This is a genomic window from Allobosea sp. BK604 (assembly GCF_004341515.1).
GTDB lineage: Bacteria > Pseudomonadota > Alphaproteobacteria > Rhizobiales > Beijerinckiaceae > Allobosea.
Window position 1 is genome coordinate 388,052 of sequence record NZ_SLZF01000007.1, and the last position, 52,208, is coordinate 440,259.

Sequence of the window (52,208 nt, forward strand, 5' to 3'; positions counted from 1 at the left end):
GTGCTCTGGACGCCGGTCGCGGAACCGGGCAACAGGCAGCGATGAACGCCATCACTCCCCTGCGCAGCATCGCGTCGCTGGTCGAGCGCGGCCTCGTCGCGCCCGAGAAGCGCGAGGCGCTGGAGCAGGTCGCGGCGCGCTATGCCGTCTCGGTAACGCCGGCATTGGCCGACCTGATCGACCCCGCTGACCCGGCCGATCCGATCGCACGCCAGTTCATCCCCGATCCCTCCGAGCTGGAGACGCAGGCCGAGGAATTGGCCGACCCGATCGGCGATGACGCCCATTCGCCGGTCGAGGGCGTCGTGCATCGCTATCCCGACCGGGCGCTGCTGAAACTCGTCCATGCCTGCCCGGTCTATTGCCGCTTCTGCTTCCGGCGCGAGATGGTCGGCCCTGGCGGCGCCTCGCTCTCGGGCGAGAAGCTCGACGCCGCGCTCGCCTATCTCGCCTCCCGGCCGGAGATTTGGGAGGTGATCATGACCGGCGGCGATCCGTTCATCCTCTCCGCCCGACGCGTACGCGAGGTGGCGAAGCGCCTCGCCGCGATCCCGCATGTCAAGGTCACGCGCTGGCACACGCGTGTGCCGATGGTCGATCCGCAGCGGGTCTCGACCGAATACGCCCGTGCCCTGCGTATTCCCGGCAAGGCGAGCTATATCGCGATCCACGCCAACCATCCGCGCGAGTTCACGCCGGAAGCCTGTGCGGCCATCGCCAATCTTGCCGATGCCGGCCATGTCCTGCTCAGCCAGAGCGTGCTTCTGCGCGGCGTCAATGCCGATATTGCGACGCTCTCTGCCCTGATGCGCGCCTTCGTCGAGAACCGGGTGAAGCCCTATTACCTGCACCACCCGGATCTCGCGCCGGGCACTGCACAGTTCCGGCTGTCGCTGGAGGAGGGGCAGGCCCTCGTCAAAAGTCTGCGCGGCAACCTTTCCGGCCTGTGCCAGCCGACCTATATCCTCGATATCCCCGGGGGCGCCGGCAAGGTTCCGGTTGGCCCCGCCTTCCTCTCCAGTTGCGAGACGCCGGGAGAGCAAACCGTCGAAGACCGTTTCGGCACGCGGCACCGCTACCCGCCGGCCTGAACGCGCAAGCATCGCGAAGGAGCGATCATGCAAGAGAAGATGCCCATCGCGATCGTTTCGGACGTCGTTTGCCCCTGGTGCTTCATCGGCAAGGCCCGGCTGGAGACGGCGCTGGCCAATCACGGCCTGACCGACCGCGTCGCCATCACCTGGCTGCCCTATGAGCTGAATCCGGATATGCCGCCGGAAGGCATGGACCGCACGGCCTATCTCAACGCCAAGTTCGGCCCGGGCAAGCGCAAGGAGATCGAGACCAGGCTGTCCGAGGCTGCGCTCGAGAGCGGCGTCACCTTCAACTGGGCCAAGGTCACCCGGAGCGTGAATACGCGCATGGCCCATATGCTGATCGCCGCCGCATCGACGGTGCAGCGCGGCTCCGAGATGAAGGCCGCCCTGTTCAAGGCTTATTTCCAGGACGGGCGCGATATCGGCGATCTCGACACCCTGGTCGCGATCGCCGGCGAGCTCGGCTTCGACCAGAATGCCGCACGCGACGAGCTCAACAGCGACGAGCTGCGTGAGAGCATCATCGGGCTCGAGGCCCATGCCCAGCGCGTCGGCGTCACCGGCGTGCCCTTCTTCATCGTCAACGGCAAGCTCGCGGTTTCCGGTGCGCAGCCGCCGGAGGTCTGGACCCAGGTGTTCCAGCAGGTGATGCAGGGAGCGGCGTGATCCTCCCGTGAGGGGCGCAGGGTTGCGCCTGCTTCCGAATCGTGCGTTTCCCTCCCCGACATAAAGGGAGGGAGCCGATGACCAACGCTAAGATCAACGATATCCGCGACCGCCTCATCGTTGCCCTCGACGTCCCGACGATCTGGGACGCCTACCGCATCGTCTCGGCGCTGGGCGACCAGGGGACCTTCTACAAGATCGGCTACCGCCTCGCCTTCGCCGGCGGGCTCGATCTTGCCCGGCAGCTCGTCTCCGAGGGCAAGAAGGTCTTCCTCGATCTCAAGCTCCACGACATCGGCAACACCGTCACCGAGGGCGTCGAATCGCTGACCAAGCTCGGCGTCACCTTCCTCACCGTCCATGCCTATCCGCAAACGATGCGCGGCGCCGTCGAGGGCCGCGGCGATGCCGCCCTGAAGCTGCTCGCCGTCACGGCGCTCACCTCCTACGACGATACCGACCTGCGCGATGCCGGCTACAAGCTCGCGGTGCGCGATCTCGTGCGCCTGCGCGCCGAGCAGGCCCGCACCACCGGCATCGACGGCATCGTCTGCTCGGCGGCCGAGACCGAGATCGTCCGCGACGTCATCGGCAAGGACATGGTCATCGTCACGCCCGGCATCCGCCCGGCCGGCAGCGCCGCCGGCGACCAGAAGCGCACCCTGACGCCCGGCGAGGCGATCCGCGCCGGCGCCGACCATCTCGTCGTCGGGCGTCCGGTCATCCGCGCCAGCGATCCCCGCGCGGCAGCCTCCGCGATCATGGACGAGATCGCATCGGTCTCATGAAAATCGGGCTGATGATATCGGCCGAAAACCGGGTGCCCCTTTTCCGCGTCATGCTCTAAGTTCGCGCCCTCTGTCACCAACACGGATGCCAAATATGCCCAAGGGTTATGTCGTTGCGCGTTGCAAGGTCACCAACGCAACGCTGTGGGCGGCCTATGCCGCCAAGGCCTCGGAAGCGATCAAGCAGTACGGTGGCAAGCCGCTGGTGCGCGGCGGCCAGATGACGGTGGCGGAAGGCGAAGGCCGCGCCCGCAACGTCGTCATCGAGTTCGAGAGCTTCGAGGCCGCCAAGGCCTATGCGTTCTCGCAGGAATATGCCGTCGCCCGCAAGGAGCGCGAGGGCGCCGGCGAGATCGACATCGTCGTCGTCGAGGGAGTCTGAGCCATGGCGAAGGGCTACTGGATCGCGCGCGTCGATGTCGAGAACGACGCCGAATATGCCAAGTACCGTTCGCTGAACGCCATCGCCTTCGCCAAATACGGCGCCAGGTTCCTGGTTCGCGGCGGCGAGTACAAGCTCGCGCGCGGCGAGGGCCGCAAGCACAATGTCGTCATCGAGTTCAAGGACGAGGCGACCGCCCGCGCCTGCTACGACTCGCCTGAATATCAGGAGGCGGTGAAGCACCTGGCCGGCGCCGGCAAGTCCGACCTCGTCATCATCGGCGGCTATGACGGCGCCCAGCCGGGCGATTGAGCAGCAGGTCCAGACTGAGCGGTAGGTCTAGGCGAGCCCCACTCTTTCCCTTCTCCCACCCATCTTGGGCTTGCCCGAAATGGGGGGAGAAGGGTGAGTGGGCTACTCCGCCGCCAGCGGCAGCTCGTGCTGGTGGCCGCCACCCTTCTGGTCGTCATTCGCCGCCGGCCGCTTGCGCTTGAACATTCCGCCGAGTCTCAGGAGCCCCTGCGACAGCCGCTCCATGTAGAGATAGAGCACCGGCGTGATGAACAGGGTCAGGATCTGCGAGATGGCAAGGCCGCCGACCACCGCGATGCCGAGCGGCTGACGCAGCTCGGCGCTGGCGCCGGCTCCGATCGCGATCGGCAAGGTGCCCATCATCGCCGCCAGCGTCGTCATCAGGATCGGCCGGAACCGCATCAGGCAGGCCTGGTGGATCGCCTCCTGCGGCGGCTTGCCCTCGCGCTGCAGCACGAGCGCGACGTCGATCATCATGATCGCGTTCTTCTTGACGATGCCGATCAGCATCAGCAGGCCGATAATCGCGATCACCGAGAGATCGAGCCCGAACAGCCTGATCGCCCCGAGTGCGCCCATCGCCGCCGCCGGCAGGCCGGTCAGGATCGTCAGCGGGTGGATGAAGCTCTCATAGAGGATGCCGAGCACGATATAGATCGTCACGATCGCGCCCAGGATCAGCAGGCCCTGGTTGGCGAGCGAATCCTGGAAGGTCTTGGCCGTGCCCGCGAGCGTGGTCGAGAGTGTCGCCGGCAGCTTGATCTCCTGCTTGAGCTCGTTGATGCGGGTGACACTGTCGCCGAGCGCTGCGCCCGCCGGCAGGTTGTAGGAGATCGTCACGGCCGGGAGCTGGCCGAGCTGGTTGACGGTGAGCTGGCCGGCGGTGCGCTCGACGCGGGCGACCGAGCTGAGCGGGATCAAGGTGCCGTTGCCGGCGCGGACGCGCAGGCTGTCGAGCTTGTCGGCCGACCAGTTATGCGACGGGTCGAACTCGACGATGACGGCATAATTGTCGCCGGTCTTGTAGATGGTCGAGATCTGCCTGGCGCCGAAGCCGGAATAGAGCGTCGAGCGCAGAACGTCGGCCTGGATGCCGAGCTGGTTGGCCTTGTCGCGATCGATCACGATCGTCGCCTGCAGAGCGTTGTTCTGCAGGTCGGTGGTGACGTCGACGAAATGCGTCCGGTCTTGCGACATCGCGTCTGCAAGCCGGATCGCCCAGTCGTTCATCAGCTTCTGATCGAGGCCCTGCACCACGAGCTGGTACTGGCTCTTCGAGGAGCGGGCGCCGATGTTCAGGTTCTGCACCGGCGTCATGTAGGTGTTGATGCCGGGGATCTGCGCGAGCTGGCGCCTGAGGTCGGTAAGCACCTTCTGGAGCTTCGGCCGCTCATCCTGCGGCTTCAACTCGACGAAGAGCCGGCCGGCGTTGAGGCCGCCGGCGCTGACATTGGAGTTGCCGGTCGAGGACGCGACATGCGCGACATAGGGCGACTTGCTGAAGGTCTCCGCCACCTGCTTCTGCAGGAGCTGCATCGCCGGGAAGGAGATGTCCTGGCGCGCCTCGGTCGAGACCTGGAGCTGGCCGATATCCTCTTGCGGGAAGAAGCCCTTCGGCGTGGTGTTCAGCATCCAGACCGTGCCGTACACGGTGGCGAAGAAGACGAGCAGGATGACCGGCTGGAAGCGCAGGCAGAGCTTCAGGCCGGCATCGTACCAGTCGACCAGCTTGTCGAAGCCACGCTCGAGCCAGCCGTTGAGCCCGGTCTCCTGCTTGCCGTGATGCGCGTCGGCGGACGAGAGGAGGCGCGAGCACAGCATCGGCGTCAGCGTCAGCGAGACGAAGGCCGAGGCCAGGATCGCGACCACGACGACGACGGCGAATTCGTTGAAGATGCGGCCGATCACGCCGCCCATCAGCAGCACCGGGATGAACACAGCGACGAGCGAGATCGAGATCGAGAGGATGGTGAAGCCGATCTCGCCGGAGCCCTTGACCGCCGCGTCATAGGCCGAGAGCCCGTCCTCCTCCATGTGTCGGACGATGTTCTCGAGCATGACGATGGCATCGTCGACGACGAGGCCGACGGAGAGCGTCAGGCCGAGCAGCGAAATATTGTCGATCGAGAAGCCGAACAGATACATCGCCGCCAGCGTCGCCATCAGCGAGATCGGGACCGCGACCGCGGGGATCAGCGTCGCGGCCAGCCGGCGCAGGAAGACGAAGATCACCATGACGACGAGCACGATGGTCAGCGCCAGCGTGAACTGCACGTCCTCGACCGCGGCGCGGATCGAGCGCGAGCGGTCGTTGAGCTGGTAGATCGTCGCCGCGGCCGGCAACTGCGCCTGGAAGGTCGGCAGCATCGCCTTGACCTTGTCGACCACGTCGACAGTGTTCGCGTCGGGCTGGCGCTGCACGGCGAGCACGATGGCGGGCGTGCCGTCATAGGTGCTGGCGGTCTGGTTGTTCTCGACGGAGTCGATCACCTTGGTGACGTCGCCGAGCCGGACCGGCTTGCCGTTGCGGGTAGCGATGATGACCTTGGCGAACTGCGCCGCGTCGAAGAGCTGGGTATGCGCCTCGATCGTCAGCTGTTGCGCCGTGTTCTGCACGGTGCCGACGGGGGCGTTGTCGTTGGCCGAGGTGATCGCCGCCTGCAGCTCGTCGACGCCGATGCCGCGCGCGGCGAGTGCCGTCGGGTCGATCTGGATGCGCACCGCGTATTTCTGGCTGCCGAAGATCTGCACCTGCGCGACGCCGTCGACGGTCGAGAGCGCCGGCGAGATCACCTGCTGGGCGAAGGCGTCGAGCTGGGGCAGCGGGATGACGCTGCTGGCGATCGAGAGCAGGATGATCGGGGCGTCGGCCGGGTTGACCTTGCGGTAGCTCGGCGGGTTGGTCATCTCGTCCGGCAATTGCCGCTGCGCGCGCGTGATCGCCGCCTGCACGTCGGCAGCGGCGGCGTCGATATTCCGCGTCAGCACGAACTGGATTGCGATCGAGGTCGAGCCCTGCGAGTTCGTGGTCGAGATCGAGTCGATGCCGGCGATGGTGGCGAACTGCTTGATCAGCGGTGTCGCGACCGAGGTCGCCATCGTGTCGGGCGAGGCGCCGGGCAGCTGGGCGGAGACGTTGACCACCGGGAACTCGGCGCGCGGCAACGCCGCCACCGGCAGGAACTTATAGGCGAACAGGCCACCCAGGATCAGCGTCACCGACATCAGGATGGTGGCGACAGGGTGGCGGATGCAGTAGCCGGGGAGGTTCACGAGCGCTCTCCCGTCACCTTGGTGTCGTTGGCCGCCGCGGGCGAGGCGGTCGGTCCGGGCTTCATGCCGCTGGCATTGCTGTCATTGACGCGCACGCCATCCTTGAGGCGGATCTGCCCGTCGGTGACGACCTTCTCGCCCGGCTTGAGGCCGTCGCTGATCGCGCTGCGCTCGCCATAGCTCAGCGCCACCGTGACCTGCCTCAGCGAGACGCGGTTGTCGTCGCCGACGACATAGACATAGGGACCCTTCTGCCCGGCTTGAACCGCGACGGTCGGCACGATCGTGACGTCCTTCAGTGTGCCGGCCTCGAGGTCGACATCGACATATTGGCCGGGCCAGAGCGAGAGGTCGTCATTGCTGAAGGCGGCCTTGGCCGCGATCGTGCCCGAGGCCTGGTCGACGCTTGAATCGACGAAGTTGAGCGTGCCGACCGGCGGCTGGCCCTTGGCGCCCGGCACTAGCGCCTGGACCTTCGGCGCCTCGCCGGACGCCAGCGACGCCTTCAGGTTGTCGAGCTCGCTCTCCGGCATGGTGAAGGTGACGCGGATCGGCTTGATCTGGGTGATGGTGACGAGCCCGGTGCCGCTCGTGCTGTTGGCGCTGACGAGATTGCCCGGTGTCACCTGGATCGCGCCGATGCGTCCGGCGATCGGCGCGGTGATCTTGGTGTAGCCCAGCTTGATCTTGTCGGCGTCGAGCGTCGCCTGGTCGGCGAGCACGGTCGCGGCCGCCGATTTCTCGTCGGCGACGGCCTGGTCGACCTGCTGCTGCGTGCCGGCTTCCTTCGCCAGCAACTGCTTGTAGCGGGTCAGGTCGGCCTGGGTGCGCAGATGGGTCGCCTGGTCGCGGGCGATCATCGCCTCGTCCTTGGCGATCTGGGCCTTGGTGTCGCGATCGTCGAGGGTGAAGAGCAAATCGCCCGCCTTGACGAACTGGCCGTCGGTGACGTGTTGCTCCATGATCTGGCTGTCGATGCGCGAGCGCACCGTGACGCTGGCCGGCGTCTCGACGAAGCCGATCGCGCGCTTGCGCACCGGGAAGTCGCCCTTCTCGGCCACGGCCGTCACCACTGCGATCGGCGGGCCGTCGCCTCCGCCGCGTCCGCGCCGGCCTGAACCCTCGCTGGCGGCGCTCGCTGCCGTCGCGCCCGGCGCCTTGGCCTGATGCTGCGACAGATACCACCAGCCGGATGCGGCGCCGGCGGCGATGACAAGCGAGACCAAAAGAACTTTCGAGCGCGACATAGATGGGGTCTCAGGCAGTTGGAAGGGCGTCGTGAAGGGTGGAACGCCGAGTTACCTCGGTAGTAGTGTCGGCCGAATCTGCGGCCGCTTGATGGACGCGCTCGCGGATGCCGGCGAGCACCGAGAGCGCCGCCGCGATCGCGGCCTCGTGCTCCTCCGCGACCACCTCGTCGGCGATGTCCTGTCGGAGGGCATCGAGCCCATCGACGAAATTGCGGCCGGCAGGAGTGAGGTGCAGGCGGTAGGCCCGGCGGTCCTTCGGATCGGGACGGCGCTCGACAAAGGCCTGCATTTCCAGCTTGTCGATCAGCCTTCCCAGCGAAATCGGCTGCATTTCCATCGAGTCGGCCAGCGCGACCTGCGTCTGCCCGTCGCCGCGGCGCAGCCGCGCCAGCACGCTCCATTGCGCCCGGGTCGTGCCGTGGCGCCTGGCATGCTGGTCGATATGGGTGCGCAGCAGCCGGGCCGTGTCGACCAGTTGGAAGACCAATTCCCGCTTCAGGGGGCGATTCACGCGATCTCCTATCTAATAAGCATGCTTATTATATACATACATGTTCCGGCGAAATTGCGGCAGTGCAGCAAAACAGCGCACCTTGCCGAATGCGGCTAACTAGCGCACAGCAGTGCAGGGTAGGGAAAGCAGCATGTCGGATTTGACCAAGCCGGTTTTGACGGCGATTGGCGTGATCAGCGGCACGTCGATGGACGGAATCGACGTTTCCATCGTCGAGAGCGACGGTCGCGACGAACTGCGTTTCGGCCCTGGCGCCTCCTATCCCTACCCGGAGGAAACACGCGCCGCTCTCCAAGATTTGATCGGCCAGCCTGAGCGGGCGCTCGACGATCCGCTGACCGAGCTCGAGGCCGCGGTGACGAGCGCACATCTTGGCGCGGTCAAGCGCTTCATCGCCGAGCACAAGCTCGACCCGAAGGGCATCGATCTCGTCGGGCTGCACGGCCAGACGGTCTATCACCGGCCCGATCTGCGCTTCACCCGCCAGCTCATCGACGGCCCCGCCGTGGCGCGGGCGCTCGGCATCCCGACCATCGACCGTTTCCGCCATGCCGATATCGCCGCTGGCGGCGAGGGCGCGCCGCTTGCGCCGCTCTATCACCGCGCGCTGGCGCAGGGGCTGGAGCAGCCGCTGGCGGTGCTCAATCTCGGCGGGGTCGGCAACATCACCTATATAGACGGCGACACCGTCATCGCCTTCGATACCGGCCCGGCCAGCGCCATTCTCGACGATTTCGTCTGGCACCGGCTCGGCATCCCCTATGACGCCGATGGCGCGCTGGCAGCGAGCGGGCGCGTCCATGAGGATTTCGTCGCCGGCTTCATGGCGAACCCCTATTTCGACCGGCCCGCGCCGAAATCCCTCGACCGCAACGATTTCCACCGCCGTGCCGAGGTCGTCGAGGCGCTCTCCGATGCCGATGGCGCGGCGACGCTCGCCGCCTTCACCATCGAGAGCGTGGTCGCGGCCTTGCGCCATGTGCCCAGGCAGCCGAAGCGCTGGCTCGTCACTGGCGGCGGCCGGCTCAACCAGCATTTCATGTCACGTTTCCGCGAGCGCCTCGGCGTGCCCGTCGAGTCGGTCGAGGCCGCGGGCTGGGCCGGCGACGTCATCGAGGCGCAGACCTTCGGCTATCTCGCCATCCGCTCGCTCAAGGGCCTGCCGCTCAGCCTGCCCGGCACGACCGGCGTGCCCTCGCCCTTGCCGGGCGGACGGCTCAACCTGCCGCAGAGCTGAACCCGCGTCGCGGCTCACTGCGCCCGCAAGATCTCACTGCTCGCGCAAGACGCGGAAGCCGTTGGTGTAGAAGCGGACATCGGCCTCGTATTTGAAGCGGGCGGCCGAGCGCAGGTAGCGCGGATCATTGTTGAACGAACCGCCGCGCAGCACGCGCTCCCGACAGGCGGGCGCGGTATAGGCGCTGCCGTCTCGTGGTGTCGTGCGATAGCTTTCGCCCCAGCAATCGGCGACCCATTCGGCGGCGTTGCCCGCCATGTCGTAGAGGCCGAAGGCGTTGGGCGGATACTGGCCGCTTTCGATCGTTTGCCGGCGCTGCTGCGCATTGCAGCCGAGGCAATTGGCCATCTCCTTGTCGAGGTTCCGGCCCCAGGGATAGGTCGTGTTCGAGCCGGCGCGCGCCGCATATTCCCATTCGGCCTCGGTCGGCAGCCGATAGCGCTTGCCCGTCTTGGCCGAGAGCCAGGCGGTATAGGCGTTGGCATCCTCCCAGGAGACGTCGGTCACCGGGCGCCGGCCGCGGCCGAGATTGCGGTCGCTCGGGCGCTGGCTGCAGCCGCCCTGGTCGACACAGGAATCCCATTCCGCGAAGCTGACCTCGCGCGTGCCGAGATAGAAGGGCGCGCGGATCGTGACCTGATGCACGGGCTTCTCGAACTCGAACATCTCGTTCGAGCCCATCTCGAAACTGCCGGCCGGGATCAGTGTGAGCTCGGGGCAGAAGCTGCAGTCGCGCAGGGTCTTCGCCTGCGCCTGGGCGGCGGCCGGCGTCGCGGCGGGCGCCTGGATCGGCGCCGGCGCAGCCGCTGCTCCCGGCTTCTGCCGGTAGAGCTGCTCGCGCGCGCGGGCGAGCGCGGCGAAGCGCCCGTTCGGATAGGCGTCGAGATAGGCGCGGTACTCGGCGGAATTCTCGCTGTTGCGGATCGTGTCCCAGAAGGAGAGCTCGAACGCGTCGGCCTGATCGCCGCTGCCGCTCTGAGGCGGGGCCGGCGAGATCACCGTGCGCGAGGCGACGGCGGCTGGACGGTTGACGGGCGTCACGATCAGTCCTGCCGCCGGCGCGGCCGAGACCCAGACCTGCTGGCCGCGGCGCGTCAGCCGCGTGACGGCGTCGCGGGTGCGGATCAGCGCCGCCGCCATGTCGAGGCCGGGCGTACGGATCGCCTTCAGCCATTCATCGGCGAAGGCGTTGCTTCTGCCGGGCCCGGCGGCGACGGTCCGCCCGGGCGGGGCGGCGAAGACTGCGGCAATATTCTCGATCGCCTCGATTGCCGCGAGCCCTTTCACGCCCTTGGCGATGCCGTCCTGCCAGGGATTGTCGAGGCTCGCATCGAGCACGATGACCGCGCTTGCGGGGCGCGCCACGATCAGCGGATCGAGGATCCGGTCGAGGTCGAGCGCCTCGCGCGGTACGTCCTGCGCGGAGCGCAATTGCGCCTCGGGCGCGACCAGGAAGTTGCGGTTGCGGAACTGGACCGCATGGCCGGAATAGAAGACCACGACCTGCGCGCCGCGCCGCAGCTTGCCGGCGAATTCCGCGGCGGCCCGTTGCATCGCGGCCGTGTCGGCATTCTCCGCCGCGACGACATCGAAGCCGCCCTGACGCAGGGTTTCCGCGACGGAGCGCGCATCGCTGGCGGCCTCCGGCAGAGCGGCCTGGCCGTAGCTGGAATTGCCGATGACGAGGGCGATCCGGGCCGGCTGTTCAGCCGCGCCTGTTTGAGCCAGGGCCGGCGGCGAGAGCCAGGCCAGCGCACAGGCGAGCGTGGCGCCAACAAGCGAAAGGCAGCGATGCAAGGCCATGCAGTCGATCACCCTCACCAAGCCGGACGCATCGGCGCGGCCGGAGTCCGCCACTCATCGGAGACCGTTTGAGAATTCGCGAACGGTCTCCTAGCGAACATACACCGTAATCTTCTTCGATATCACCGGTGGATTATGCGGTGTGTGGGTGGAGTCGCCGAGCAGGAGCTGCAGCGTGTGCGGGCCCTTCGGCAGGGTGACCACGACTTCGGTCTGGCCGTTGCCGAGATGGATATGGTTGTAGTCGGAGGGGATCGGCTGGTCGCTCGGCGGCGCGTCGACATCGATCAGCAAATGGTGATGGCCGGTCAGCGGCCGGTCGATGCCGGCGGGCGCGACACCCATCTCCTTCAAGCCCATGCGCACGGTGAAGCGCTCCGGCACGCGCAGCCCGTCGAGCGGATAGTGGAAATAGACCACGGCATTGCGCGGCGCCGGCTTGCGTTGCGCGGTCTGCGCGACGACGGGAACAGCGAGCAGCAGCGCGGCGAGGCAGGGGGCACTCAGGCCAAGAAGCGGCGCAATTCGCATGGTCCTGCTCCGGCGGAGGGCGAGAGGGCTCATCGGCGCCGGCCCGGCTTTTTGATGCGGGTGGCGACGATGACCTCGATGCGCTCGGACACCACCGGCGGATCGTGCGGGATATGCTGGTCGTCGCCGAGGATGAGCTGCAGCGTGTGCTTGCCCGGCGGCAAGGTGATGCGCCGCTCGGTCTGGCCGCCGCCGAGATGGATATGGTTGAGATCGGCCGGGATCGCGGCGTCGAGCGGCGGCGTCGGCACGTCGATGAGCAGATGATGGTGCCCGGTATTCGGCTTCACCACGCCGGCCGGCGCGACGCCCATGTTGCGCAGGCCGAAGCGGATGGTCGAGTTCGGATAGATCGTCTCGCCATTGCGCGGATAGACAAAATAGACCGCGGCGTCGTTCGGAGCGGGCGTGCGCCCCGCCGGCTTCTCGACGGGAGGAGGGGCGATGACGGCGCGCGTTCCGTCGACGGGGCCCGCCACGACCCGGACCTTGATGCGCGGCGACATAATCGGCGGATCATGCGGCACGTGCTCATGGTCGCCGAACAGCAATTGCAGCGTATGCTCGCCCGGGGGCAGGCTGAGCTCGGTCTCGGTCTGGCCACGGCCGAAATGGATATGGTTGAAATCGCTCGGGATCTCGCGGTCGAGCGCCGGCAGCTCGGTATCAACCAGCAAATGGTGGTGGCCGCCATTCTCGCTCTTCGTGCCGGCCGGAACGAGCGCGATGCCCTCGACGCCGAAGCGGATGATCGCGCGTGTCGGGATCGTCGCGCCGTCCTGCAGGTCGCGGAAGAAGACCCTCGCACCCGGCGCCGCGGCGCTGCGGGCCTTCTCCTCGGGAGCGTCGGCAACCTCGACGAAGATCTTCTCCGACATCACCGGCGGGTCGTGCGGGACATGGTCCTGGTCGGCGAAGAGCAGCTGCAGGCTGTGCCGGCCTGGTGGCAGCGAGATTTCGGTCTCGGTCTGGCCGCTGCCGAAATGCAGATGGTTGAAATCGCTCGGGATCGGCTGGTTGAGCGCCGGCAGGTCGCTGTCGATAAGCAGATGATGATGGCCGGAATTGCGCCTGACCGTCCCGGCGGGAACGACCTCCATGCCGCTGACGGCGAAGCGCACGGTCAGCTTGCTCGGCACCTTGGCGTTGTTCTCGAGGCCGACGAAGGAGAGCTTGGCATCGGGCGGCGCGGGGCTGCGCTGGCGCGGCCGCTCCTGCGCGAAGCCGGATAAGGTCGAGGCGGCGAGACAGGCGATCGCACCCAGAACCAGGCTCAGCCGAACCCCTAGCATCGGCACCGTCTCCGCTTGCGCCGGACTGTGACGAAGTTAACAGCCGCTAGTCTTGGGAGCAAGCAATACGCCTATGGCGGGCGCAGTAGAGTTCCCGAAAGCCGGCTCCGGAATGCGGCTTTGTTCTGGATTGTTGCTGGGATTGTCTGTTACGCTGAGGCAGGAATGGTGTCATGGCCGCAATCATAAGATTTTGCGCTCTGATCGCGCTCCTGGCGCTGGTCGCTTCGGTCCCGGCGCTGGCCGAAGAGCGCCGCGTCGCGCTGGTCATCGGCAATTCCGCCTACAAGAACGCGCCGGCCCTGCCCAACACCGTCAACGATGCCCGCGACATGGCCGCATCGCTGCGCCGGGTCGGCTTCGAAGTGGTCGACGGCATCGATCTCGACAAGCGCGGCATGGACAGCGCGCTGACCCGCTTCGCCCGGCTGGCGCAGGACGCCGAGGCGGTGATGTTCTACTATGCCGGCCACGGCTTCCAGTTCAATGGCGAGAACTATCTGGTGCCGATCGAGGCGCGCGTCGATGACGAGGTCAGCGTCCAGTACGAGACCACCCGGCTCGCCGATGTCGTCACCGCGCTCAACTTCGCCAAGGGCGTCAAGATCATGGTGCTCGACGCCTGCCGCAACAATCCCTTCGTCAGCCAGCTCGCCAAGAAACAGGCGACGCGCGGCTTCTCGGTCGGAAACGGCCTTGCCCCGGTGGCGCGGGCACAGGGAATGGTCATTGCCTACGCGACGCAGGCCAACGACGTCGCTGCCGACGGCGCCGGCCGCAACAGCCCCTTCACCGCCGCCCTCGTCCAGGAGATCCAGCAGCCCGGACTGGAGGTCGCGACCCTGTTCCGCCGCGTCCAGAAGATCGTCTACGACACGACCGGTGGCCGCCAGACGCCGGAGCTCTCGCTCTCCCTGCTCGGCGATTTCTACATCAATCGCGAGGAGACGGACGCCGATGTCTGGCGCCGCATCCGCGCCAGCGACGATGCCACCGCGCTGAAGGCCTTCATCCAGCGCTATCCGCAGAGCTTCTTCGTGCTCGATGCCCGCACCCGGCTCGATCTGATCGAGCGCCGCTCGCTCGAATCCGGCGAGCGCGAGCGCCTCGCCCGCGAATTCGCCGAGCGCGAGCGCGTGCTGCTCGAACGGCTCGAGCGCGCCGAGAAAGAGCGCAGGCAGGCGGCGATCGATCTCGCCAAACGCGACAGCGGCGAGGCGGCCGCCCCGGTCGAGCGTCCGCAAGTGCCGGGCGTGCCGCCGGCAGCTCCTCCGGTCGCAGCCAGGGTGGATGACAAGGCCGAGCGCGAGCGCCTCGCCACGGAATTGTCGAAACGCGAGAGCGAGCTCGCCGCGCTCGAGACGGAGCGGGCCCGACTCGCCGACGAGCGCCGCGCGCAGGAACAGGCCATGGCCGCAAGGCTCGGCACCTTGATCATCGCGCCGCCGGCGCAGGAGGTGGTGCCGCCGCCGGTGCCGCTGGTCGCGCCGCAGCGCCCCGACCGTCTCGCGACCGAGCGCAAGCCGAGCGAGCTGCTGGTCAATCAGGAGAGCAAGCCGAAGGCGAGCCTGTGCGCGGAGATCCTGCTCAAGGCCCAGCTCGGCGAGATCTCGGCCGCCAGTCGCGAGCAGCTCAAGCAGTGCCGCTGACCGGCTCCGGACGCTCGTCTTTCGCCGAGCGACCCGGTGCCTCCTCCGAATGAAGGACGAGATTTCGGGCGGATCGTGATGGAGTGAAGGCGATGACCGATCGGACACCTATGCTGTCAGCCTTGCTCGCGCGCTGCGGAGCGCTGTCCCTCGGTCTTCTGCTGGCCGGCAATGCGCTGGCCCAGCCCGCCCCGCCGCCGACGCCTATCCCCTATCCGGAGGCCTTGCAGCGGGCGGCGACCGACCTCTTCGCCAAGGCCAATATCGCCGGGGACCGCGTCGAGCTCGTCATCGACCCGCTGATCGACGGCATTTCCGGCGCCCAATCGGCCGCGACCCGCTCGATGCAGCAGACGCTGACCGAGATCGTGCAGAAATCGCATCCGCGCTTCGTCGTGCAGCCCTTCTCCTCGGAGGTGCTGGCGCGCGAGCCGATCGTGCTGATCGGCACCTTCACTGCGGTCAACAACGCGGGTGACAATGCCGGGCCGCGCGACGCGTTCCGCATCTGCCTGACGCTCGCCGATCTGAAATCGAAGAGCATCGTCTCCAAGGGTGTCGCGCGGGCGAAGCCCGATGGCGTCGATGTCACCCCGACACAATACTATCAGGACGCTCCCGTCTGGGCGAAGGACCAGGCGACCGACGCCTATATCAAGACCTGCCAGGGCACGAAGCTTGGCGATCCGGTCGACCCGGTCTATGCGGAGCGGCTGCGCGCCGCGGCGCTGATCAGCGACGGCATCGTCGAATACGACGCGAAGCATTATCGCGAGGCGCTCGCCTTCTATCATACGGCGCGCGGCCTGCCGGGCGGCGACCAGCACCGCGTCCGGATCGGCACCTATCTCTCCGCCTCCAAGCTCGGCCGCCGCGACGATGCCGTCGATGCTTTCGGCGAACTGATCGATTACGGGCTCGCCAATAACCAGATCATGGTCAAGCTGCTGTTCAAGCCGGGCACGACCCAGTTCATCGACAGCCCGCAGGTCACCGAGCCCTATCCGATGTGGCTCAGCCAGATCGCGACCCGCGCGCGCGTCAAGGGCTCCTGCCTGGAGATCGTCGGACATACCTCGCGCACGGGCATGCCGCAGGTGAACGAGCGCCTCTCGGTTCTGCGCGCCCAGTTCGTGATGGAGCTGCTCCAGATCGGCGCGCCCGACAGCCGCAACCGCATGATCGCGACCGGCATGGGCTTCAAGGAGAACCTGATCGGCACCGGCCGGGACGATGCCAGCGATGCGCTCGACCGCCGGGTCGAGTTCAAGGTCATCGGCTGCTGAGCGGGGAGGCGGGATGAACGACGTCGCATCCAATCCCTACGACGCCGTCGCCTATCCGGGGCATGCCTTCTCGCAGACCTTCCCCGACAAGCTCGGGACGATCGCGCATTTCCACGGCATGGACCCGGCGCCGCTGGCGAGGATGCGCGTGCTGGAACTCGGCTGCGGCAGTGGCGGCAACCTGATTCCGATGGCGTTCCAGTATCCCGGCGCGCAGTTCGTCGGCATCGACCTGAGCCTGAGTGCCATCGCGCTGGCGCGCCGCAATGCCGGCGAGCTCAGCCTCGCCAATATCGTCTTCGAGCATCGCGACATCATGAATGTCGCGGCGGAGCTCGGCCGCTTCGACTATATCATCGTCCACGGCGTCTATTCCTGGGTGCCGTCGCAGGTGCGTGACAAGATCCTGGCGATCTTCGGCGAGCTGCTCGCTCCGCAGGGCGTCGCCTATGTCAGCTATAACGCCCAGCCCGGCGGCCATCTGCGCGATATCGCGCGGGACGTCATGCTGTTCCAGACGCGCGATGTCTCCGATCCGCAGGAGCGTGTCCGCGTGGCGCGCGCCTCCCTGAAGCGTTTCGCGGAAGCGAGTGACCCGGATTCGTTCTATGGCGCCGCGCTGCGCCTGCGCCTCCAGCAGATCGACGAGCTGCCCGATGCGGTGCTCTACCATGACGATCTCAACCCCGACGCCCGCGCCTTCACCCTGCGCGAGATCCTGGCCGATGCGGCCCGTCACGGCTTGAAATTCCTGGCCGAGGCCTCCTTTCCCAACCAGCTCGGCGCCGCGCGTGGCCCGGCCCAGCAGCTCCTGGCGACGATCACCGCCGAGGATCCGCTGGAGCGGGAACAGTCGCTCGACCTGCTGATCGGCCGCCCCTTCCGCGAGACCCTGCTATGCCGCGACAACATCGTCGTGCGGCGTGGGATCACCGCGGCATCCCTCGCGCCCTACCATCTCGCTGCCGATGTACGACCGGTCGAGGTCGCCGAGGAGGAAAGGCGGCCGGGCGTCGATCGCTTCCAGTTCGGGGCGGGTGCGCGGCTCTCGATCGATCTGGCTTCCTGCAAGGCGGCGTTGCGCGCGCTGGGCGCCGCCTGGCCCGGCAGCATTCCCCATGCCGAGCTGGTCGCGGATGCCCTGCGCGAGAGTGGCGCTGCCGGTGAGCGCGAGGCGGCCCGGCTGAACGACGCGCTCGTTGCGATCTTCAGGGCCGGCTTGCTCGACATCCATCGCGAGGCGCCGCGCGTCGCGAATGTGATCAGCGAACGGCCGGTCGCCAGCGCGGTGGCGCGTTGGCAGGCCGAAACCTCGGCCTATGTCACCGATCTGCGCCATCGCTCGGTCGAGCTCGACAGCCTGATCGTCCGCAAGTTCGTCTGCCTGATGGATGGCACGCGCGACACCGCGACCCTGCTCGAGGATCTGAACCGCTTCCTGGCCGAAGCGAAGGCCTCCGGCCGCGCCCCCCCGGGCCTGCCGGAGCGCGTGACCGAACAGGAGGTGCTCATGCATTCGCAGGATGTGGCGCGGCTTGCGCTGCTGTCAGGCTGACATTGTCGGGTTCCGGGTTCGCGCGTATCCTTCCTGACCCGCGCGAGGGACCATCTCCATGCGGTCGCCAGGGATGAGCCAGCGCTTCGAGCAGTTCCGGGTCGCATTTCAGGAGGATGCCTGCCTCGACGCGCTGATGCGTGCGCGGGAAGGCGGCGTCAGCATCACCTGCAAGGCCTGCGGCAAGCCCTCCACTTTTGCGCCCCGGCCGAAGCTGCGGGCCTATGCCTGCGAACACTGCCATTTTCTGATCTATCCAGCTGCCGGCACGCCGCTGGACAGCCGTCGCACCTCCCTGCAGCTCTGGTTCTTCGCGATCAAGGCCGTGACCGAGCAGGGCGCCAAGGCGGCAAGCGGCCAGCTGGAGCGCGAGGCAAAACTCTCGGCGCTCGCGGCCCGGCGGATGGTCGATGACCTGACGGCGCTCAAGGACAAGGCTGGTGGCGACGGCCCGGCCTGGCTGATGGCCATCGCCAGGCGCGTCGCGGAGCGACAGGAACCGATTGCGGCAGCGGCTACGGTTGGCGCGAAGGGAAGCAGCCCGACCAAGCCGATCGGCAAGCCGGCTTCGGCGCCGAACGTTCAAGCCGCGCCGCAGGCGCCGACCTCATCCAGGCGCACCGTGCTGGTGGCGCTCGGCGCCGGCGGCGGTGCGGTGGCCCTCGTGGTCGCTGCCGGCTTCGCCATCGCGACCTTGCGGCCTGAACCCGCGCGGGAGGATGTGCTGCCGGCCGAGGATGCGCCGGCGCTGCAGGCTGTGGCGCGCCCGACGCTCATCCTCTCCTCGGTCGAGAGCGATCTCGAAGCCGCGCGCCAGGCGACGCAATTCGCGCTGCGCAACGATCCTTCGCTGGCCAATATCCAGGAGCAGCAGGGCAACGCGCCCGAGGTGCCCGCGATCGCGCCGCCGCCGGTGCTGCCACCTTCCAACATCATCCTGGTGCCGCCCAAGCTGCCGGCCGGCCCGGGCCCGCTGAAGAGCCAGATCCCGCAGGCCCCTGTCGTTGCCGGCGGCGATCCCGATCAACTGCTCACCTTCGGGCCGATCCGCATCCGCCGCCATCTCGTCGATATGATCGTGCGTGCCGGCCGGGTCGTCGGTGCCGATCCGACCTTGCTGATGGCCGTCGCCGACAAGGAATCGGCCTTCTCGACCGCGGTGCAGGCGAAAACCTCATCCGCCACCGGCCTCTATCAGTTCATCGAGCAGACCTGGCTCGGCGTGATCTACGAGTTCGGCCCCCGCCATGGCCTCGCCAACGAGGCGCGGCTGATCGGCCGGTCCGGCCGGCAGTTCACCATCGCCGACGCCAATGAGCGCCAGCGCATCCTCGATCTCAGGCGCGAGCCTTATATTTCGGCGCTGCTGGCGGGGGAGATGCTGAAGCGCGACACGCTGCGCCTGGAGAAGGCGATGGGCCGGCACCTGACCGGCGGCGAGATCTACCTGATCCACTTCCTCGGCCCGGATGCGGCCCAGACCTTCATCGAAACCATGGAAGAGACGCCCGGCGCCAAGGCCGCCGAATTGCTGCCGCGCCCGGCCCAGGCCAACCGGCCGATCTTCTATGCCGATGCCGGCGGTGAGACCAAGACGCTCTCCCTGTCCGAGGTGCACAAGAAATTCAACGACATGATCAAGGTCCGGCTCGATCGCTATGGCGATGTCCGCAAGCTCTGGGGCGCGCAGGCGGCGCAGCGGCCGGGCGGAACGAAATAGGCTTTCACCCGCCCCGACCGGGGCGTCTTAAAGGAGGTTCAGGCATGGCTAACCGGTTCGAGCAGGTCGATGAGCCGCAACCCGATGCGATCACGCTGAGTCTGGCCCGGCACGAGGGCAAGACCATCGGCAAGATCGCTTGCCCCGCCGACCTGGCCCACGGCCATCTCGACGAAGATTTCGTCAGCGACGAGATGGACGCGGTCGATGCCTTCCGGGTCGCGATCAAGCTCGCCAACGAGATCAAGGCACCGATCGTGGTCGAGGATGCCGAGGGCCTCTGGCAGGATCAGTGGGGTGTGCTCTACCGGGAGAATTGAGGCGTCTCGTCTTTGCGAGCAGCCGGGTCTTGGCGAGCACCCGGGTCTTGCCTTTGGCAAGCCCGGGTACAGGCTCCGCGAAGCAATCCCGGGGCGGCCGGGCACCCGCCCCCCTGGATTGCGTCGTCGGCTGCGCCTCCTCGCAATGACGGTCAAGCCGTCACTCGATCCGGAAATACTTCACGCCGAGCCCGAGCTTGCCGTCGAGCCGGGCGATGTCGCGCGAGAGATTGGCGAAGAACTCCGTCGCCGGCGCAGGATTGGGGCCCGATAGCGTCGGCAGCGGCGCCGGGCTGACCAGCGCGAGCACGGTCTGCGGCTTGGCCCCGGTGCCCGTCGCCTCAAGCTTCAGCCCGAAATTCGCCTTGCCGCCCTCGCGCTTCAGGAAGCTCGCGAGATTGTAGACCATCCCGTCGTCGCCGATCAGGACGACGTCGAGATTCTGCTTGCCGTCGGTCTCGACCGAGCCGCTCAGCACGTCGCCGCTCTTCATCGTGAAGGCGCCGATCTGGAGCCTGGGATTGCGGTCGATCCGGCTGCCGAGCTGGCGCAGGAAATCGACCATCGGGCATTGCGCCGCCGTGACCGGGCGCAGGCTGATCTGCGCTTCGAAGCCCTGCGCCTGCTTGAAGGCGGTGTCGAAGGTGACGAAGGGCTCGGCCCCGCTGCCAAAGCCTTCGAGATCGGCCTTTTGCGCGGCGACGTCAGTCGGCCACAGGAAGAAGCAGGGCCCGCCATCATAGCTGCTGATATAGCGCTCGATGCGCTCGGCCGGCGTGCGCGGCTCGGGATCGATCCTCGGCGGCGGCGGAGCTTCGGTGTTCGAGGCCTGCTTGGTGCCGGGCTTGTCGCCGGTGACGGGGGGCGGTGTGACCGGGGGCTTTTCGCCCGCAGTGTTGCCGGCCGTCGAGCTGGGGCCTGTCACGACCGGTGGCGGCGTGACAGGGGGCGGCATGACCGGCGGCTTCTCGCCCGCGCCAGCGGTCGAGCCCGGGCCGGTCAGCACCGGGGGCGGCGTGACCGGAGGCTTTGCGGAGCTTGCTCCCGCGCTAGGCCCCGGACCGGTCGCGACGGGCGGCGGGGTTACAGGCGGCGTGACAGGAGGCTTTGCGGAGCTTGCTCCTGCGCCGGGCCCCGGGCCGGTCGCGATCGGCGGCGGGGTTACGGGCGGCGCGACTGGCGGTGCGCTCTGAAATCCGCCCTTCGGCTGTTCCGTCTCGGTCCTCACCGCGACTTGTGTGTTGGATGACCCGGGGGAGCTGGGCTCCTGCTGGCTCTGCTGCTGGGTCGAGGCCGGCTTCTGCCCGCTCTCGGTCAGTGGCGGCGGGCCGGAGGAGGCCTGGCCGCTCGCTGCGGCGGATTGCGAGGCGGGCGTGCCGCCGCCCACGCTGGTGCCGCCCCCGCCGCTATCTGCGCCGGTCAGCATGGGCGGCTCCTTGCCGCCACCGCCCGCCACCGTCTCGGGCTGCATCAGCGTCCAGGCATAGAAGCCGCCGCCTGCGAGCAGCAGGAGCGCGCCGAGGCCGGCGACCATCGGCCAAGGCGAACGCCGGGAGGCGGCATTGCCTGTTCCGGCGGCCGGTCTCGACCCTTTCGGCATCCAGGCCGCGACCTCGGCCATGTCGGCCGGGCGGTCGTCCGGGTTCGGCGCCAGCATGCGCGCCAGCAGCGGCCGCATGCGGGAATCGACGCCGCTCAGGTCCGGCACGCGCCGGCGCTTCTCCAGCACCAGCATCTGCGTGCCGCCCATGTCGAGCGCCCGGCCGGTGAGCGCGCCGGCCAGCACCAGGCCGAGGCTGTACATATCGGATTTCGGCGTGACCTCGCCGCCTTCCAGCCCGAGCTGTTCCGGGGAGACATAGTTGTACTTGCCGGCGAAGCCGCTGCCGATCACCGTGCCTTCACCCATCAGGCTCGATTTGGCGATGCCGAAATCGATGATCTTGGCGCGGGCGACATTGCCACCGGGCAGGATGATGTTGTCGGGCGAGACGTCGCGATGGGTGATGCCGATCAGATGTGCCGCATGCAGGCCATTGGCGATGCGCCGGCGCAGGATATCGACCTCCTCGAAATCCATCGGCCCCTGTCCGATCCGGTCGGATAGCGCCTGGCCGTCGACGAATTCCATGGCGAGATAGGGGGATTGCGTCGCCGGATCGATGGTGAAGACGTAATAGCGGACGATCGCCTCGTTATAGAGGTTGTGCAGCGCCGCCGCCTCCTTGCGGAACAGCGTCAGCGCATTCTCGTTCTGCGCCATCTCCGGCCGGATCATCTTGATCGCCACGGCGTCGCCGGTCTGGATCGCGCGGCCCTTGTAGACCTCGCCCATGCCGCCGGTCGCGATCAGCCGCTCGATCTCGTAGATGCCGTTCAGCCTCGTGCCGATCACGATGCCGGAGCGGGGCGCGATCACGGTGCGGTCGGAGTCGCTCATAGCTTCTCGCTCCTCTTGTTCGGCACCCAGCGCGTCTTCGTGCCGTCATCGCGCCGGTAACGCACGACGATGACGGTGACGTTGTCGCGCGCGCCGCGCTCCAGCGTCAGCGCGAGCAGAACGTCGCAGGCGGCCTGTGGAGCGGCATCGCTCACCGCCCGCAGGATTTCCTCGTCCGAGACATGTTCGGTCAGCCCGTCCGAGCACAGCACGAAGATGTCGCCGCTCTCGAGCTCGCCATTGTTGAGATCGAGCTCGGGCAGGTCATGGACGCCGATCGCATGGGTGATGATGTGCCGGCGCGGCGAGTGCTTCGCCTCGTCCGGCGTCAGCACGCCCTTGTCGACCAGGTCCTGCACTTCGGTATGGTCGTGCGAGACCTGCAGGATGCGGCCGCCACGCACGAGATAGATCCGGCTGTCGCCCGACCAGATGCAGGCGAAGTGGCGCTCGTGCACGATCAGCGCCGCCAGCGTCGAGCCCATTGGCGCGCCGCCCTTCTGCGCGATGATCCCGCGCAGCTCCGCATTCGCCTTGAGCACGCCGCCTTCCAGCCGCGCCAGCAGGTCGGGCGCGGAGCTGGCAGTGCCGATGCCCTCCAGCGCCGCCGCCACGGTCGCGCTGGCGAGCGCGCCGTTCTCGTGCCCGCCCATGCCGTCGGCGACGGCCCAGAGGCCGAATTCCGGCCGCGTCACCAGATGGTCCTCATTGGCCTTGCGGACCCGGCCGGGATGGCTGATCGCCCCGGTCTCGAACGCTGGCGTGGTGGTGCTGACATCGTTCATGAGCACGGACCCTACTTGAGGAACGCGTCGAAGCGGCCGGTCAAAAGCCCGCTGAACAGATAGGGATTAGGCAGCGCCTGGCCGACAAGGGCAAGCGGTTCGAAATGCTCGCCACCGATCGTCCAGAAGTAGCTCGCATGCGCATAGGAGCGCGCATGGTCCTCCAGGCGCAAGGCGGTGAGACGTTCGGGAAAGCCGGAGGAGGTGAGCGCGCTGACGATGGTGCCGTCCGAGAGCCGCACCATGTCCTTGGGCGGCGTGGCCTTGACCTGATCGTTGGGCGCGGGCAGCGCCGCGAGCCTTTGCGTCACCGCCGCATAGGTCGCGTCGGGTTCGAGCGCCTGCAGCAGGAAATCCTCCGCCTGCGCGTACCAGGCATCCTGCGGATCGAGCTCGGGCGCGGGGATGGCGCCGCCGGTCCCGGCGAGCGCGAAGACCGTGAGCGGGAAATAGCGGCCGACTCCGTCGACCGAGGGCATGAAGGCGCCTGCGACCGTGCTGCCGCAATAGGCGGAGCCCAGCCAGAAACGCCAGATCGGCGCATTCAGGAACGCGTCCTGCCAGCCGGCGCCGAGTTCGAGCCGGCTGGCGCTCAGGCCGCCCTGCAGCCAGGGCTCATAGGCCTTGAGGAAGGCGCCGGGAGCGTTGACGGCGATGAAATCGCGCTTGTCCGGAAGCTTGCCGAACAGCCCGCAGCTCATCTCAGATCCCCGAAGGGCAGCGGATCTCCCGCAAGGCCGGCAGCACGAGCGGGTTCTTCAGCGAGCCGACGCCGAACTGATAGGCGACCTGCCGCCCGCCGCCCGTCAGCGTCAGCACGACATTGTCGCCCTGCTTGAGCGCCGAGCCGGCATCGAGCAGGCGGAAGAAGGACCAGACGCCGTCGCGCTCGAACAGCTTCGCTTCGCCCTGCGGCTGCGACGACGAGCCGCCGGAGAAGAAGCCGCCGCCGAACAGCCCGCCGGCATTGTTGCTGGCGCCGCCGAGGGTCAGCGTCACCGCGGTGCGCCCGACTCCGGCGCCCGGCCACATCACCGGGGTCGGGGTGTTGACGCCCTGCTGGCTCATCACGCTGAAGCCGTTGATCTCAAGCTTGGCGCTGGCTGCGTCGGAGGAGAGCGCGGTCGGCATCACGATCATCTGGAACGAGGGCAGGTTGCCGCCGGTCGGGAAGAAGGCGTCCCTGATCTCGCCGGCGCGCTGGAACTCGCGCAACGTCGTCGGCGAGAGCGCCCGGGCGACGCGGCTGTCGACCCGCCAGCTCCACTGCTCCTTGGAGCTGTCGACATAGGGTTCGAGCCGCTCCTTGTAGAACTTGTCCATGATGCCGCCGGGCGCGAACAGCCGGGCGAAATCGGCCAGCGGCACGTCACGCGCGCTCGCCTTCACGAAGGGGTAGCGGTTGGTGACGATGTCGGCGCAGACGCGCGAGACCTGGTCGCCAAGCGCCTGGCGCAGCAACGCGACCGTCGCGCCCGTCGCGTCGCCCTCGAAATCATTGACCGCCTGGACGATCATGCCGTCGAACGGCGCCGGATAGCGCGAGGAGTTCGCGCGCAGGGACGCGATCAGCGGCACCAGCGCGGCGTTCGCGGCGGCCGATTGCGCCGGGGTCGTCGCGGCGATGGCGAGGTTCTGGTTGATCTCGGCGAAGATCTGCAGGAGCTGGTCGACCGGCCGGCGGCCGAGATCGCCATCGACCAGCACATGGTACTGCTTGAATTGGCTCTCGATATTGGCGCCGAGCGCCTCGTTGCCGCCGCTGGCGAGGATCCGGTCGACGCCGGGCGCTGCCAGCGGCAGGTTGGCCCCGAGCCGCCCGAGCGCATCGCTCGCCCGCTTGTCCAGCGCTTCCGCCGCGGCCTGGCCGGCCTTCGCGGCGGCGGCCTTCGCGCTTGGCCGTTCCTTGGTGAGTTGCGTCTCGTCGCGCACCGATTCCAGCAATTGCTTAAACGGCGAGGTCGGCGCCGCGATGGCACTGAGCGCGACATATTTCGGCTTGTCGGCATTGAGCGGGCGCAGCTTCAGCCGGCGGAGCGTCTTCTGCCAGGTGGCGGTGAAGTCGCGGGCGTAGAGTTTCAGCAGGTCCTGGAACAGGGTCGCATATTGCGCGGTGATCGCCGCCTGGTCGACATTGTCGCCGAGAACCCAGCGCTCCTTCTCGATCCGCTCGCCGATATCGCCGAGCCGGTCGACGAAGGCGTTCTGGAAGCCGCCATAGGTGTAGAAATAGGGCACGCGGATCGCATCGAGATCCTCGCCGCCGACACCTTCGAAGGCGAGCCGGACATCCGAGCCACCGCGCTGCGACGCTACCCAGTCGCGTTGCTCGCCGCGCGCCTGGGTGCGCAGCATCTCATAGGCGCGCTCGGCGATGCTCATCCGGCGCAAGGTGCGCTGGCAATTCTCGATCAGCGACTGGTTGAGCTTGACGATCGGCTCGCGGTCGCCCTCGTCGAGATCGAGCATGGCGACGAGATGCTCCTCCAGGGCCTCGCGCCCCTTGGCATTGGCCGCGCCCGGGAACAGGTTCTCGGCCCAGTCGAGCCGCATCCAGGAGATCACCAGGTCGCGGTCGAGCTTCGCCTGGCCGCCGACCATCAGGTAGACCTTGAGCGCCTCGTAGACGAAGCCGGGATTGTTGATATTGGCCTCGAGCTGCTCTTCCAGCCGGAAGATGATGCGCGCGCGCAGCATGCGCTCCAGCGCTTCCTGGTAGCTGACCAAGGTCGCGGCTTCGAGCCGTTCGCGCTGGCTGAGTCCGAAGGTCGCCGTCACCGGCGTCGGCTCGTCCTTGACCGCATAGCCGGCCGGCATGTGCCTGAGCTTGTGCAGCAGCGGCAGGATGCGGCTGAAATTGCGGTCGGAAATCGTCGTCTCCTGCAGCACCGGCGCGGCGCTCGTCCGATAATCGGCGAGCCCGTAATTGGTCGCGGTGATCAGGTCGCTATTGCGCGAATAGCTCATCCACCACAGTCCGGCGGCCGTCAGGGCCGCGAGCGCGATTGCGGTGAAGCCGGCGACGCGCAGCAGCGTGCTGCGCCTGGCGGCGCCGAGATCGGTCGAGACCCAGCCGGATTCGCCGATGATGACCTTCTGGATCAGATCGGTGAGGAAATAGCTCTTGCCGCGCCCGGAATAGGCGCCGGCCGCCGCATGGTCGCTGCCGAAATTGCGCGAGAGCGCGCCGATCAGCTGATCGATCGGCGTGCCTTCCTGCGTACCGGAGGTGAAGTAGAAGCCGCGTAGCGTCGCGTTGGCGTGATAGCGCGTCGGCTCGAAGACACGGCCGAGGAAATCGACGATCTTCGGCCGCAGCGCTGCCATCTGGCTGGGCAGGCCGAAGAGCAGGGCCCGGGCATTCGGATTGTGCTCGTCCTGCAGCCGATCGGGCAGGCGCTCGTTGAGCCGCTCGATCAGCGCATCATATTCCGGCGGCACGTCGCCGATCATGTTGCGCGTCTTGTCGAGCGTCTGGAAGGTATGGCCCCAGACCATGCGCCGTTGCGGCTCGGTCAGGTTGCCGAAGAACTCGTTGAAGCCGGCGATCAGGTCGGCCTTGGTGAAGATCGCGTAGACCGGGAAATCGACCTTGAGCCGCTCGTTCAGCTCGAGCAGGCGGCTGCGGATCGCGTCTGCATGGTCCGCGACCTGCTCCGGCGTCGCGGTCAGGATATCCTCGACGCTGATCGCGACCATGACGCCGTTGATCGGCTGGCGCGGCCGGTTCGTCTTGAGCAGGTCGAGGAAGGCGAGCCAGCTCGCGCGCTCGGCCTTCGTGTCGGTGTCCTGCGTCGTGTAGCGGCCGGCCGTGTCGATCAGCACGGCCTGCTCGGCGAACCACCAGTCGCAATAGCGCGTGCCGCCGACGCCGGCGACGGCGGCCGGGGTCGCGCCGCGCGCCAGCGGGAATTTCAAGCCGGAATTGACCAGTGCCGTGGTCTTGCCGGCGCCGGGCGGCCCGATGATGACGTACCAGGGCAGGTCATAGAGGTAATCGCCGCCATCCTTGGCGCGGGCGCGCTTGAGGGTCGCGAGCGCGTCGCGCATCGCCCCGGCGAGCGCCGCGCCGTCGCCGCTGGATTCCTCTTCCTTGGCGAGCGCCTCGCTCAGGGCCGCCATCGCCCGCCGGCGCTTGATCACGATCCAGGCGATCCAGGCGAGCGCGCCGAGCGCCATCAGCAGCACCAGCGGCAGCCTGACCCAGAGCGACTCGAACGGGCGCACCTCGCCGACGGCGATGAACGGGCCGCCGAACCAGACCAGCGCGGCCAGCGCCAGGGTGCCGATCACGATCGCGGCTATGCGCAGCCAAATCGCGAGGGTCATCGTCCGTCATGCTCCAGCATCAGCGCATCTCCTCAGGTGTTGCGCTGGATCAGAATCTCGACGCGCCGGTTCTTGGCGCGCCCGTCGGCAGTCGTGTTGGGGGCAATCGGCACATCCGGCCCCTTGCCCTCGAAGCTGATGCGATCCTGCTTGGCGAGCTTGCTCTTGAGCAGGTCTCCGACCGCCTTCGCCCGCTCCTGCGAGAGCTGCAGGTTGGACGGGAAGCGTGCGGTCCGGATCGGCTGGTTGTCGGTATGGCCGACGACCTTGATCGCGCCGCCTTCCTCGTTGAGCACGGCGGCGATGCGCTCGATCAACGGCCGGAACTCGGCGCGAACCTGCGCCTGTCCGGGCTCGAACAGGGTGATGTCGACGAGCCTGACCAGGATGACGTTCGGCGTGACCTGGCAGACGATCGGCGGCTGCACGGTGGCGCAGACCTTGGCCTGGGTCGGGGCCGGGGGAGGCGGGGGCGGCGGTGCGGAGAAGACCTTGCGCACGATGCCGAGCTCGCCCTTCGGATGCACCGAGAGCAGCTGCGCCGCCGAGACCTCGGCATTGCCGCCGAGCAGCATGCGGAAGACGAGGTAGAGCCCGAGCACCGCGAGGGAGGCGATCGCCGCCACGGACCAGACCGGCACCTTGAACTTCTGCACCTGCGAGGCGATGGCCTGGCCCTGCCAGCGCGGCGAGAGCTCCGGCTCGGGCTGCTTCACCCGGCGCAACGTCTCGAACAGGTTGCGCTGGATCATCTGCAGGTTTGCCGCGCCGCCCGAGGATGTCCGGTGGATGCCCTCGAAGCCCAGCGCCAGGCAGGCATGCATCAGCTCGAGCAGGTTGTAATTCACAGAAGGATCGGCCTTGGCCTTGTCGAGCTCCTCGAAGAAGCGCACGCCGCCGACGCGCTCGCCGAAAAAGCGCGAGAGCATGCTGTACTGTGTCCAGACATGCCGGTCCTCGCCGGGAATATTCTGGACGATGTCGTCGGCTGCCGCGCACAGCACGTATTTGGCGACACGCGCCTGCTCGGCCGAGGCGCCGGTGGCCCTGACCTCATGCTCGAAGGCTTCGATGGAGTCCCCGACCTGGCCGATCAGCTGCGTCGCCGAGGCGCTGCTGAGCGAGGCCCTGAGGCGCCCGAGCAGCAGCAGCAGCGGCCCCGCCGCCTTGAGCAGCGGGTTGGCGTTCGGCGTGATCATCTGCTCGCGCTTCGGCAGCCCGACCGGCGGGCCGCTCGGAGGCGGTGGGGCCTGCGGGCGTGGCGGCGCCGGTTGCGGCGTCGACATCCACTCGTCGCCACCGCCGGGCACGCCCGGCGAAGGCACGGATGCGGACGGGCTGGGGGGAGGCGCGCTCGGCTGGACTGGGCGCGAGGGCGCGATGCGGCGCCCGGGGTTCGGCCGGATGATGGTTCGGTCGGAGCGGCCGAACGGATCGGAGGGCGAACCCTGGTCGCTCATCGCCTGCCCTCCAGCACGGCCCAGAGTTCCATCTCGAGATCGGGCCAGTCACCCGAGAAATGCATGCCGATCGAGCTCGCCGTACTGAATTCCGGCCAGAGCGGCGAGGTGCGGTCGAGATAGAAATAGACGTGGTCGGTCAGCGCCCGGATCTGCGGCGGCGGCGTCGGCAGGTGCACGAGGTTGATGCCCGGCAGATGGGCATGCACGATCTCGTTCATCTTGGTGTTGGGGCCGACCTTGAAGAGCTGCGGGAACTGCGCCTGGATCTCGGTCAACGGCCGGCGAGCCGCCACCTCCAGCACCAGCGTCGCGTTGCGCACCAGCGACCGGTCGCGGATCGTCGACATGAAGGCGTTCGGCGCCCGCTCGATGATCTCGAGCCGGATCGCGCGGCGGCCGAGCTGCGCCGACAGGAAGTCCTGGATGTCGCGCACGACCGGCATGAAGCAGCCTTCGAGGTCGTCATGGTCATAGGCCGGGTAGTCGCGGGCCCGGCGCTCGGCCGTGGTGAAGGTCGCGAGCTCGCCGGCAATGGCGAGGAAGATCTCGAATAGCCGCTCGGGATGGACGAAGCGCGAGCGCCGCATGTGCCTGAGCACCGGGATGTGCCGGTTGAGCATCTGCAGGATGAAATAGTCGGCGCTTTGCAGGCCGCCGCCGGCGGTCGGGTCGGCGGCGTAGCGCGCCAGTTCCTCGAGCTTGTTGTCGATCCAGCCGATCACCCGGTCGAGCCAGCCCTCGACCACCGGATGCGCTGCGCAGACCAGCACAGGCGGCGCGAATTTCTCGTCGAACAGCACGGCTCGGTCGCGCACCTCGAGGATGCGCCCGAGCGCGAGGCCGACATAGCCTGCCTTCGCGGTCTTGCGCAGCTCCAGCGCAAGCCGGGGATGGGCGACGTCGATCTCCTCCTCGATCCGCAGCGAGGCGGTGGAATCGATCAGCATCTCGCTCGCCGGCAAATAGCGGCTAGCGCTGCCGTTCAGGCTGTCCTCGACCTCACGCGTGTTCGAAGCGGCGAGCGGCAGCGACAGCCAGGCGATCTGCCCGGCCGCATTCTCCGGCACTTCGATCGCTGCCGGCAACGGGCTGTTGTCCGGCAGCGAGAATGGCGTGCCATCCGGCATGATTCCGGCGGCGCGGCGCAGGCCGATGCGGCTTTGCTGGGCCAGGTCGCGATCGAGCTCGAGGACCGAGAAGCCCCAGGGATAGGGCGTGACGTGGCGGACCCGGCTTTCAAGCAGATTTTCGAGATAGCGATCCGCCTGCTGCAGATGATGCGGCCGCAGGAATAGACCTTCCGACCAGATGACCTTGCTGTACCACGACATCCGGTTCTCTCGATCTTCAAACTGCTTTCAAAGCATATACGAAAACGGATTCGCGCGACACCAAGCGAATGCCCCCGCCACGCTTGGGACACCGCCTGATTCACGCTTCACGGCAGGCTGGCATGGTCGTCGCCAAGCTGGCATCCTCAACATGAATGATGCCGAGGCGAAACTGCTTCGGCCATGATGGTGCGGGACGCCTGACAGGCCGTAGCGGAGCGCCAGCAGCAGGAACATGGCTATGACGCAGGCCCAGCAACCGGACTATGATCGCAGCGGCCGCTTCGCCGTTGACGACGATGGCTGGCAGGTCGTCGATCTCGCCCGGATGCTCTATCCCGGCGGCCCGCACGCGCTGCGGGTCTACTCGCCCGACTATCCGCCCTTCCATGCCGGCTGGCGCTTCGCCTCGCTCAATCCGACCGCCGAGGACAACCGCGTCGTCATCTCGCATATCGGCGCCAAGCTCGGTGGCTCGAGCCTGCCCGCGGTGCGCTTCTCGCCGGCCATGCTGGCGCGCGTCCAGGAGCGGCTGCGCGCCTATGTGATGATCCATCCCGAAGCCCTGTTCGGCGAGAGGATCACCGGCGTCGACTTCAAGGCCGACGATCCCCTGGCCGAGATCTTCTGAGATGGCTGGTCTCTCGCCCTCCGACGCCCTGTCGCGGATACCGCCCGGCGCGACGATGGACCAGCTCAAGGCGCTTGCCGGCCAGGTCGCGGCCGACCCGGCCAATGCCGACATCATTCTCTACTCGGCCGTGTCGGACGAGGTCCGCCGGCGCTGCCAGGAGGCGACGGGCTATTCGCTGATCGACGACACGGACCGCGCCGCCTTCCTGTCCGACGAGCGCTTCCTGGTCGCGGTGGCACGTGCCGCGGGCATCACCGTCGCCAATCCCAAGCGCGCCGTGGAAAAGCTGATGCAGGGCGCGCGGCTGCCGGACACTGATCCCGACAAGGCGGCGGCGACTGTGGCCAATGCGGCCATGTTCGGCGTGGAGGGCGACGCGGCTGCGCTGCAGAATTCCTTCTGGGGCGAGGCTTCGCGTGCCTTTGCCGACGCGGCGTCGGGCCAGGTGATCGTGCTGCTCGGGCGCGTCGCGAAGAAGGTGTTCTGGGCGGTCGAACTGCCGGCGCTGCTGGAGGCCGAGGCGGCGGGCAAGCTTCCGGCGACGACGATCAACGGCACCCCGATCGCATCGCTGCCGAAGAACGCCAATGCTGCGTTGGCCGCGATCGCGCCATCGGCCGAGGCCCGCGCCAAGGCCCTGTCCACGCCGCCTCCGAGTGCGGGTGGCGGCGGCGGCGCTGGCCGGGCGGCGGCGCGCATCACCGACCCGGTGCTGCACCCCTTGCCGGGTATCCTTCAACCGGGGCCGGGCAGCCCCAACACGCTGATCGGCAACCTGCTGGCCTGGCGCGGCGTGCCGGCTGCCGCCGCTGCCGCGATCCAGAGCGCCAAGGCGACCTCGGACGCCACGATCAAGACCGCGGAAGCCGCGACGCTCGCCGCTGCCGGCACGCCGGGCGCTCCCGCGGCCAAGGCGGCCGAGGAGACTGCGAAGGCGGCTGCCGCGGCGGCGATGGGCTCGATGATCTCGGGGGCGGCCGGCGGCGCCGATATCCATATCTGCGCAACGCCGCTGCCTCTGCCGCCGCATGGGCCGGGCGTCGTGATCGACGGCTCGCAGACCGTGCTGATCAACGGCCTGCCGGCCTGCCGTATGGGCGACACGATCATCGAGGCTGTCGGCCCGCCCAACAAGATCGTCATGGGCCTGCCGACGGTGCTCATCGGCGGCTGACGCAACCCGCTGGGGAGGGGGCGATGGGAACACGGTACGTGCCTGATCGGGCGGAGGCGGCGATCGAGCGCTTCCGGCATTTGCGGGTGGAACGCTCCAGCTCCGACCCGGCCTCAGCCCTCGGCCATAGCCGGGCCCGCAACGGCCATGTCGTGAAGGTGCTCTGCCATCTCGCGCTGATGCGCGATCCCACGCAACTCGCGCGCCCGCTCTCGGCGCAGCGCAATGTCACCTGCACGGCGGCCGAGCGGCAGTTCTTCAGCGCGCCGGATGGGCTCCAGGCCGCTCATCTCCTGCCGGGCCAGATCAAGATCGATGCGGCCCTGCCCTGGACCTTCCTGCTCGGCCCGCCATCGCGCCGGCTGGAGAACCTGTTCGGCTATGTCGAGCCGCTCCATGCCAACTTCAACAAGGCCGATTCCGCCGCCGAGTCGAACGGCCTGACCGAGGCCTTCGCGGCGACCTGCCGGCAGGTCCTCGTCGGCACCGGCAGCCCCGAGCGCGATATCGAGGCCGCCTATGCCCGCGTCTGGGTGCCGGGAGCGCGCGCGGCCTTCGACGCTGCCGCAATGCAAAAGCGCAGCAAGCCGGTGCCCCCGCCGATCATCTATGGCGAGCCCGGCACTCCCGATTTCGGCAACATCCTCAATCTGGAGGAGCGGGCGGAGGCCTTTGCCGACGAAGCGCTCTGGAATGTCCACGAGCAGCTTAGCGTCCTCGACTATTACCGGGCGAGCCTCGACGACACGCCGCCGGAACTGCGACCGCGCAAGATCGCGGATATCATGAGCGGCGCGGGCTGAGATTCAGCCTTCGCGATTGTCCCAATCGCTGCGCAGCAGCGTCGTGACATGCTCGATCGTTTGCCGTCCGTCGGCCATGCAGCGGCTTGTGACTTCGGCCACGCGCCGATATCCCAATTTGCGCTGCATCGCCCAGGAATCCTCATTGCCGTCGAAATAGCCGTTGACCAGCTTCTTCAGCCCCAGTTCGCAAAAAGCGAAGCGGATCTTGGCCTCGAACGCTTCGCGCCCGTAGCCGCGTCCCTGATAATCGCTGGCGATCCAAATCCCCCCGCCACCCGTCCCGGCCTCCATGTCGATCTTATTGAGACTGACCCCTCCGATCACGCGCCGCTCAGCTCTGAGTTCAATCGCAAATTCATAGGCGGTCGGCCGAATGGTCGTGCTCGAAATCTCCTGGCATCGCCTGATCCAGTTTTGGGCGTCCGACGTCGAATAGGGGTGGGGGACGAAGGCGAGCCACTTCGCGAGCCTGAGATCGTTCAAGCCTCGCGTGAGCGCTTCGATGTCGTCCTCCCTCCAAGCGCGGAGCGTGAGGCCCGACGTTTCGATCTTGGTGCTTTCCGTCACGTTGCCACTCGCCGGGTCTGCGACCTAGAGCATCTTCGAGCGAAGTGGCTACCGGTTCGCGTGAAGAAAATGCGTTAAAACAATAGGTTAGAGAATTTTCGCGATTCGGGGAAACGCGGAAATGCTCTAGCTCTCGCCACGGCCGCCGCGATCGTAGCACTCGGCGAAATAGAGCATGAAGGCATCGACGAGGCCGTCCTCGTAGGGAGCGGTCTTGGCGTCCCAGCGCGCCACATAGGCATCCCACATCTTGCCCTTGCGCGAGCCGATCAGCGCCTCGAGTCCACGATCGGCCGCGACGCTCTCAGCCACCGCCTGCGGGTCGAGATCCTCGACCAGCATGCGCAGCGCATGCTGCATCGCCGAATAGGTCTTGATCTGATGGACCTTCAGGTCCCGGAAGCTCTCGTCGAAGGCCTTCTGCGCGTTGAGATAGCCGCTGGTCGGCCGGCCGAAGATCAGCTGCAGCGCGTCCTCGATCGTCGGCGAGAATTTCAGCGGGTTGTTGTCCTGCGCCTGGATCATCGTCTGGTTGGTGCTGCGGGCGATGCGCTTGCTCTCGGCCCGGGCGGCCAGCAACTGCTTCAGCTCGACCGCGACGAGCCGCATCAGCGAACCGAGCTGCTCGGCGAACGCGCCGGAATCCTGCCAGGCGAGAGCCTCGGGCGGCAGGCCGAGTCCCTTGGCGAAACGCTGCACGAATTCGGCCGGCGAGACCTGGCCGGCCTGCGGCTGCGGTTGCAGCTGAGGCTGCGGGCGCGCGGGTGCCGGAGGAGGCGGCTCGAAGGGCTCCGGCTCCGGCGCCGGGTGCGGGGAAGCAGCTGGCGGATCGTTCCAGGGATCGGCCGCCGCCGGTGCGGAGGCAGGCGGGCGTCGCGGTGTCGGGATCGGCGCGATCGGTTCGGGCTCCGCCACAGGCGGCGGCTGGTAGGGCGCCCAGGCGAAATCATCCGGCTGCTGCGGCTGGAAGGAGGGGGGCGGGCTGGGTTCCGGCACGGATGCGCCCGGCGCCGGGATATCCGCCGCCCAGTCGATGAAGCCGGGATGGACCGGCCGGAGCTTGTTCGGCGGCAGCAGGTCGCGGCGAGGGATCGGCGGCGCCTCGTCGCCGCCGGAATCCCAAAGCGATTCCGGTTGCGGCGCAGGTGCATAGGCAGGCGTATAGGACGGTGTCGGAGTCTCGGCGCTGCCCGCCTCGGCCGGAGCGCCGTCGATCGCGACCGCGATGATGTAATGGCCGATCTCGAGCCGGTCGCCATTCTGCAGCCGATAGGGCGACTGCACGCGATGGCTGCCGCCATTGACAAACGTTCCGTTGGTCGAGACGTCGCGCAGCCAATAGGCATTGTCGCGGAAGCGGATCTCGCAATGCCGGCCGGAGATCGCGCGGGTCGGGTCGGGCAGGCACCAGTCGAGATGCTGGTCGCGGCCGATATCGATGCCGCGCGTTCCGCTCAGCGTCACGCTGAGCGGCCCGCCATCCGGCAGCGCGGCCTCGTTCTCGATGGTCAGCGTCAGCGCCATGATCGAAACCCGCCGCTACGCTCTCGTCTTGCCGCCATCGTCATTGGCCAAACGAATGCACGCTTCGACGCAGCTGCGCAATGCGGCGTCGCGCTGCTCCCGCGGCACCTTGCCGAGCGCACTGAGGATGGCGATGCGCGCCATCTTCGCAGTGAGGTCGGGCGGGCAGGGCACCGCGTGGGTCGCGACCATGCTGCCGCCGGAATAGCCCGCCGCCCAGGCCACCCAGGTCGAGGGCTGCTCGGCATCGCCGGCATCGCCGGCGGCGAGCGCTGCCCGTCGCGTCGTGTCGTCGGGGGCGCGCACCCAGGCCTCGGCGGCGGCGAGCGCCGTATCCTGCGGGCTTGCCGCCTGCAGCGCGCGCAAGCTCTGCACCACCCACCAGACGGTCTCCCGCCGTGGCAGCAGGAAGGCGCAGAAGCTCACCGCATCCTTCGGCTCCGCCCCCTGCACGAGCTTGGCCAGGAAGGCGAGGGGCGGCTCGCTCGTCGGCACTGCCGTGACGAGCTTGAGCGCGGATGGGAAGGCCTCGAAGACCTCTCGTGCCGTCGTGAAGCGCAGCCGCGACATATCCGCCTCAATTGATCTTCACGACTTGGCCGTTGACGATGACGATCGCGTCGCTCAGCACCTGGGTCTTGGCGGTGCTCTTGATCGTGATCGTCGGAGAGCTGATCTCGATGCTGGCCGGCAGCATCCTGATCGTGCTGTCGCCGACCTTCAGGATGATCTCGTCGCTGGCCTCGACATCGAGCTTGCCCTGCTGGATGTCGAGCTTGTCGCTGCCCTTGAGCAGCGTGGTCTCGCGCGAGAAGACATTGCCGACGAAAGCGTCGCCGATCTCGCGGGTCTCGATGTTGCGGATGACGTTCTTGTGGTCCTTCTCGGCATGGATGCCGAGCACCTCATTGTTCGCCTTGTCCTCGAACATGATCTCGTTATAGGCGCCGGTGAAGCCCGCACCGTCGGTCGATTCCGACTTCAGGCCAGACTGCGTCTTGTTCTCCGGCAGCGTGTATGGCGGCATGTGCTGGTCGTTGACAACCGTCCCGGTCACCAGCGGCTCGTCCGGATTGCCCTCGAGGAACTCGACCACGACCTCCTGGCCGATGCGCGGGATGATCTGGCCGCCCCAGTTCTTGCCCGACCAGCGCTGCGCGACGCGGACCCGGCGCGAGGTCGATTCATCCTCGCGATCCCAGTGGAAGCGCAGCAGGATGCAGCCATATTTGTCGACGTCGATATCGCCTTCCTCGCCCTGGTTCTTCTCACCGACGACCTTGGCCGTGTGCGGCCCATAGATCACCGGCCTCGGCGTGATGATCGGCGCGCGGAAGCGGCGCTCGCTTTTCTGCAGCTCGAACGAGCCGTGATAGATGCCCTCGTCGGCGCGCGTCGCCGAGCGGTAGCTCTGGACGCCATAGGCGTGCGTGGCGCGCACCACCAGGTATTCGGCATTCTCGCTGCCGGTCGGGTAATCCGCGAGGGTCATCAGCCCGCCCGGGTGCAGGCTGGGTGCTTCGCCGGCCGCATAGCGTCGGTCGTCATGGGCCTGCACCGCCTGCGCGCGGACCTTGGCGAAGCGCTCGCCATCGCTGCGCTTGGTATAGGCGCCGGGATAGTCGAAGCTCTCGTAGCTCTTGGTCTTCTGGAAGCCCTCTTCGGCCCGGCTGGTCAGGTCGGAGGTCGATTCCTTGAAGTCGTAATCGCGCAGCTCGACCTTGCCCGTGCGCAGCCGCCGCTGCGTCGACCAATGCGTCATGTGCTCGATCACGCGGGGCATCGTGCTGGTCTTCGGCATGAACGGGTAGGCCGTTCCGGCGCCGGCGAAACTCGGTTCGGCCGCGGCCTTGACCGGATCATGCCCGGATTTGGAATCGGCCAGGATCATCGTGTGGTTGGAGTCGGTATGCTTGAAATAATAGTAAATCCCGTATTGCTCCATTAGCCGCAAAACGAATTCCAGGTCGGTTTCCCTGTATTGGACGCAATATTCAACTTCCGCGGGCTTTTCGCTGACTCGGTCCTCGAAGCTCGCCTTGCCTTCCTTCTTGAAGATCTCGCGGATGATGTCGAGCGGTGCCTTGTTCCTGAAAATCCGACAATCGGTCCGTTGCGACAGCAACCAGAGCCAGGGCCGCAGCACAAGCCGGTAAACGTGCAGATCGTAGTCCTGGCCCAGCCATTGCGCGTCGGCGAGGATGCCATTGAAGATTCTCTCCTGGCCATTCTTCAATGTCATGCTGACGAAGCATTTTTCGCCGATCATGCTTTCGAGATCGGCGTTCTCCGTTTTGCTCGTGGCTTCTATTTTATAGGTAAATAGTTCGCTCAAGCCCTCTTCAGCCTCGAACTTGACAAGCGAAAATTTGTCTTTGCCGGCTGATGTCGTGAGCGAGGCAAGTCTTTGGAGTTGTCGGAGCTCGGCGGGCATCAACGGAACCTCATGGCTTGCGGCGAAGGTTTCTTCTTGACGCGGCGGACAAGCGGAGGCATAGTCAAAAGCCTGTGCTCAACAACTGAAGCAAAGCTAAACGGGAGGGAGACCATGCGCAAGCAACCTCGCATCGTCACCACTTTCGCCGTCGTCATGGGGCTGTCTCCGTGGGCTGCAGGGCCCGTCTGGGCGCAGGCCTCGTACAAGGCCGAAGATATCGTCAAACATTTCGGCACGGCCGCGCCGGCGCCGACCATGGGCGTGACGCGGGGGCTCTGCGTCGGCACCGAGGCCGAGTGCAACCGCGCCGGCCATGTCGTGAAGCCGCCCAGCGCCTTCGACCTGGTCGTCAAGTTCAAGTACAATTCGGATGTGCTCGAGCCCGAGGCCAGGCTCAATCTCGATGAGTTCGCCAAGGCCTTGAAAAACCCGCAGCTGGCTAAGAGCAGCTTCCTCGTCGAGGGGCATACCGACGCTGCCGGCACGCCGAACTACAATCAGGAGCTCTCCGAGCGCCGCGCCAAATCGGTCGTCCGTTACCTCAACGAGCAGGGGGTCGACACGTCCAAGCTGCTTGCGCGCGGCTACGGCCAGAGCAAGCCGCTGGTGCCGGATCCGTTCTCCGGCGAGAACCGCCGGGTGGAGACGCGGCTGCGCGTCGAGTGACGGGCTGCCGACGGCGATCATGACATCACCTGCGGGCGGCAAGCCGCCGGGGCAGTGACCGGTAGGGGCGGCATGGCGGCTTTGAATCTCGCTGAGGTGGCGCAGGCGCTCTCGCCGGACGAACCCTGCGGCCCCGATCTCGAATACGATCCGGACTTCATGAACGTCATGGCGCGCCTCGAAGTGGCGCTGCCGAGCGCCTATTTCCGGCGCGACGACGAAGGCCGGCAACTTCCCTTCGACCGGACCACGATCGATTTCGCTGCTGCTTTCGCCGATCTCGGCAAGCTGCTGGCCCGCACCAGGGATTTGCGGGTCTTCGTCCTCGCCGGCAAGCTCGCGCTGCTCAACCGGGACCTTGCCGGCTTTTCCGGCTGCCTCGGCAGCGTCGCCAGCATCCTGTCCGAGCATTGGGACGAAGTTCACCCGAGGCTCGAGGATGGTGATCCGATCATGCGCGCCGTGGCGCTGCAGAGCCTCGACGACATGCCGACCGTCGTCCTGCCGCTCCAGCACGTGCCGCTCTTCACCAGCCGGCGCACCGGTCCGCTCGCCATGCGCAGCCAGCTCGTCGCCAATGGCGATGTCCGGCAGGTCGAAGGGGAGGAGCATCCCGACGCAGGCGCCATCCAGGCCGCGCTGACCGATGCGGATCTGGACGCCCTGATTGCGGTGCTGGGACAGGCCGGAACGATCAAGCAGGCGCTCGCTCAGATCCAGACGCTCTGGATCGAGAAGGCGGGCTATGATCAGGCTGTGAGCTTCCCGCGCCTGTCGGTGCTGGTCGATCAAGTCATCGCCTTTCTCGATGCGGCCGTCAGCCGCCGCGCGCCGGGTCAGGGCGCGGGCCTGGCTTCATCCGCAACGAGCGAGCCTGGCAGCGTGCCTGCGCCGACGGTTGCATCAGACACTGGCTCGGACTGTTCCAGCATCCTTCAAGTGAAGGATGCGCTGGCCTCCTGCCTCGAATATTTCCGGAGGATCGAACCATCGAGCCCGGCCGTTCTGCTGATCGGCCAGGCGCAGCAATTGATCGGCAAATCCTTGCTCGAGGTCATCCAGATCATGTTCCCTGATCATGTCGACAAGGCGGTCATCGAGCTCGGCGGCAACGTGAAGTTCCACCTGCCGCTCGAGCGACTCGCCCAGGGCAATGGTGCCTATGAGGAGCCGGTCGAGGATTACGGATCTGCAGCCGAGGAAGCCGATGACGGCGAGATTCCGGCGGGAGACGAAAGCGCCCCGGCTCCTGCAGCCGCAATGACCCCGGTCGCGACGCGTGCCGAAGCCATTAGCCGGATGAAGGCCGTCGCGGCCTTCTATCGCAAGGTCGAGCCGTCGCATCCGACGCCACTTCTGATGGAAAAAGCCTGCGCTCTCGCGCAGCAGGACTTCCAGTCTCTGCTTGGCGACATCTTGCCCGAGGTCGGTTTCCGGCCCGACAGCGAGAGTTGAACGCCCGGCGAATTCTATAGGAACTGTCAAGCCGTCGACAAAGGTGTATGGTGCACTCGACGTAAGAAGCGCATGATGGCATCGCGCGACTTTGCGTGATGCCGGTTGGAAGGGGGAGCTCTCCAATGGCCGGTGACTCAGGACAACGTTTCATTCGTCGCAACAGGCCGCCGCGGGTCCATATCACGTACGAGGATCCCTATAACGCGGATCAAAAGATCGAGCTTCCCTTCGTCATGGGGGTTATGGCCGATCTTTCGGGCAATGCCTCGGCGGTCGAGAAGGCCGAGATTTCCCAGCGCAAATTCCTCGACATCGACATGGATAATTTCGATCAGCGCATGGCCGCGATCGAGCCGACCGTGTCGTTCAACGTCGCCAACAAGCTCGGCGACAGCGACAACGAGAAGATGTCGGTCCAGCTCAAGTTCAAGAAGTTCGACGACTTCAATCCGGCCACCATCGCCCGCCAGGTTCCCGCCATGGCAAAGCTCCTGGAGGCTCGCGAGCAGCTCGCCAATCTCCTGCGCTTCATGGACGGCAAGATGGCCGCGACCGATCAGGTCAAGGCGCTGCTGGCCGATCCGCGGCTGATGGCTGCGCTCAAGGACAAGCTCGGCGACAAGACGTCCGAGGCGACCACGTCCGAGCCCAAGGCTCAAGACGGCAACAGCTAAGCAAGCGAGGCGGCAATGGCGGAAACCCAGATCCAGCAGCCCGGCGGCGGGGCTGTCGAAACCCGTGACCCCGACGAGTTCGCGTCGGTCCTCAAGCAGAGCTTCAAGCCCAAGACCGAGAGGGCTGCGACCGAGGTCGAGAACGCGCTCTCGACCCTGGTCAACCAGGCCCTGGCCGATTCCACGCTGATCAAGAACGACGTGCTCGACACGATCGAGGAGATGATCGCGCGGCTCGACGCCAAGCTGACCGAGCAGATGAACGAGGTGCTGCACGCGCCGGAATATCAGCAGATCGAGAGCGCCTGGCGCGGGCTGAACTATCTCGTCTTCAACTCCGAGACCGACTCGCAGTTGAAGATCAAGGTGATGAACGTCTCGAAGAACGAGCTCTATCGCAATCTCAAGACCTTCCCCGGCGCGCGCTGGGACCAGAGCCCGCTCTTCAAACAGGTCTACGAGCAGGAATTCGGCCAGCTCGGCGGCCAGCCCTTCGGCTGCCTGGTCGGCGACTATCATTTCAGCCATGTGCCGACCGACGTGCAGCTGCTGCGCGACCTGTCGAAAGTGGCGGCCTCCGCCCATGCGCCCTTCTTCACCGGGGCCGACCCGGCGCTGATGGGCATGGACGCCTGGACCGAGCTCTCCAATCCGCGCGATCTCGGCAAGGTCTTCGACACGCCCGATTACGCGGCCTGGAAGTCGCTGCGCGACGCGGCCGATTCCCGCTATGTCGGCCTGTGCCTGCCGCGCGTGCTTTCGCGCGTGCCCTATGGCGCGAAATCGGAGCCGGTCGAGGAATTCGCCTTCGAGGAGGATACCGACGGGCACAAGGGCGAGAAATACGCCTGGATGAACGCAGCCTATGCCATGGCCGTGAACATCAACCGCGCCTTCAAGGAATATGGCTGGTGCACCCGCATCCGCGGCGTGGAATCGGGCGGCGAGGTGCTGAACCTGCCCACCCATACCTTCCCGACCGATGATGGCGGCATCGACCTGAAATGCCCGACCGAGATCGCGATCAGCGACCGCCGCGAGGCCGAGCTGGCGAAATCGGGCCTGATCCCGCTGGTCCACCGCAAGAACACCGATCGGGCCGCCTTCATCGGCGCCCAGTCGCTCTACAAGCCGAAGGCCTTCTCTGGGCCGGACGGCGTGGCGGCGACGGCCTCGGACAATCTGTCCTCGCGCCTGCCCTACATGTTCGCCGTCTCGCGCTTCGCGCATTACCTGAAATGCATGGTGCGCGACAAGATCGGCTCCTATCGCGAGAAGGAGCCGCTGCGGCGCTGGCTGCAGGAATGGATCACCGACTATATCGACGGCGATCCGCTCGGCTCCAGCGAGGAGACCAAGGCACGGCGCCCGCTCGCCGACGCGCGCATCGATGTCTTCGAGGACGAGGAAAACCCAGGATATTATTCGGCTAAATTTTATCTCCGGCCGCATTTCCAGCTCGAGGGCATGGATATCGGCATGAGCCTCGTTTCGCGCCTGCCCGCGCCAAAGCAATAGCCCGTTTTGGGCTCGACCAGGGGCAGGAGGACGGCTGGCCCTCCTGCATATTGATGACGACGCCGCTGCACATAGGCGGCAAAGTCCAGGTCAAGTCAGTTCATCAGTTGAAAATTCGAAATCTTTTGAATCCCAACTTCGGAGGGCATCATGGCGAGCGACTATCTGCTTGAGATTGACGGTATCGAAGGCGAAAGCAACGATTCCAAGCACAAGAATACCATCGAGATCCAGTCGTTCTCCTGGGGGGCGAGCAATCCTGGTTCGGCGGCCGCGGGCGGCGGCGGCGGCGCCGGCAAGGTCAGCTTCCAGGACCTGCACTTCACCTCGTCGGTGAACAAGTCCTCCCCCAAGCTCATGCTGCATGCAGCGAACGGCAAGCACCTCAAGAAGGCCGTTCTCTTCGTCCGCAAGCACGGCGGCAAGCAGGAGGAGTTCTATACGATCACGCTCGAGGACCTGATCGTCTCGAGCTACCAGTCCGGCGGCAGCGAGGGCTCGGGCGCCCTCCCGGTCGACCAGTTCTCGCTGAACTACGCCAAGATCAAGTTCGAGTACAAGCCACAGAAGGAAGACGGCTCGCTCGGCGGCGCGATCGAAGGCAACTGGAACATGAAGACGAACGCAGAGAAGTGAGGCCGGAGCGGCCGGGCCGTCGCCGCGACTGGAGCGTGGCGCCGGGATCCGGCAACCGGCAGCGACATCGCAGTGGCGGGGCCCTCGCGGGCCCCGCCGCCGCAGGTGGGCCGGGTTCGGCCGATGCTTTGCCTGTCTGTCGTGCGGACCGCATTTGACGACCGGCTTCGTCCGAGTTCGCCTTTTGTGGAGAGGCAAGATGATCGAGCGGGGAAACAAGAACAGGCTGCGCCCGCCGCTCATGTTCGCCTTTCGCGAGGCGCATCGGAACAAGGATGCCAGGACGGCGCTCGACCTGCGCGATGAGGGCGGCGAGCGCATCATCGCCAGCCGCCGCGCCGCACCACGTGCCGCGATCACCGAGCCGAAACTGCGCCGGGAGATCGCGATCGACCTCGACGCGCTGGTGAACACGATCAATCTCGCCTCTGCGATCGATCTGTCTCGCCACGAGCACGTCGCGCGCTCCGTGCTCAATCACGGCTTCCCGGATCTCTCCAAGCTCTCGATCGACGAACACCGCGTCAACGTGATCAAGGACGATCTTGCGGCCGTGCTGATCCGTTACGAGCCGCGGCTGATCAAGCAATCCATTGCGGTCGAGCGCGACGAGACCCTCGACAGGGCGGAGCTGAAGATCCGCTTCATCGTGCGGGCCGATCTCAACTGCGAGCCGCTCAACGTGCCCGTTCAGTTTGTCGCCGATGTCGAGCTCGATACCGGCAAGATCGCGATCAAGAACTCCTGACAGAACCTGGGATGGCCGCAGATGGGCTTTGGAAGAGACGGATGCCGGGAGAAGCGTACAGGCGATGCCGCTGGCATCGGCAGGCGCTTCGACGCCGCGGGCGTCCTTCCAAAGCCCATCTGCGGCCATCCCAGGTTCTGTTGTGAGCTCCAAGGCGGCTGACGCAGATGAATCAGGAATTCCTGGACTTCTACAATCAAGAGCTGCGGCTCTTCATGGAGCATACCAAGGAATTCGCGGAGGAATATCCGGGGATCGCCGAGCGGCTCGGCGGGCTGGTCGGCGACCGCATGGACCCGATGGTCGGCGGGTTGCTCGAGGGCGCAGCCTTCCTCGCCGCGCGCGTCCAGCTCAAGCTGAAGCACGAATTCCCGGAATTCACCAATAACCTGCTCGAGCAGCTCATTCCGAACTATCTCGCGCCGACGCCCTCCGCGCTCCTCGCCGGCGTCAGGCCGACCTTCGGCGATCCAGCCCTGCGTGAGGGTACGCGTATTCCCCGCGGCTCCTATCTCGACGCGACCTATCTCGAGCGTGACCGGCGCGTCGCCTGCCGCTACCGGCTCGGCTCGGACCTGATGCTCTGGCCCTTCGATCTCGTCGCTGCCGAATACATTCCCGCGCCCGGTCCGCTCCAGGCACTCGGTCTTCACACTGGCGCGCGTGTCCTGTCGGGCCTGCGCCTGTCGCTGACGCATCGCACCGTCGCCAATGCCGAGGAGGAGCCCACGGCCGCGCAGGCTGCCAAACAGCCGACGAGCTGGTTCGCCGGCTGCCGCACCAGGGAGCTGAAGCTGCACCTGCTCGGCGCGGAGGCCGATGCGATCGCGCTTTACGAGCAGCTCTTCTCCGATTGCGTCGGGGTCTATTTCCGCCATCTCGATGCTTTCGGCGATCCGGTCATCACCTCCGCGGCCGAGTGCCGGCTGGAACAGATCGGCTTCGACGAGGACGAGGCCTTGCTCCCGGCCGACACCCGCGTCTTCCGTGGCTTCGAGCTGCTGCGCGAGCTGTTCTGGTTCCCGCGCAAATTCCTCGGCTTCAAGCTTGCAGGCCTCGCCGGGATCATGCCGCAGCTCAAGGCGAAGTCGGTCGACATCATCTTCGTCTTCGACGAGGTCAATGCCCGGCTCACGGCTGCCGTGCAGCGCGACATGTTCTCGCTCTATGCAGCGCCGGCCGTGAACCTGTTCGAGAAGACGGCCGACCGCATCCCCGTGCGCAGCAACCAGCACGAATATCATCTCATCCCGGATCGCGGCCGCTATCTCGACTACGAGCCGCACAGCATCCTCGACGTCTACGCGCATTACGTCGGCGGGCGCGAAAAGCAGCCGGTCCACCCGCTCTATTCCGCGCCGGAAGGGGCCTCGCCGACGCAGGGCCTGCTCTACACCCAGCGCCGCCTGCCACGCCGCCGCTCGGCTGCCGAGCGGCGCTATGGCCGTGCCTCTGACTATACCGGCACCGACATGTTCATATCGCTGGTCGAGCCGGCCGGGATCGACGATGCCAGCTCCGTCGCCGAGCTCAGCGTGCGGGCGCTCTGCTCAAACCGCCATCTCCCCGAGCATTTGCCGACCGGCGCGGGCGGCGCCGATTTCCGGCTGATCGACAATGTCGTGCTCGACGTCAGCTGCCTCGCCGGGCCGACACCGCCGCGCGAGCCGATCGTCTCGCAGCTCAAGCTGCGCGCGGAGACGGCGAGCACGGGCGTCGTCACCTGGCGGCTCATCAACCTGCTCAGTCTCAACCAGCTCGGCCTGGTCCAGCGCGGCGCCGGGCAGAATGCCGAGGCCCTGCGCGAGATGCTCGCGCTCTTCGCCGATCTCGCCGACAGCGCCACCGAGCGCCGCATTCGCGGCATCAGGAGCGTCGACAGCCGGCCGGTGATCCGCCGCTTTCCGCAACGGGCCGGCACGGGGGCGGCGCGGGGGCTCGAGGTCGCGGTCACGCTCGACGAGAAGGCCTTCGAGGGCAGCGGGGTCTTCCTGCTCGGCGCGGTGCTCGACCGCTTCCTTGCCGAATACGCCGCGATGAACCATTTCACCCAGACCGTGATCCGCACGGTCGAGCGCGGCGAGGTCATGCGCTGGCCGCCGCGCGCCGGCGCGAGGCGTATCCTGTGACCGGCGAACCCGCCTTCCAGGACGCGGCTGTCCTGCCGGATCAGCCTGTGCCGCAGCCGCAGCCGCAGCCGGAGCCGCTGCCGCAGCTGGAGGGCTCCTTGCAGAAAGAGCCGAGCTTTGCCGCGCGGCTGCAGAACGAGCCCTGGCGCTTCGATTTCTACGCCACGCTCCGACGGATCGAGCGCAGCTTTCCCGAGCGTGCCCGCATCGGCGACGCGGCGGCGCGGCGCGATGAGTATCTCGCCCTCGGCGAACCGGCCTATATGGAATTCCCGGCCTCGACCATCGCCGAGGCGGACCACGACCCACAGGGACGCCTGCGCCTTCTGGTCAAGTTCCTCGGCCTGCTCGGACCGCAAGGCGCGCTGCCGCTGAGCACCACCGAGGAAACCTATCACTGGCAGCTCGAGCGGGACGATGCCTTCCCGCGCTTCCTCGATATCCTGAACCACCGTTTCCTGCAGCTCTTCTACCGGGCCTGGGCCGATTCCCGTCCGATCGCCCAGCATGACCGGCCGGAGATCGACCGCTTCGCCGCCTATATCGGCAGCATGATCGGCCTCGGCTCGAAGCCCTATCTGGGCCTGGATGCCGTGCCCGACCCTGAAAAGCTCGCCCATGCCGGCCTGATCGGCGCGCAGGCCAAATCCGCTTCGCGCCTGCGCAGCTTCCTTGCCGGCCTGTTCGAGGCGCAGGTCGATATCGAGCAGTTCATCGGCATGCGGCTGGTCTTTGATCCGGCGGACCGCACCCGGCTCGGCCATGGCCATTGCACGCTCGGCGGCGACGCGCTCGTCGGCGCCAGCGTCTACAGCGTCGAGGACAAGTTCCGCGTCCGCATCGTCGCCCGCGACATGGAGCAGTTCCGCCGCTTCCTGCCCAATGGCGACCTGTGCGAGCCGCTGTCCGATGCCGTGTTCTATTATCTGGGCGAGCAGTTCGAATGGGATGTCGAGCTTGCTTTACCGGTGAGTGAGGTTGAGCCTGTCCGGCTCGGCGGCTTCGGCAATCTCGGCTGGACTAGCTGGATGGCACCGAACTGGGGCGAGGCGAAGGGCGCCTTGCGCCGCGACGCGCGCTTCCATCCGGCCGAGCGCATGCGTGAGAAGCGCGCCAATCAAGGCAAGAGCGGCAAGCAGCCAAAGACCGGAAAACCGTCGCCGACCGGGAACCGAAAGGGGTAGCCATGGCCGATATCAGCCTCGAAGCCGTCACAGGCAAGCTCAACCGGGTCGGCTATGAAGCCTTCATCCAGGCCCTCAGGCAGGCCAAGGGCGCCGGCAACCGCAATGTCGAGCTCGCCCATTGGCTTGCGCAGATCCTGCTCCGGCGCTCGACCGATATCGGCCTGACCGCGGCCCATTACGGGCTGGATATGGGCCGGCTCGCCAGCGATATCGGTGGCGTCATCGACGGCTTCCGCAAGAACGAGACGGAGATGCCGGGCGTCGCCAACAATGTGGTCGATGTGCTCGACCGCGGCTGGCACTACGCCACGCTCTTCTTCGGCGAGACGCAGATCCGGACCGGGCATGTCCTGGTCGCGGCGCTGAAATCGCTCGAGTTGCGCCGTGCGTTGACCGCGATCTCCAAGGAATTCGGCAAGATCCCCGTCGACGAGCTCGCGATCGGCTATGCCAAGATCTGGGAAGGCTCTGAGGAAGAGAACCTGCGCCCGATGGACGGCTCGGGCCTGCGCGCTGCCGGAACGCCGGGTGCAGAACAGGCCGAGGGGCCGAAGGGCACGACGGCGCTCGACCGCTTCTCGCAGGACCTCACCGTCAAGGCGCGCTCGGGCACGATGGACCCGATCCTTGGCCGCGACGACGAGATCCGCCAGGTCATCGACGTGCTGATGCGCCGGCGCCAGAACAACCCGATTCTCACCGGTGAGGCCGGCGTCGGCAAGACCGCGATCGCCGAGGGTTTTGCCCAGCGCGTCGCCTCGGGCGACGTGCCGCCGCCGCTCCGCGGCGTGCGCGTCTGCGCCCTCGATATCGGCCTGATGCAGGCCGGCGCCTCGATGAAGGGCGAGTTCGAGCAGCGCCTGCGCTCGGTCATCGACGAGGTCCAGTCCTCGCCGACCCCGGTCATCCTGTTCATCGACGAGGCGCATACGCTGATCGGCGCCGGTGGCCAGGCCGGCACCGGCGATGCAGCCAACCTGCTCAAGCCTGCTCTTGCGCGCGGCACCTTGCGCACCATCGCGGCGACGACATGGTCCGAGTACCGCCAGTATTTCGAGAAGGACCCGGCACTAACCCGACGCTTCCAGCCGGTCCAGGTCGACGAGCCCGATATCGCCCGCTGCTGCACCATGCTGCGCGGGCTGATTGCGCCGATGGAGAAGCACCACAAGGTCCGCATCTCCGACGCCGCGATCGTCGCGGCGGTTCAGCTCTCGCACCGCTACATCCCGGCCCGGCAGCTTCCGGACAAGGCGGTCAGCCTGCTCGACACCGCCTGCGCCCGCGTCGCGATCAGCCAGAGCGCGACGCCCGCCGCGATCGAGGATGCGCGCGTCGGCATCTCCGCGCTGGAGCAGGAACGGGTGGCGCTGACCGCCGATGAGGATCTCGGCAGCAGCACGGCCGAGCGCGTGAAGGAGATCGATGCCGAGATCGCCGAGCGCAAGGAGAAGCTCGAGGAGCTGGAGCAGGCCTGGGCCTCGGAGCTCGCGCTGGTCGAGGAGATCAAGACGCTGCGCGCCAGGCTCGGAGAGCCGGCGGCCGGCGACAAGGGCAATGGCGCCCAGGCTGAAGCGGCTGGCGAGCCCGAAGCGGTTGGCGAGGCCGAAGCAGCCGACGAGGCGCCGGTCGCGCCCGTCGCGCCCGAGGCCGATCCCGCTGCGACCCGCGCCACGCTGGGGGAAAAGTTCCAGACGCTCGGCGAAATCGATCCGGCCAACCGGATGATCTATGCCCATGTCGATGAGCAGTCGGTCGCCTCCGTCGTCTCGGATTGGACCGGCATTCCGGTCGGCCGCATGGTCAAGGACGAGATCGAGACCGTGCTCAACCTCGCCGATGTGCTGAACAAGCGCGTCGTCGGCCAGGGGCACGGCATCTCGATGATCGCCAAGCGCATCGAGACCAGCCGTGCCAGGCTCGACAACCCGAACAAGCCGATCGGCGTCTTCATGCTTTGCGGCCCTTCCGGCGTCGGCAAGACCGAGACGGCCCTGGCGCTGGCCGAGGCGCTCTATGGCGGCGAGCAGAACGTCATCACCATCAACATGAGCGAGTTCCAGGAGGCTCACACGGTCTCGACGCTGAAGGGCGCGCCTCCCGGCTATGTCGGCTATGGCGAGGGCGGCAGGCTGACCGAGGCGGTCAGGCGCAAGCCCTATTCGGTCGTGCTGCTGGACGAGGTCGAGAAGGCCCATCCCGATGTGCACGAACTGTTCTTCCAGGTCTTCGACAAGGGCCAGATGGAGGACGGCACCGGCCGGCGGATCGACTTCAAGAACACGCTGATCATCCTGACCTCTAATGTCGGCACCGACGAGATCATGCACATGGCCGGCAAGCCGGAGAGCCGGCCGGACTCGGAGGAGCTTGCCGTCGCGTTGCGTCCGGCGCTGCTCAAGGTCTTCCCGCCGGCACTGATCGGCCGCCTGGTGACGATCCCCTATTACCCGCTCTCGCCCGAGATGCTCGGCGGCATCGTCCGCCTTCAGCTCGGCCGCATCGGCAAGCGCCTGCGCGACAACCACAACGCCGCCTTCAGCTATGACGACGCGGTGGTCGAGCACATCGTGGCGCGCTGCAACGACCCGGATTCGGGCGGGCGCATGATCGACAACATCATCACCAACTCGATGCTGCCGGCGCTCTCGCGTCAGATCCTCAATCTCCAGCTCGAGAAGAAACCGTTGACCGAGGCGAGCGTCGCCGTCGTCGACGGCCAGTTCGAGTATCGCTGCGCCTGAGGCGCCCCCTCCGGGGGCGTTCATCGGGTTGATTTGTCTAGGCCGTCGGAGGCGGAGATGGCGACGATAACGGTCAAGCCCAAGGATCTGGTTGATGGCTTCGAGGCAGCCGGTGGCGGCAACATGCCCTGGCAGCTGATCGAGCGCGGCGGCGCGCGCGGCCTGATCGTCGGCGGCGCTGGTGATATCGACTTCCAGGTCTTCGCCGCGAATGGCGATTCGCGTGGGCTGGTGGTCGCGGAGGTCGAGCTCTACGGCATGCCCCACCGCGAGATCTGGCTGCAGGGGCACAAGCAGGGGCTCTACACGCTGAACTTCGTCAGCCGCACCTCCGGCGCGGTCGTCTTCTTCATGGGCGTCGACGTCGTGAACGAGGTCGAGGTCGTGGCGGCGTTCTACTACCTGCCGGGCGTGCGCAAGAAATTCAACGTCGAGCAGATCGTCAAGAAGGTGAACGCCATCTGGAACCGCAGCGCCAATGTCACGATCAAGAGCCTCGGCATGTTCGACGAGGGGCTGGGACAAAGGCTCGACATCAACGATCCCGAGATCTCGCTGAACAATACCAAGCACCTCTCGGCGCTGATCGACTACGGCAACCACGCCTCCGCCAACTGGCACGTCTATCTCGGCTGGGGCGTGCAGGGGAACATCCCCGGCGAGACTCTCGGCAGCCGCACCATCATCGATACCGTCAGGCGCAAGGAGACGGAACTCGCCTTCGTCTCCCACACCATCGCTCACGAGCTGGGGCACCGCATCTGCCGCGCCCCACCCTCGCACGACACGCAGACGGGCGACCTCATGCTCGAGAAGACCAGGGATGGGACCAACAACAAGATCCGCCGCCCGCGCGTCAGGCTGGTCAACCGGCCGACGCCGTAACCCGCACTCCAGACAAGGAGCTGGCACATGGCTCTGAAATCACCGCGTTTCGCCTCTAATAGCCGCCTTCAGCAGGCGGCCACCAATACGGCGCCGATCAGGCGCGGCTCGACCGGACCACATGTCGCGATCGTCCAGAAAGCCTTCATCGATCTCGGCCTCGCCATGGCGATCACCACCAAGAAGGGCGCGCCCGACGGAATCTTTGGCGGTGAGACGGAAAGCCGGGTCTGGCAATTCCAGGCCAGGACCGGCCTCACCAAGGACGGCGTCATTGGCCGCGAGACCATGACGAAGCTGGACGAATTGCTGCCGACCAACGATCCGCCGCTGAAGCCGCTGCCGACGCCGGTGATGACCCACAAGATCAATGTCCATATGCGCTCGATCGACAATCCCGTGGTGCCGGAATTCACCCAGCTCAACGTGATGAAGGAGGTCTTCGCGCAATACATGATCGACGTGGTGATGATGTCCGGCGAGAGCATCGGCCTCCAGCCGGGCGAGCAGCTCACGCTCAACGTCGTCGACGGCGATTGCGAATGGGACCAGGTCTCCGACGAGCAGAAGCTGCTGCAGAATTCCGGCAGCAAGCAGAATGTCGGCGTGAACGACATCACCGTCTATTTCGCCACGGTCCTGCGCGAGAAGAACGGCAGCACCTTGCAGGGCTGCGCCGGCCATGCGCCGGACCGCCCGGCCGTGATGATCGCGGCCTCCGCCATCGACAGGACGACCATGGCGCATGAGGTCTGTCACGCCCTGCTCGGCTCGACCTTCCGGCCGGTCCATACCGGCGACAGCGCCAACCTGATGTGCGAGGCCGCTGTCTGCACCGGCCAGCCGGCCTACCTGACGGTTGCGCAGCTCAACCGGCTCTTCGCCAGCAAGCTGGTCCAGAAGCTGCCGGCCTAGGGGCTGTCTGTCATGCAACCCGCCCGGCTGAAGAAACGCCCTGACGAGTCACCGGCGGGATCGCTCCGGCCCGAGCCCGGCAGGCGCGTGCGACGCAGGGGACGCCTGCTGCGGCGGGTTGCACGGTTCCTCTTCATCATCCTCTGCCTCGTCGCTCTGCCATGGGCAGGGCTCGCGACCTGGTGGCTCTATCAGGAGCGGGGGGCGATCGCCACGCTGCGCGAGGAGCAGGCCTTTCTGCAGAAGAGCTACGAAGAGCGGCTGCGCGTGATGACGCGCAGGCTGGTCAGCGCCGTCGCCACCCAGCAAGGCGGCCAGGCGCAGGGCTCGATCGGGGAGGGCGCCGACGACCGCCTTGCGGATCTGATCGCGCGGCAGGTCGAGCTCGAAACGCGCCAGACCCTGCTCGGCGGCCTGACCGGGCAGGCCATCGCGCCGGTCCTGCCCGGCGGCGGTGCGCAGGCCCCGGCGGGCGGCGTCGATTTCGCGGCGGGCGAGGCGCTCCTGGAGCGGCTCGATCCGACCCGCTCCACGCCGCAGCGCCGCCAGATCGCGGCGCTCAACCGCGCCGGCGAGAAGCTGCCCCTGCAGGAGCGGCTCGGGGTGCTCGAGCAATCGCTCGGCCGTGTCGACGCCGAGCAGGGCCGTCAGCTGTCCGCGCTCGGCCGCCATCTCGTCGTGCGGGTGCAGGCGATCCGCGGCGCGCTTTCGGAACTCGGTCTCGACGTCGCCAAGGTCAAGCTGCCGCCGGCCCAATCCGCGATGGGCGGCCCGCTCGTGCCGCTTTCGGCCGCCCAGCGTCCCGGCAGCTTCGAATACGGGCTGAAGCAGCTCGACGAGGCCAGGCGCGCCTATGGCCGCTGGCGCGATCTCGCGACCATCGTGCCGCTGCAGCGCCCGCTCGATGGCGACGATACGACCACCAGCAATTTCGGCACGCGCACCGATCCCTTCACCGGCGCCCCGACCATGCATGCCGGCATGGATTTCCGGGCCGAGACCGGCACGCCGGTGCGCGCGCCCGGCGCCGGCAAGGTGCTGCGGGCCGAGGTCGCCGGCGGCTATGGCAACCTGATCGAGCTCGACCATGGCAATGGCCTGACGACCCGCTACGGCCACCTGACCTCCTTCGACGTGAAGCCGGGCCAGATCGTCGCCGCCGGCACGGTCATCGGCCGCGTCGGCTCGACCGGGCGCTCGACCGGCCCGCACCTGCACTACGAGACGCGGCTCGACGACGACGCGCAGAACCCACTGAAATTCATCCAGGTCGGCGCCAGGCTGTCGCAGGGACTCACCGTCAACGCGGCGCAACGCTGAGGGCGACCTCCGCAGCCGTCATTGCGAGCGTAAGCGAAGCAACCCAGGGGGACGTAGAGCTCTGCCGCCCCTGGCGACTGTGTCTGACGTCAAGTCTTGGAGGGCGGTTTGTCTTGCCATGGCCTGTTCTGGCGGGCCATTGAGCTGAGGGCGACGAGAAGCT

At 67.0% G+C, this 52,208-nt stretch carries 43 protein-coding genes (1 of these 43 cut by a window edge); 27 read left to right on the top strand and 16 right to left on the bottom strand.

Translation table 11 applies throughout. The features are described from left to right. From epmA to EV560_RS23040, 6 genes are all read left to right on the top strand, one after another. Window positions 1–45, top strand: the 3' portion of a protein-coding gene (gene epmA / locus EV560_RS23015; protein WP_131858149.1) for an EF-P lysine aminoacylase EpmA. The gene continues 1,020 nt to the left of window position 1, outside the view; 45 of the gene's 1,065 nt are visible here — the last part of the coding sequence; its start codon lies off the left edge, out of view; its stop codon occupies window positions 43–45. Next, entirely contained in the window at window positions 42–1,091 is a 1,050-nt protein-coding gene (locus EV560_RS23020) for a lysine-2,3-aminomutase-like protein (protein ID WP_131858150.1), read from the top strand. Before epmA ends, EV560_RS23020 begins: the two co-directional genes overlap by 4 nt. 27 nt (window positions 1,092–1,118) lie before the next feature. Beyond that, window positions 1,119–1,763 carry a DsbA family oxidoreductase gene (locus EV560_RS23025; protein ID WP_131858151.1) on the top strand — a complete coding sequence of 215 codons (645 nt, stop codon included), beginning with the start codon at window positions 1,119–1,121 and terminating at the stop codon, window positions 1,761–1,763. A 77-nt stretch (window positions 1,764–1,840) separates the two neighbouring features. Next, window positions 1,841–2,551: an orotidine-5'-phosphate decarboxylase gene (gene pyrF / locus EV560_RS23030; protein ID WP_131858152.1), complete on the top strand. Its 711-nt coding sequence runs from the start codon at window positions 1,841–1,843 to the stop codon at window positions 2,549–2,551. Between the two features lie 94 nt (window positions 2,552–2,645). Then, complete coding sequence (locus EV560_RS23035) at window positions 2,646–2,933, top strand: DUF1330 domain-containing protein (RefSeq protein WP_131858153.1); 288 nt, start codon at window positions 2,646–2,648, stop codon at window positions 2,931–2,933. A gap of 3 nt (window positions 2,934–2,936) precedes the next feature. Continuing rightward, a complete protein-coding gene (locus EV560_RS23040; RefSeq protein ID WP_131858154.1) occupies window positions 2,937–3,245 on the top strand; it encodes a DUF1330 domain-containing protein in 309 nt (102 codons plus the stop codon). A 102-nt stretch (window positions 3,246–3,347) separates the two neighbouring features. Here the strand turns inward: EV560_RS23040 and EV560_RS23045 are convergent, their stop codons facing one another. The 3 genes from EV560_RS23045 to EV560_RS23055 are packed head-to-tail and all read right to left on the bottom strand — an operon-like array spanning window position 3,348 to window position 8,279. Next, window positions 3,348–6,518 (bottom strand): efflux RND transporter permease subunit, encoded by a 3,171-nt coding sequence (locus EV560_RS23045; RefSeq protein WP_282568871.1) that lies wholly within the window; start codon window positions 6,516–6,518, stop codon window positions 3,348–3,350. Then, a complete protein-coding gene (locus EV560_RS23050; RefSeq protein WP_131858155.1) occupies window positions 6,515–7,765 on the bottom strand; it encodes an efflux RND transporter periplasmic adaptor subunit in 1,251 nt (416 codons plus the stop codon). Before EV560_RS23050 ends, EV560_RS23045 begins: the two co-directional genes overlap by 4 nt. Window positions 7,766–7,775: 10 nt before the next feature. After that, window positions 7,776–8,279: a MarR family winged helix-turn-helix transcriptional regulator gene (locus EV560_RS23055; protein ID WP_131858156.1), complete on the bottom strand. Its 504-nt coding sequence runs from the start codon at window positions 8,277–8,279 to the stop codon at window positions 7,776–7,778. Between the two features lie 133 nt (window positions 8,280–8,412). Here EV560_RS23055 and EV560_RS23060 point away from each other — a divergent pair, with 133 nt between their 5' ends. Beyond that, the gene (locus EV560_RS23060) at window positions 8,413–9,519 is read left to right on the top strand and encodes an anhydro-N-acetylmuramic acid kinase (protein ID WP_131858157.1); all 1,107 of its coding nucleotides are present in this window, start codon (window positions 8,413–8,415) and stop codon (window positions 9,517–9,519) included. A 33-nt stretch (window positions 9,520–9,552) separates the two neighbouring features. On the opposite strand, the gene EV560_RS23065 is transcribed toward EV560_RS23060, so the two are convergent. From EV560_RS23065 to EV560_RS36475, 3 genes are all read right to left on the bottom strand, one after another. Next, a complete protein-coding gene (locus EV560_RS23065) occupies window positions 9,553–11,322 on the bottom strand; it encodes an SUMF1/EgtB/PvdO family nonheme iron enzyme (RefSeq protein WP_131858158.1) in 1,770 nt (589 codons plus the stop codon). A 90-nt stretch (window positions 11,323–11,412) separates the two neighbouring features. Then, complete coding sequence (locus EV560_RS23070) at window positions 11,413–11,853, bottom strand: DUF4399 domain-containing protein (protein ID WP_131858159.1); 441 nt, start codon at window positions 11,851–11,853, stop codon at window positions 11,413–11,415. Between the two features lie 29 nt (window positions 11,854–11,882). Continuing rightward, on the bottom strand, window positions 11,883–13,145 hold the full coding sequence (locus EV560_RS36475) for a DUF4399 domain-containing protein (protein WP_131858160.1): 1,263 nt from the start codon (window positions 13,143–13,145) through the stop codon (window positions 11,883–11,885). A 173-nt stretch (window positions 13,146–13,318) separates the two neighbouring features. On the opposite strand from EV560_RS36475, the gene EV560_RS23080 reads away from it, so the two are divergent. The 5 genes from EV560_RS23080 to EV560_RS23100 all read left to right on the top strand — a co-directional run bounded on the left by EV560_RS23080 (window position 13,319) and on the right by EV560_RS23100 (window position 19,675). Then, window positions 13,319–14,794, top strand: coding sequence for a caspase family protein (locus EV560_RS23080; RefSeq protein WP_131858161.1), 1,476 nt, complete (start codon window positions 13,319–13,321; stop codon window positions 14,792–14,794). Between the two features lie 92 nt (window positions 14,795–14,886). Then, a complete protein-coding gene (locus EV560_RS23085; protein ID WP_248312161.1) occupies window positions 14,887–16,080 on the top strand; it encodes an OmpA family protein in 1,194 nt (397 codons plus the stop codon). Between the two features lie 13 nt (window positions 16,081–16,093). Then, window positions 16,094–17,635, top strand: coding sequence for a methyltransferase domain-containing protein (locus tag EV560_RS23090; protein ID WP_165923587.1), 1,542 nt, complete (start codon window positions 16,094–16,096; stop codon window positions 17,633–17,635). Between the two features lie 73 nt (window positions 17,636–17,708). Beyond that, window positions 17,709–19,355, top strand: coding sequence for a transglycosylase SLT domain-containing protein (locus tag EV560_RS23095; RefSeq protein WP_131858163.1), 1,647 nt, complete (start codon window positions 17,709–17,711; stop codon window positions 19,353–19,355). 44 nt (window positions 19,356–19,399) lie between these two features. Further along, window positions 19,400–19,675: a hypothetical protein gene (locus EV560_RS23100; RefSeq protein WP_131858164.1), complete on the top strand. Its 276-nt coding sequence runs from the start codon at window positions 19,400–19,402 to the stop codon at window positions 19,673–19,675. 160 nt (window positions 19,676–19,835) lie between these two features. Here the strand turns inward: EV560_RS23100 and EV560_RS36110 are convergent, their stop codons facing one another. The 6 genes from EV560_RS36110 to tssK are packed head-to-tail and all read right to left on the bottom strand — an operon-like array spanning window position 19,836 to window position 30,023. Next, on the bottom strand, window positions 19,836–22,115 hold the full coding sequence (locus tag EV560_RS36110; RefSeq protein ID WP_207908095.1) for a serine/threonine-protein kinase: 2,280 nt from the start codon (window positions 22,113–22,115) through the stop codon (window positions 19,836–19,838). Next, window positions 22,112–22,900, bottom strand: coding sequence for a PP2C family protein-serine/threonine phosphatase (locus EV560_RS23110; protein ID WP_131858165.1), 789 nt, complete (start codon window positions 22,898–22,900; stop codon window positions 22,112–22,114). Before EV560_RS23110 ends, EV560_RS36110 begins: the two co-directional genes overlap by 4 nt. An 11-nt stretch (window positions 22,901–22,911) precedes the next feature. Next, window positions 22,912–23,601, bottom strand: coding sequence for a type VI secretion system-associated protein TagF (gene tagF, locus EV560_RS23115; protein ID WP_131858166.1), 690 nt, complete (start codon window positions 23,599–23,601; stop codon window positions 22,912–22,914). 1 nt (window position 23,602) lies between these two features. Next, window positions 23,603–27,229, bottom strand: a complete 3,627-nt coding sequence (gene tssM, locus EV560_RS23120; RefSeq protein WP_131858167.1) for a type VI secretion system membrane subunit TssM — start codon at window positions 27,227–27,229, stop codon at window positions 23,603–23,605. Window positions 27,230–27,261: 32 nt separating this feature from the next. Next, window positions 27,262–28,689, bottom strand: a complete 1,428-nt coding sequence (tssL, locus tag EV560_RS23125) for a type VI secretion system protein TssL, long form (RefSeq protein WP_131858168.1) — start codon at window positions 28,687–28,689, stop codon at window positions 27,262–27,264. Next, entirely contained in the window at window positions 28,686–30,023 is a 1,338-nt protein-coding gene (gene tssK, locus EV560_RS23130) for a type VI secretion system baseplate subunit TssK (protein ID WP_131858169.1), read from the bottom strand. The genes tssL and tssK overlap by 4 nt, the downstream gene beginning before the upstream one ends. Window positions 30,024–30,258: 235 nt before the next feature. Between tssK and EV560_RS23135 the strand changes: the two genes are divergently transcribed. The 3 genes from EV560_RS23135 to EV560_RS23145 are packed head-to-tail and all read left to right on the top strand — an operon-like array spanning window position 30,259 to window position 32,634. Continuing rightward, window positions 30,259–30,654: a hypothetical protein gene (locus tag EV560_RS23135; protein WP_131858170.1), complete on the top strand. Its 396-nt coding sequence runs from the start codon at window positions 30,259–30,261 to the stop codon at window positions 30,652–30,654. Between the two features lies 1 nt (window position 30,655). Further along, on the top strand, window positions 30,656–31,831 hold the full coding sequence (locus EV560_RS36480) for a PAAR domain-containing protein (RefSeq protein ID WP_248312162.1): 1,176 nt from the start codon (window positions 30,656–30,658) through the stop codon (window positions 31,829–31,831). A 38-nt stretch (window positions 31,832–31,869) separates the two neighbouring features. Beyond that, window positions 31,870–32,634 carry a hypothetical protein gene (locus EV560_RS23145; protein ID WP_131858171.1) on the top strand — a complete coding sequence of 255 codons (765 nt, stop codon included), beginning with the start codon at window positions 31,870–31,872 and terminating at the stop codon, window positions 32,632–32,634. Window positions 32,635–32,637: 3 nt separating this feature from the next. Here EV560_RS23145 and EV560_RS23150 read toward each other — a convergent pair whose 3' ends face one another. The 4 genes from EV560_RS23150 to EV560_RS23165 all read right to left on the bottom strand — a co-directional run bounded on the left by EV560_RS23150 (window position 32,638) and on the right by EV560_RS23165 (window position 37,162). Further along, entirely contained in the window at window positions 32,638–33,204 is a 567-nt protein-coding gene (locus EV560_RS23150) for a GNAT family N-acetyltransferase (RefSeq protein WP_131858172.1), read from the bottom strand. A gap of 126 nt (window positions 33,205–33,330) precedes the next feature. After that, entirely contained in the window at window positions 33,331–34,728 is a 1,398-nt protein-coding gene (gene tagH / locus EV560_RS23155) for a type VI secretion system-associated FHA domain protein TagH (RefSeq protein ID WP_131858173.1), read from the bottom strand. A gap of 15 nt (window positions 34,729–34,743) precedes the next feature. Next, window positions 34,744–35,298 (bottom strand): DUF6931 family protein, encoded by a 555-nt coding sequence (locus EV560_RS23160; RefSeq protein ID WP_131858174.1) that lies wholly within the window; start codon window positions 35,296–35,298, stop codon window positions 34,744–34,746. A 7-nt stretch (window positions 35,299–35,305) separates the two neighbouring features. Next, entirely contained in the window at window positions 35,306–37,162 is a 1,857-nt protein-coding gene (locus EV560_RS23165; protein ID WP_131858175.1) for a type VI secretion system Vgr family protein, read from the bottom strand. 114 nt (window positions 37,163–37,276) lie between these two features. Between EV560_RS23165 and EV560_RS23170 the strand changes: the two genes are divergently transcribed. The 12 genes from EV560_RS23170 to EV560_RS23225 all read left to right on the top strand — a co-directional run bounded on the left by EV560_RS23170 (window position 37,277) and on the right by EV560_RS23225 (window position 52,045). Beyond that, the gene (locus tag EV560_RS23170) at window positions 37,277–37,831 is read left to right on the top strand and encodes an OmpA family protein (protein WP_248312163.1); all 555 of its coding nucleotides are present in this window, start codon (window positions 37,277–37,279) and stop codon (window positions 37,829–37,831) included. Window positions 37,832–37,903: 72 nt separating this feature from the next. Further along, window positions 37,904–39,286: a type VI secretion system protein TssA gene (locus tag EV560_RS23175; RefSeq protein ID WP_131858176.1), complete on the top strand. Its 1,383-nt coding sequence runs from the start codon at window positions 37,904–37,906 to the stop codon at window positions 39,284–39,286. 125 nt (window positions 39,287–39,411) lie between these two features. Beyond that, the gene (gene tssB, locus EV560_RS23180) at window positions 39,412–39,963 is read left to right on the top strand and encodes a type VI secretion system contractile sheath small subunit (protein WP_131858177.1); all 552 of its coding nucleotides are present in this window, start codon (window positions 39,412–39,414) and stop codon (window positions 39,961–39,963) included. Window positions 39,964–39,978: 15 nt separating this feature from the next. After that, window positions 39,979–41,481, top strand: a complete 1,503-nt coding sequence (tssC, locus tag EV560_RS23185) for a type VI secretion system contractile sheath large subunit (RefSeq protein ID WP_131858178.1) — start codon at window positions 39,979–39,981, stop codon at window positions 41,479–41,481. Window positions 41,482–41,631: 150 nt separating this feature from the next. Beyond that, the gene (locus EV560_RS23190; protein ID WP_131858179.1) at window positions 41,632–42,117 is read left to right on the top strand and encodes an Hcp family type VI secretion system effector; all 486 of its coding nucleotides are present in this window, start codon (window positions 41,632–41,634) and stop codon (window positions 42,115–42,117) included. Window positions 42,118–42,316: 199 nt separating this feature from the next. Continuing rightward, on the top strand, window positions 42,317–42,865 hold the full coding sequence (locus EV560_RS23195) for a type VI secretion system baseplate subunit TssE (RefSeq protein ID WP_248312164.1): 549 nt from the start codon (window positions 42,317–42,319) through the stop codon (window positions 42,863–42,865). A 167-nt stretch (window positions 42,866–43,032) separates the two neighbouring features. Further along, window positions 43,033–44,994, top strand: a complete 1,962-nt coding sequence (tssF, locus tag EV560_RS23200; protein ID WP_131858180.1) for a type VI secretion system baseplate subunit TssF — start codon at window positions 43,033–43,035, stop codon at window positions 44,992–44,994. Further along, complete coding sequence (gene tssG / locus EV560_RS23205; protein WP_348982259.1) at window positions 44,991–46,178, top strand: type VI secretion system baseplate subunit TssG; 1,188 nt, start codon at window positions 44,991–44,993, stop codon at window positions 46,176–46,178. Before tssF ends, tssG begins: the two co-directional genes overlap by 4 nt. Window positions 46,179–46,180: 2 nt before the next feature. Next, window positions 46,181–48,925 carry a type VI secretion system ATPase TssH gene (tssH, locus tag EV560_RS23210; protein ID WP_131858181.1) on the top strand — a complete coding sequence of 915 codons (2,745 nt, stop codon included), beginning with the start codon at window positions 46,181–46,183 and terminating at the stop codon, window positions 48,923–48,925. 57 nt (window positions 48,926–48,982) lie between these two features. Continuing rightward, on the top strand, window positions 48,983–49,810 hold the full coding sequence (locus EV560_RS23215; protein WP_131858182.1) for a hypothetical protein: 828 nt from the start codon (window positions 48,983–48,985) through the stop codon (window positions 49,808–49,810). A 27-nt stretch (window positions 49,811–49,837) separates the two neighbouring features. Further along, window positions 49,838–50,725: a peptidoglycan-binding domain-containing protein gene (locus EV560_RS23220; protein ID WP_131858183.1), complete on the top strand. Its 888-nt coding sequence runs from the start codon at window positions 49,838–49,840 to the stop codon at window positions 50,723–50,725. Window positions 50,726–50,812: 87 nt separating this feature from the next. After that, window positions 50,813–52,045: a M23 family metallopeptidase gene (locus EV560_RS23225; RefSeq protein WP_131858184.1), complete on the top strand. Its 1,233-nt coding sequence runs from the start codon at window positions 50,813–50,815 to the stop codon at window positions 52,043–52,045. Window positions 52,046–52,208 lie beyond the last annotated feature (163 nt).

What these genes read in the sequence shown, in the direction of transcription:
- EV560_RS23020 (WP_131858150.1), top strand. Translation starts at nt 42, where the DNA reads ATGAACGCCATCACTCCCCTGCGCAGCATCGCGTCGCTGGTCGAGCGC.
- EV560_RS23025 (WP_131858151.1), top strand. Translation starts at nt 1,119, where the DNA reads ATGCAAGAGAAGATGCCCATCGCGATCGTTTCGGACGTCGTTTGCCCC.
- pyrF (WP_131858152.1), top strand. Translation starts at nt 1,841, where the DNA reads ATGACCAACGCTAAGATCAACGATATCCGCGACCGCCTCATCGTTGCC.
- EV560_RS23035 (WP_131858153.1), top strand. Translation starts at nt 2,646, where the DNA reads ATGCCCAAGGGTTATGTCGTTGCGCGTTGCAAGGTCACCAACGCAACG.
- EV560_RS23040 (WP_131858154.1), top strand. Translation starts at nt 2,937, where the DNA reads ATGGCGAAGGGCTACTGGATCGCGCGCGTCGATGTCGAGAACGACGCC.
- EV560_RS23050 (WP_131858155.1), bottom strand. Translation starts at nt 7,765, where the DNA reads ATGTCGCGCTCGAAAGTTCTTTTGGTCTCGCTTGTCATCGCCGCCGGC.
- EV560_RS23060 (WP_131858157.1), top strand. Translation starts at nt 8,413, where the DNA reads ATGTCGGATTTGACCAAGCCGGTTTTGACGGCGATTGGCGTGATCAGC.
- EV560_RS23065 (WP_131858158.1), bottom strand. Translation starts at nt 11,322, where the DNA reads ATGGCCTTGCATCGCTGCCTTTCGCTTGTTGGCGCCACGCTCGCCTGT.
- EV560_RS23070 (WP_131858159.1), bottom strand. Translation starts at nt 11,853, where the DNA reads ATGCGAATTGCGCCGCTTCTTGGCCTGAGTGCCCCCTGCCTCGCCGCG.
- EV560_RS36475 (WP_131858160.1), bottom strand. Translation starts at nt 13,145, where the DNA reads ATGCTAGGGGTTCGGCTGAGCCTGGTTCTGGGTGCGATCGCCTGTCTC.
- EV560_RS23080 (WP_131858161.1), top strand. Translation starts at nt 13,319, where the DNA reads ATGGCCGCAATCATAAGATTTTGCGCTCTGATCGCGCTCCTGGCGCTG.
- EV560_RS23085 (WP_248312161.1), top strand. Translation starts at nt 14,887, where the DNA reads ATGACCGATCGGACACCTATGCTGTCAGCCTTGCTCGCGCGCTGCGGA.
- EV560_RS23090 (WP_165923587.1), top strand. Translation starts at nt 16,094, where the DNA reads ATGAACGACGTCGCATCCAATCCCTACGACGCCGTCGCCTATCCGGGG.
- EV560_RS23095 (WP_131858163.1), top strand. Translation starts at nt 17,709, where the DNA reads ATGAGCCAGCGCTTCGAGCAGTTCCGGGTCGCATTTCAGGAGGATGCC.
- EV560_RS23100 (WP_131858164.1), top strand. Translation starts at nt 19,400, where the DNA reads ATGGCTAACCGGTTCGAGCAGGTCGATGAGCCGCAACCCGATGCGATC.
- EV560_RS36110 (WP_207908095.1), bottom strand. Translation starts at nt 22,115, where the DNA reads ATGAGCGACTCCGACCGCACCGTGATCGCGCCCCGCTCCGGCATCGTG.
- EV560_RS23110 (WP_131858165.1), bottom strand. Translation starts at nt 22,900, where the DNA reads ATGAACGATGTCAGCACCACCACGCCAGCGTTCGAGACCGGGGCGATC.
- tagF (WP_131858166.1), bottom strand. Translation starts at nt 23,601, where the DNA reads ATGAGCTGCGGGCTGTTCGGCAAGCTTCCGGACAAGCGCGATTTCATC.
- tssM (WP_131858167.1), bottom strand. Translation starts at nt 27,229, where the DNA reads ATGACCCTCGCGATTTGGCTGCGCATAGCCGCGATCGTGATCGGCACC.
- tssL (WP_131858168.1), bottom strand. Translation starts at nt 28,689, where the DNA reads ATGAGCGACCAGGGTTCGCCCTCCGATCCGTTCGGCCGCTCCGACCGA.
- tssK (WP_131858169.1), bottom strand. Translation starts at nt 30,023, where the DNA reads ATGTCGTGGTACAGCAAGGTCATCTGGTCGGAAGGTCTATTCCTGCGG.
- EV560_RS23135 (WP_131858170.1), top strand. Translation starts at nt 30,259, where the DNA reads ATGGCTATGACGCAGGCCCAGCAACCGGACTATGATCGCAGCGGCCGC.
- EV560_RS36480 (WP_248312162.1), top strand. Translation starts at nt 30,656, where the DNA reads ATGGCTGGTCTCTCGCCCTCCGACGCCCTGTCGCGGATACCGCCCGGC.
- tagH (WP_131858173.1), bottom strand. Translation starts at nt 34,728, where the DNA reads ATGGCGCTGACGCTGACCATCGAGAACGAGGCCGCGCTGCCGGATGGC.
- EV560_RS23160 (WP_131858174.1), bottom strand. Translation starts at nt 35,298, where the DNA reads ATGTCGCGGCTGCGCTTCACGACGGCACGAGAGGTCTTCGAGGCCTTC.
- EV560_RS23165 (WP_131858175.1), bottom strand. Translation starts at nt 37,162, where the DNA reads ATGCCCGCCGAGCTCCGACAACTCCAAAGACTTGCCTCGCTCACGACA.
- EV560_RS23170 (WP_248312163.1), top strand. Translation starts at nt 37,277, where the DNA reads ATGCGCAAGCAACCTCGCATCGTCACCACTTTCGCCGTCGTCATGGGG.
- EV560_RS23175 (WP_131858176.1), top strand. Translation starts at nt 37,904, where the DNA reads ATGGCGGCTTTGAATCTCGCTGAGGTGGCGCAGGCGCTCTCGCCGGAC.
- tssB (WP_131858177.1), top strand. Translation starts at nt 39,412, where the DNA reads ATGGCCGGTGACTCAGGACAACGTTTCATTCGTCGCAACAGGCCGCCG.
- tssC (WP_131858178.1), top strand. Translation starts at nt 39,979, where the DNA reads ATGGCGGAAACCCAGATCCAGCAGCCCGGCGGCGGGGCTGTCGAAACC.
- EV560_RS23190 (WP_131858179.1), top strand. Translation starts at nt 41,632, where the DNA reads ATGGCGAGCGACTATCTGCTTGAGATTGACGGTATCGAAGGCGAAAGC.
- EV560_RS23195 (WP_248312164.1), top strand. Translation starts at nt 42,317, where the DNA reads ATGATCGAGCGGGGAAACAAGAACAGGCTGCGCCCGCCGCTCATGTTC.
- tssF (WP_131858180.1), top strand. Translation starts at nt 43,033, where the DNA reads ATGAATCAGGAATTCCTGGACTTCTACAATCAAGAGCTGCGGCTCTTC.
- tssH (WP_131858181.1), top strand. Translation starts at nt 46,181, where the DNA reads ATGGCCGATATCAGCCTCGAAGCCGTCACAGGCAAGCTCAACCGGGTC.
- EV560_RS23215 (WP_131858182.1), top strand. Translation starts at nt 48,983, where the DNA reads ATGGCGACGATAACGGTCAAGCCCAAGGATCTGGTTGATGGCTTCGAG.
- EV560_RS23220 (WP_131858183.1), top strand. Translation starts at nt 49,838, where the DNA reads ATGGCTCTGAAATCACCGCGTTTCGCCTCTAATAGCCGCCTTCAGCAG.